The sequence below is a fragment of the Streptomyces sp. NPDC017979 genome (assembly GCF_044328175.1).
In the GTDB taxonomy this organism is placed as follows: domain Bacteria; phylum Actinomycetota; class Actinomycetes; order Streptomycetales; family Streptomycetaceae; genus Streptomyces.
Genome location: NZ_JBIRGU010000017.1, coordinates 1 through 57,087 on the forward strand (window position 1 = coordinate 1; position 57,087 = coordinate 57,087).

51 protein-coding genes (1 of these 51 only partly in view) are annotated in these 57,087 nt (G+C 71.7%); 42 read left to right on the forward strand and 9 right to left on the reverse strand.

The annotated features are described in order from the left end of the window. The first annotated feature begins 12 nt into the window (after positions 1–12). The 6 genes from ACH4E8_RS31250 (at position 13) to ACH4E8_RS31275 (ending at position 9,931) form a co-directional block, all read left to right on the forward strand. A complete protein-coding gene (locus ACH4E8_RS31250; protein ID WP_398454901.1) occupies positions 13–5,556 on the forward strand; it encodes an amino acid adenylation domain-containing protein in 5,544 nt (1,847 codons plus the stop codon). An 86-nt stretch (positions 5,557–5,642) separates the two neighbouring features. Beyond that, positions 5,643–6,719: a histidinol-phosphate transaminase gene (gene hisC, locus ACH4E8_RS31255; RefSeq protein ID WP_398454712.1), complete on the forward strand. Its 1,077-nt coding sequence runs from the start codon at positions 5,643–5,645 to the stop codon at positions 6,717–6,719. Positions 6,720–6,787: 68 nt separating this feature from the next. Further along, entirely contained in the window at positions 6,788–7,015 is a 228-nt protein-coding gene (locus ACH4E8_RS31260; RefSeq protein ID WP_398454713.1) for an MbtH family protein, read from the forward strand. Between the two features lie 26 nt (positions 7,016–7,041). Continuing rightward, positions 7,042–7,401, forward strand: a complete 360-nt coding sequence (locus ACH4E8_RS31265) for a nuclear transport factor 2 family protein (protein WP_398454715.1) — start codon at positions 7,042–7,044, stop codon at positions 7,399–7,401. A gap of 81 nt (positions 7,402–7,482) precedes the next feature. Further along, the gene (locus tag ACH4E8_RS31270) at positions 7,483–8,853 is read left to right on the forward strand and encodes a hypothetical protein (protein WP_398454717.1); all 1,371 of its coding nucleotides are present in this window, start codon (positions 7,483–7,485) and stop codon (positions 8,851–8,853) included. Between the two features lie 43 nt (positions 8,854–8,896). Continuing rightward, a complete protein-coding gene (locus ACH4E8_RS31275) occupies positions 8,897–9,931 on the forward strand; it encodes a methyltransferase (protein ID WP_398454719.1) in 1,035 nt (344 codons plus the stop codon). 131 nt (positions 9,932–10,062) lie between these two features. Here ACH4E8_RS31275 and ACH4E8_RS31280 read toward each other — a convergent pair whose 3' ends face one another. Beyond that, a complete protein-coding gene (locus ACH4E8_RS31280) occupies positions 10,063–10,725 on the reverse strand; it encodes a GntR family transcriptional regulator (RefSeq protein WP_398454721.1) in 663 nt (220 codons plus the stop codon). 143 nt (positions 10,726–10,868) lie between these two features. Here ACH4E8_RS31280 and lhgO point away from each other — a divergent pair, with 143 nt between their 5' ends. Further along, positions 10,869–12,116, forward strand: a complete 1,248-nt coding sequence (lhgO, locus tag ACH4E8_RS31285; RefSeq protein WP_398454723.1) for an L-2-hydroxyglutarate oxidase — start codon at positions 10,869–10,871, stop codon at positions 12,114–12,116. A gap of 127 nt (positions 12,117–12,243) precedes the next feature. Beyond that, a complete protein-coding gene (locus tag ACH4E8_RS31290) occupies positions 12,244–13,647 on the forward strand; it encodes an MFS transporter (protein ID WP_398454724.1) in 1,404 nt (467 codons plus the stop codon). Positions 13,648–13,730: 83 nt separating this feature from the next. On the opposite strand, the gene ACH4E8_RS31295 is transcribed toward ACH4E8_RS31290, so the two are convergent. After that, a complete protein-coding gene (locus ACH4E8_RS31295; RefSeq protein ID WP_398454725.1) occupies positions 13,731–14,315 on the reverse strand; it encodes a helix-turn-helix domain-containing protein in 585 nt (194 codons plus the stop codon). Positions 14,316–14,465: 150 nt separating this feature from the next. Here ACH4E8_RS31295 and speB point away from each other — a divergent pair, with 150 nt between their 5' ends. From speB to ACH4E8_RS31315, 4 genes are read left to right on the forward strand one after another with little or no spacing between them, the layout of a single operon-like run. After that, on the forward strand, positions 14,466–15,458 hold the full coding sequence (speB, locus tag ACH4E8_RS31300) for an agmatinase (protein ID WP_398454727.1): 993 nt from the start codon (positions 14,466–14,468) through the stop codon (positions 15,456–15,458). A gap of 9 nt (positions 15,459–15,467) precedes the next feature. Continuing rightward, positions 15,468–16,916, forward strand: coding sequence for a purine-cytosine permease family protein (locus ACH4E8_RS31305; protein ID WP_398454729.1), 1,449 nt, complete (start codon positions 15,468–15,470; stop codon positions 16,914–16,916). Next, positions 16,913–17,833, forward strand: a complete 921-nt coding sequence (locus ACH4E8_RS31310; RefSeq protein ID WP_398454731.1) for a nitrilase-related carbon-nitrogen hydrolase — start codon at positions 16,913–16,915, stop codon at positions 17,831–17,833. The genes ACH4E8_RS31305 and ACH4E8_RS31310 overlap by 4 nt, the downstream gene beginning before the upstream one ends. Further along, positions 17,830–18,789 carry a carbon-nitrogen hydrolase family protein gene (locus ACH4E8_RS31315; RefSeq protein ID WP_398454732.1) on the forward strand — a complete coding sequence of 320 codons (960 nt, stop codon included), beginning with the start codon at positions 17,830–17,832 and terminating at the stop codon, positions 18,787–18,789. Before ACH4E8_RS31310 ends, ACH4E8_RS31315 begins: the two co-directional genes overlap by 4 nt. 49 nt (positions 18,790–18,838) lie before the next feature. Here the strand turns inward: ACH4E8_RS31315 and ACH4E8_RS31320 are convergent, their stop codons facing one another. Next, positions 18,839–20,080, reverse strand: a complete 1,242-nt coding sequence (locus ACH4E8_RS31320) for a lanthionine synthetase LanC family protein (RefSeq protein ID WP_398454733.1) — start codon at positions 20,078–20,080, stop codon at positions 18,839–18,841. Positions 20,081–20,317: 237 nt separating this feature from the next. Next, complete coding sequence (locus tag ACH4E8_RS31325) at positions 20,318–20,803, reverse strand: hypothetical protein (protein WP_398454735.1); 486 nt, start codon at positions 20,801–20,803, stop codon at positions 20,318–20,320. 362 nt (positions 20,804–21,165) lie between these two features. Here ACH4E8_RS31325 and ACH4E8_RS31330 point away from each other — a divergent pair, with 362 nt between their 5' ends. Further along, on the forward strand, positions 21,166–21,939 hold the full coding sequence (locus ACH4E8_RS31330; RefSeq protein WP_398454736.1) for a glycosyltransferase family 2 protein: 774 nt from the start codon (positions 21,166–21,168) through the stop codon (positions 21,937–21,939). A 105-nt stretch (positions 21,940–22,044) separates the two neighbouring features. Here ACH4E8_RS31330 and ACH4E8_RS31335 read toward each other — a convergent pair whose 3' ends face one another. Beyond that, the gene (locus tag ACH4E8_RS31335; RefSeq protein WP_398454737.1) at positions 22,045–23,004 is read right to left on the reverse strand and encodes a LysR family transcriptional regulator; all 960 of its coding nucleotides are present in this window, start codon (positions 23,002–23,004) and stop codon (positions 22,045–22,047) included. Positions 23,005–23,198: 194 nt separating this feature from the next. Here ACH4E8_RS31335 and ACH4E8_RS31340 point away from each other — a divergent pair, with 194 nt between their 5' ends. The 10 genes from ACH4E8_RS31340 to ACH4E8_RS31385 all read left to right on the forward strand — a co-directional run bounded on the left by ACH4E8_RS31340 (position 23,199) and on the right by ACH4E8_RS31385 (position 31,768). Continuing rightward, entirely contained in the window at positions 23,199–24,179 is a 981-nt protein-coding gene (locus ACH4E8_RS31340; RefSeq protein ID WP_398454738.1) for a hypothetical protein, read from the forward strand. Between the two features lie 73 nt (positions 24,180–24,252). Continuing rightward, a complete protein-coding gene (locus tag ACH4E8_RS31345) occupies positions 24,253–24,690 on the forward strand; it encodes a peptidase inhibitor family I36 protein (RefSeq protein WP_398454739.1) in 438 nt (145 codons plus the stop codon). Between the two features lie 357 nt (positions 24,691–25,047). Beyond that, positions 25,048–26,328 (forward strand): alpha/beta fold hydrolase, encoded by a 1,281-nt coding sequence (locus tag ACH4E8_RS31350; RefSeq protein ID WP_398454903.1) that lies wholly within the window; start codon positions 25,048–25,050, stop codon positions 26,326–26,328. Positions 26,329–26,341: 13 nt separating this feature from the next. Next, the gene (locus tag ACH4E8_RS31355; protein ID WP_398454740.1) at positions 26,342–26,968 is read left to right on the forward strand and encodes an MBL fold metallo-hydrolase; all 627 of its coding nucleotides are present in this window, start codon (positions 26,342–26,344) and stop codon (positions 26,966–26,968) included. A 56-nt stretch (positions 26,969–27,024) separates the two neighbouring features. Next, positions 27,025–27,804, forward strand: coding sequence for an exodeoxyribonuclease III (locus ACH4E8_RS31360; protein ID WP_398454741.1), 780 nt, complete (start codon positions 27,025–27,027; stop codon positions 27,802–27,804). Between the two features lie 132 nt (positions 27,805–27,936). Continuing rightward, positions 27,937–28,383: a DUF6278 family protein gene (locus ACH4E8_RS31365; protein ID WP_398454742.1), complete on the forward strand. Its 447-nt coding sequence runs from the start codon at positions 27,937–27,939 to the stop codon at positions 28,381–28,383. 178 nt (positions 28,384–28,561) lie between these two features. Beyond that, complete coding sequence (locus ACH4E8_RS31370) at positions 28,562–29,308, forward strand: amino acid ABC transporter ATP-binding protein (RefSeq protein ID WP_398454743.1); 747 nt, start codon at positions 28,562–28,564, stop codon at positions 29,306–29,308. Between the two features lie 12 nt (positions 29,309–29,320). Further along, positions 29,321–30,235, forward strand: a complete 915-nt coding sequence (locus ACH4E8_RS31375) for a glutamate ABC transporter substrate-binding protein (RefSeq protein WP_398454744.1) — start codon at positions 29,321–29,323, stop codon at positions 30,233–30,235. Between the two features lie 16 nt (positions 30,236–30,251). After that, a complete protein-coding gene (locus ACH4E8_RS31380) occupies positions 30,252–30,896 on the forward strand; it encodes an amino acid ABC transporter permease (RefSeq protein ID WP_361957322.1) in 645 nt (214 codons plus the stop codon). Beyond that, the gene (locus ACH4E8_RS31385) at positions 30,893–31,768 is read left to right on the forward strand and encodes an amino acid ABC transporter permease (RefSeq protein ID WP_398454746.1); all 876 of its coding nucleotides are present in this window, start codon (positions 30,893–30,895) and stop codon (positions 31,766–31,768) included. The genes ACH4E8_RS31380 and ACH4E8_RS31385 overlap by 4 nt, the downstream gene beginning before the upstream one ends. Positions 31,769–31,970: 202 nt before the next feature. Here the strand turns inward: ACH4E8_RS31385 and ACH4E8_RS31390 are convergent, their stop codons facing one another. Further along, complete coding sequence (locus tag ACH4E8_RS31390; RefSeq protein WP_398454748.1) at positions 31,971–32,705, reverse strand: hypothetical protein; 735 nt, start codon at positions 32,703–32,705, stop codon at positions 31,971–31,973. Between the two features lie 92 nt (positions 32,706–32,797). Here ACH4E8_RS31390 and ggt point away from each other — a divergent pair, with 92 nt between their 5' ends. The 5 genes from ggt (at position 32,798) to ACH4E8_RS31415 (ending at position 39,233) form a co-directional block, all read left to right on the forward strand. Next, a complete protein-coding gene (gene ggt / locus ACH4E8_RS31395) occupies positions 32,798–34,618 on the forward strand; it encodes a gamma-glutamyltransferase (RefSeq protein WP_398454749.1) in 1,821 nt (606 codons plus the stop codon). Positions 34,619–34,819: 201 nt separating this feature from the next. Beyond that, positions 34,820–35,629, forward strand: a complete 810-nt coding sequence (locus ACH4E8_RS31400) for a glycoside hydrolase family 75 protein (protein ID WP_398454751.1) — start codon at positions 34,820–34,822, stop codon at positions 35,627–35,629. A gap of 97 nt (positions 35,630–35,726) precedes the next feature. Next, positions 35,727–35,981 carry a helix-turn-helix domain-containing protein gene (locus ACH4E8_RS31405; RefSeq protein WP_398454752.1) on the forward strand — a complete coding sequence of 85 codons (255 nt, stop codon included), beginning with the start codon at positions 35,727–35,729 and terminating at the stop codon, positions 35,979–35,981. Between the two features lie 63 nt (positions 35,982–36,044). Beyond that, positions 36,045–37,268 carry an AAA family ATPase gene (locus ACH4E8_RS31410; RefSeq protein ID WP_398454905.1) on the forward strand — a complete coding sequence of 408 codons (1,224 nt, stop codon included), beginning with the start codon at positions 36,045–36,047 and terminating at the stop codon, positions 37,266–37,268. Between the two features lie 366 nt (positions 37,269–37,634). Continuing rightward, on the forward strand, positions 37,635–39,233 hold the full coding sequence (locus tag ACH4E8_RS31415; protein WP_398454753.1) for a VWA domain-containing protein: 1,599 nt from the start codon (positions 37,635–37,637) through the stop codon (positions 39,231–39,233). A gap of 15 nt (positions 39,234–39,248) precedes the next feature. On the opposite strand, the gene ACH4E8_RS31420 is transcribed toward ACH4E8_RS31415, so the two are convergent. Continuing rightward, positions 39,249–39,929, reverse strand: coding sequence for an NAD(P)-dependent oxidoreductase (locus ACH4E8_RS31420; RefSeq protein ID WP_398454755.1), 681 nt, complete (start codon positions 39,927–39,929; stop codon positions 39,249–39,251). A gap of 82 nt (positions 39,930–40,011) precedes the next feature. Between ACH4E8_RS31420 and ACH4E8_RS31425 the strand changes: the two genes are divergently transcribed. From ACH4E8_RS31425 to ACH4E8_RS31460, 8 genes are all read left to right on the forward strand, one after another. Further along, a complete protein-coding gene (locus ACH4E8_RS31425; protein ID WP_398454756.1) occupies positions 40,012–40,422 on the forward strand; it encodes a winged helix-turn-helix transcriptional regulator in 411 nt (136 codons plus the stop codon). Further along, positions 40,419–40,823: a PPOX class F420-dependent oxidoreductase gene (locus ACH4E8_RS31430; protein WP_398454758.1), complete on the forward strand. Its 405-nt coding sequence runs from the start codon at positions 40,419–40,421 to the stop codon at positions 40,821–40,823. The genes ACH4E8_RS31425 and ACH4E8_RS31430 overlap by 4 nt, the downstream gene beginning before the upstream one ends. A gap of 231 nt (positions 40,824–41,054) precedes the next feature. Next, a complete protein-coding gene (locus tag ACH4E8_RS31435) occupies positions 41,055–41,897 on the forward strand; it encodes a nitrilase-related carbon-nitrogen hydrolase (RefSeq protein WP_398454759.1) in 843 nt (280 codons plus the stop codon). Further along, complete coding sequence (locus tag ACH4E8_RS31440) at positions 41,894–43,186, forward strand: aspartate aminotransferase family protein (protein ID WP_398454760.1); 1,293 nt, start codon at positions 41,894–41,896, stop codon at positions 43,184–43,186. Before ACH4E8_RS31435 ends, ACH4E8_RS31440 begins: the two co-directional genes overlap by 4 nt. Positions 43,187–43,253: 67 nt before the next feature. Then, the gene (hydA, locus tag ACH4E8_RS31445) at positions 43,254–44,660 is read left to right on the forward strand and encodes a dihydropyrimidinase (RefSeq protein WP_398454761.1); all 1,407 of its coding nucleotides are present in this window, start codon (positions 43,254–43,256) and stop codon (positions 44,658–44,660) included. Positions 44,661–44,731: 71 nt separating this feature from the next. Beyond that, positions 44,732–45,733, forward strand: coding sequence for a TIGR03842 family LLM class F420-dependent oxidoreductase (locus ACH4E8_RS31450; RefSeq protein WP_398454762.1), 1,002 nt, complete (start codon positions 44,732–44,734; stop codon positions 45,731–45,733). Between the two features lie 39 nt (positions 45,734–45,772). Next, complete coding sequence (locus tag ACH4E8_RS31455) at positions 45,773–46,648, forward strand: PhzF family phenazine biosynthesis protein (RefSeq protein ID WP_398454764.1); 876 nt, start codon at positions 45,773–45,775, stop codon at positions 46,646–46,648. A 153-nt stretch (positions 46,649–46,801) separates the two neighbouring features. Next, the gene (locus ACH4E8_RS31460; RefSeq protein ID WP_398454766.1) at positions 46,802–48,832 is read left to right on the forward strand and encodes a serine/threonine-protein kinase; all 2,031 of its coding nucleotides are present in this window, start codon (positions 46,802–46,804) and stop codon (positions 48,830–48,832) included. A 125-nt stretch (positions 48,833–48,957) separates the two neighbouring features. On the opposite strand, the gene ACH4E8_RS31465 is transcribed toward ACH4E8_RS31460, so the two are convergent. Beyond that, positions 48,958–50,025, reverse strand: coding sequence for a lipoyl protein ligase domain-containing protein (locus ACH4E8_RS31465; RefSeq protein WP_398454768.1), 1,068 nt, complete (start codon positions 50,023–50,025; stop codon positions 48,958–48,960). Positions 50,026–50,427: 402 nt separating this feature from the next. Continuing rightward, the gene (locus ACH4E8_RS31470; protein ID WP_398454769.1) at positions 50,428–51,210 is read right to left on the reverse strand and encodes a TIGR02569 family protein; all 783 of its coding nucleotides are present in this window, start codon (positions 51,208–51,210) and stop codon (positions 50,428–50,430) included. A 163-nt stretch (positions 51,211–51,373) separates the two neighbouring features. Between ACH4E8_RS31470 and ACH4E8_RS31475 the strand changes: the two genes are divergently transcribed. The 6 genes from ACH4E8_RS31475 to ACH4E8_RS31500 form a co-directional block, all read left to right on the forward strand. After that, entirely contained in the window at positions 51,374–52,177 is an 804-nt protein-coding gene (locus tag ACH4E8_RS31475) for an inositol monophosphatase family protein (protein ID WP_398454770.1), read from the forward strand. Between the two features lie 104 nt (positions 52,178–52,281). Next, a complete protein-coding gene (locus ACH4E8_RS31480) occupies positions 52,282–53,700 on the forward strand; it encodes a phytoene desaturase family protein (RefSeq protein WP_398454771.1) in 1,419 nt (472 codons plus the stop codon). 41 nt (positions 53,701–53,741) lie between these two features. After that, complete coding sequence (locus ACH4E8_RS31485) at positions 53,742–54,272, forward strand: O-acetyl-ADP-ribose deacetylase (RefSeq protein ID WP_398454772.1); 531 nt, start codon at positions 53,742–53,744, stop codon at positions 54,270–54,272. A gap of 92 nt (positions 54,273–54,364) precedes the next feature. After that, positions 54,365–55,846, forward strand: coding sequence for an AlkA N-terminal domain-containing protein (locus tag ACH4E8_RS31490; RefSeq protein WP_398454774.1), 1,482 nt, complete (start codon positions 54,365–54,367; stop codon positions 55,844–55,846). 72 nt (positions 55,847–55,918) lie between these two features. Then, complete coding sequence (locus ACH4E8_RS31495) at positions 55,919–56,431, forward strand: methylated-DNA--[protein]-cysteine S-methyltransferase (protein WP_398454776.1); 513 nt, start codon at positions 55,919–55,921, stop codon at positions 56,429–56,431. Positions 56,432–56,492: 61 nt separating this feature from the next. Then, positions 56,493–57,087, forward strand: the 5' portion of a protein-coding gene (locus tag ACH4E8_RS31500; protein ID WP_398454777.1) for an SIR2 family NAD-dependent protein deacylase. 125 nt of this gene lie beyond the right edge of the window; only the first 595 of its 720 coding nucleotides appear in the window; its start codon is at positions 56,493–56,495; the stop codon falls past the right edge of the window.

Genomic DNA, 57,087 nt, shown 5'->3' on the forward strand with positions numbered 1-57,087 from the left:
CTCGTCGTCGCCGTGCTGGCAGTGCTCAAGACCGGAGCCGCCTACCTCCCCATCGACACCGACTACCCCCCACAACGCATCGACTTCATGCTCACCGACGCCCACCCCGTCGTCGCGGTCACCACCGAAACCACCCAGCATTTGGTCGGAGACACCCCCCAGCTCGTCATCGACCAGGCCACGACCCGCACCCAGCTCGCCACCATGCCGGCCCACGAACCCACGGACACCGACCGGCACCACCCCCTGTCCCCGTCCCATCCCGCCTACATCATCTACACGTCCGGATCAACGGGTCACCCCAAAGCCGTCGTCATGACGCACGAGGCGGTGCTCAACCTCCTCACCTTCCACCGAGCGGAAACCGTCGACGTACCGAACACGACGACGTCCCAGTTCACGAGCATCAGCTTCGACGTCGCCACGCAGGAGATCCTGTCCGCGCTGTGCTCCGGCAAGACGCTCGCCATTCCCGGGGACGACGTCCGCAAGGATCCGTCCGAGCTCTTGGACTGGCTTGAGCGCCACCGCGTGAACGAGTTCTTCGCACCGACGCTCGTCCTCGAAGCGCTCTGCGCTGCGGCCGAGGAGGAGCAACGGGATCTGCCGGAGTTGCGCTACTTGGCGCAGGGCGGCGAAGCGCTGACCCTGAGCAAGCAGATCCGCGACTTCATCGAACGCGGTGCGGGCGGCCGGCGACTCTACAACCACTACGGACCGAGCGAGACCCACGAGTCGACCGCGCACACGCTCCCAGTAGACGTGCTCGGCTGGCCGGAAACGGCTCCGATCGGCCGCCCGATCTCCAACACCCAGGTCTACGTGCTCAACGGCGTGCTCCAACCGACTCCTCTGGGAGAAGTGGGGGAGCTGTACATCGCCGGCAAGTGCCTTGCCCGCGGGTATCTCCGTCGCACCGGTCTCACCGCGGAGCGATTCGTGGCCAACCCGTTCGCCGCACCGGGTGCGCGGATGTACCGCACCGGCGACCTCGTTCGATGGAACGCCGACGGAGCGCTGGAGTTCATTTCCCGCGCGGACAGCCAAATCAAGATCCGTGGCTTCCGGGTGGAGACGGGCGAGGTCGAGGCCGCGCTCGGAAGCCACCCCGAGGTCGCCCAAGCCGCAGTGGTCGCCGTCGACGATGCGGTGCAGGGCAAGCGGCTGGTGGCCTACGTCGTCCGCCCCGGGGCCACGCACCCGCCGTCGTCCGTGCGCAGTCACCTGTGCTCCCTGCTGCCCGGTTACATGGTGCCGGCGTTCATCGTGGACGTCGACGCGTTGCCGCTGATGCCGAACGGCAAGCTGGACCGACGCGCGCTGCCGGCACCCGACGAGGCGCACGGCGTCGTCGGGCGCCGCCCGATGAATCCTCAGGAAGAGATCGTTTGCGAGCTGTTCGCCGAGGTGCTCGGCCTGGCCGCGGTGGACCCGGACGACAGCTTCTTCGACCTCGGTGGTCACTCCCTGAGCGCAACGCGCCTGATCAACAGGATCCGCTCGGTCCTGGGGCTGGAGTTGCCCGTCAGAGCGGTGTTCGACGCCCGCAGCGCCGCCGCGCTGGCGAAGTTGCTCCGCGACGCCGGACGGGCGCGACCGTCCCTGGCACCGGAGGCACGGCCCGATCTGCTCCCCCTGTCGTTCGCGCAGCGTCGGCTGTGGTTCCTGGACCAGATGGAAGGGCCGAGCCCGACGTACAACATTCCACTGGCCCTTCGGCTCACGGGCCGGCTCTCCCCGGAAGCGCTCCGCCTGGCGCTCCGGGACGTGGCGCAGAAGCACGAAATCCTCAGGACGGTCTACGCCGCCGATGACGGACTCCCTCGCCAGAGCATCTTGGACGCCACCTCGGCGGGGCCCCGGCTGGACGTCGTCGACGTCGCCGAGGCCGGGCTGGGCGACGCCTTGACCGCCGCCAGCAGGCAGCCGTTCGACCTCGCAGCGGACCAGCCCTGGCGCGCCTTCCTCTTCCGGCTCGACGAGGAGCAGCACGTCCTGCTGTTGGTGGTGCACCACATCGCGGCCGACGGTTGGTCCCTCGCACCGCTCTACCGTGATCTCGCCACCGCATACGCGGCGCGCGCCGCGGGCGAGGTGCCGACATGGGCTCCGCTGAAGGCACAGTACGCGGACTACGCGCTCTGGCAGCGACAGTTGTTGGGTGAACTGGACGACCCCGGGAGCCTGCTCTCACAGCAGTTGGCGTACTGGCGGGCAGAGCTCGACGGCCTGCCCGACGAACTGGACCTGGCCCCGGACCACGCACGGCCTCCCGTCGCCTCCCACGTCGGCGACATCGTTCACTTCGCCGTACCGGACGACTTGCACAAGATGCTGGTCGTCATGGGTCGGGACAACCAGGCGACGTTGTTCATGGTGCTCCAGGCCGCTTTGGCGACGTTGCTGAACCGGTTGGGGGCGGGCGACGACATCGTCATCGGCAGCCCGATCGCCGGGCGAACCGACGAGAACCTCAACGACCTCGTGGGGTTCTTCGTCAACACGCTCGTGCTCCGGACGGACCTCAGCGGAGATCCTAGCTTCGAGCAGGTCCTGAAACGCGTACGCGGCAAGGTCCTGGGTGCCTACATGAATCAGGACCTGCCGTTCGAGCGCCTGGTGGAGGAAGTCAATCCGACGCGGTCGATGTCTCGGAACCCGCTGTTCCAGGTGATGCTGACAGTGCACAACCTCCCGGACTCGGATCTGCGGATGCCGGGGCTCTCCATCGTGCCCGAGCACGTCGACGCCGGCATATCGAGGGCCGACCTGGGCTTCAACTTCGTCGAGCACAAGGGCCAGGGCGGTGAACCCGACGGCATCTCCGCCGTGATCGAGTACAACACGGACCTGTGGTCGAGGGAGTCGGTCGAGGACCTCGGTCTGCGTTACCTGCAAGTGCTCAGGCAGGCGGTCACGGATCCGGCTCAGCCGGCACAGCAGATCCGGATCCTCTCCTCCGACGAGCGCCGTGAGCTGGTGGCGTCCTGGACGGCCGTCGACGCCGGTGAACAGGGCTCCACGGTGCCCGAGCTGTTCCACGCCCAGGCGGTGCGGACTCCCGACGCCGTCGCCGTCGAAAGCGGCGGCGCGGCGCTCACCTACCAAGAGCTCGACGCACGTGCCAACCGTCTCGCCCGGCTGCTGGTGGCGCGCGGTACTCGACCTGAAGACGTCGTGGCCGTGGCGCTGCCGCGATCGATCGAGCTGATCGCCTCGGCGCTCGCGGTCATGAAGGTCGGGGCGACCTACGTACCCCTCGACGTCGCCTACCCCGCGGAACGGGTCGGGCTGATCCTCAAGGAAGCACAGCCGGCTCTGCTGCTCACCGCGTCGACCGCGGCGGCGCAGTTCCGGCAGTCGGGCTTCCCCACGGTGACGGTGGACGAAGCGGACGCCGCGGGGGAACCGGCCGACGGCGTCGAATCCGCCGTCCCGCCTGCCGGGGACCACGGACGTCCGTCGGCCCATACGGCCGCTTGCGCCGTCTTCACCTCCGGGTCGACGGGCACGCCGAAGGGCGTCGTCCTGTCCCACGCCAACGTGGTGAACATGGCGACGGGGCACATCGAGGAGATCGGCCTCCAGGTGGGCAGCCGGGTCTACCAGACCGTCTCGGTCGCCTTCGACGTGGCGATCGCCGACACCCTGATGACGCTGCTGAGCGGCGCGACACTGGTCCTGGCGGATGCCGATGCGACGTTGATGGGCGACGAGCTGGCGGATGTGCTGCGCCGTACGGCGGTGACGCACGCCACGTTGCCGCCCGCCGTCCTCGCCACCCTCCCGGAACGCGACCTGCCCGCCCTGACCTGCGTGGTGACCGGGGGAGAGGCGTGCGCCTCGGACACCATCGAAAGGTGGTCCCGAACGGTGGACGTGGTGAACGTCTACGGGGCCACCGAGGTGGCCGACTGCGCCACCATGAACCACCGGCCGCCAGGGGATCGGGACACCCGAGCCGTGGGCGCAGCGGTCGCCAAGGCACGCCTCTACGTACTGGACCGGAACCTCCAACCGGTTCCCACCGGGGTCGTCGGAGAGGCGTACATCGCCGGCCCGGGGGTCGCGCGCGGATACCTGCGGCGGCCGGGTGCGACAGCCGAACGGTTCGCACCGGACCTCTTCGGCCCGCCGGGGACGCGCATGTACCGGACCGGTGACCGGGTCCGCTGGCGCAGGGACGGGAATCTGGAGTTCCTCGGTCGCGTCGACAACCAGGTCAAGCTGCGCGGCTTCCGCATCGAGCTGGGGGAGGTCGATGCGATCCTGGCAGGGCACCCCACGGTCTCCGAGGCGAGGTCCCTGGTGCGCGAGGACCGCCCGGGCGATCGGCGCCTGGTCGCCTACGTCGTACCCGAACCGGGTGCGAACGGGCCGACGCCCGGCATGCTGCGGGAGTACGCCGCCCAGCAACTGCCGGCGCACATGGTGCCGGCCGTGGTGGCCGTGCTGGAAGCCCTGCCGCTCGGGCCGACGGGGAAGGTGGACTACCGGGCGCTGCCGGTGCCGCACTACGCGCCGTCCACCAGCGGGCGCCCGCCCGGCGGACCCGAGGAAGAGCTGCTGTGCGACCTGTTCGCCCAAGTCCTGGGTGTGGCGTCGGTAGGGGTGGACGACAGCTTCTTCGAGTTGGGCGGACATTCGATTCTGGCCGTCCAATTGATCAACCGGATCCGTGACGCACACGGAGCGAAGATCGCCATCCGCGATCTCTTCGAGGCTCCGACGGTTGCCGGACTGGCCGTTCGGCTCTCCGACGGTGCGAATTCCGATGCGTTCGACGTACTGTTGCCGATGCGCACCAGCGGCCGTCATGCGCCGGTGTTCTGCATCCACCCGGCCGGCGGAATCAGCTGGTGCTACTCCGGCTTGATCAATGCGCTCGGGGCGGAGCATCCGATCTACGGGTTGCAGGCGCGGGGCCTCGCGGAGCCGGCAGAGCTGCCCTCGTCGATCGAGGAAATGGCGAGTGAATACGTACGGCACATCCGGGCGGTTCAGCCGACCGGGCCGTATCGGCTGCTGGGCTGGTCCTTCGGCGGAGTCGTAGCCCACTCCGTGGCCGTGCAGTTGCGGCAGAACGGCGACCAGGTGGACTTTCTGGCGATCCTGGACGCGTATCCGGCGGTCGGGACCGCGGCGGAGTCCACATTGGACGGTGCAGAAGCGTTCGCCGCGCTGTTCGGAACTGCGGAAGGTGCGGACGAGCCGTTTGACGGCAGGCCCCTGATGGAGCTCTTGCGTCAGGAGGGGGTGGCCCTGGGGAACCTGGAGGACCGCCATCTGGCCGGCATCCGGGACATCTTCATCAACAACGTTCAGCTTGCGCGCACTCACGTGCCCGATGTGTTCGACGGCGACGTCCTGTTCTTCAGCGCCACCCATGGTCGAACCGGCGACCTGCCCACGTCGAAGGATTGGCGCCCCTACGTCGGCGGTGCGATCGAGGATCACGCAATTCCCTGCCAGCACAGCGAGATGACGCAGGCTGGGCCGCTGCGTGACATCGGGCCGATCCTCCGCGCCAAGCTTCAGGAAGTGACTCCGCTCTAAGGGAATTCAAGCACTCCCTTTCGCGGTCTGAAGAGTTTCCTACCTCAATGCGCGCAGTGGTCTAAGTGGGCGCGGTCAGGAGTGTCATGGATGTGCTGAGGCTGCATTGCAACGAAAGCCCCTACGGACCGCCGATGTCGGCGGTGGCTGCCGCGACCGACGAACTGAACGCGAGCGGCGCACGGTATCCGGACAGTGAATGTGCGCTGTTGCGCGAGCGCATTGCGCGCCACGTCGGCACGTCGGGCGAGATGGTCGCAGTCGGTAACGGAACCGATGAGTTGCTCTTTTTGATCACTTTGACCTGTGCCGGTCCGGGTGGTCAGGTCCTGGTCACCGATTCCACGTTCCCCGGCTATCTGAACTCTGCTGCTGCAGTCGGTTCTTCGGTGAAGACGGTCCCCTTGAACGACCGTCGGATCTCGGCGCAGGCGGTCATCGACGCCTTGGGGCCGGACGTCAAGGTCGTCTACGTGTGCAACCCGCACAACCCGACCGGCACGGTGCTTCCGCCGGCGGACGTCGAGCGGATCGTGGACGCGGCGGACGCGGCCGGGGCGATCCTCGTGCTGGACGAGGCGTACATGGAGTTCCTCTCCTCGGAGGGCGGGACGGGACTCGACGCGGTCAAAGCGGGCCGGCGAGTGATCGTTCTGCGCACCTTCTCCAAGGCGTGGGGGTTGGCGTCCCTGCGGATCGGTTACGCCGTGGCCCACCCCGAGCTCATCGGTCGCATCGAACGGGGGCGAAGGGCCCTGCCGTTCAACGTCAATCGGCTGGCCCAAGGCGCCGCGGCCGCAGCGTTGGACAGCGACGGCTTCATCGAAGGGGTCCGCAGTCGAACGTCGGAAGCGCGCGAGCGGTTCTATCGACGGTTGGCAGCGGCTGGAGTGGAATACGTGCCTTCGGTGACGAACTTCGTTCTGGTCAACGTGGAGTGCGACAGTTCCGTGGTCGCACAGCAGTTGGCTGACGAACACGGCGTCATCGTCCGCGACCTCGAACTGTTTGGTTTGCCGGGTCATTTGCGTGTGACGATCGGCACGGAGCAGCAGGTCGACCGCTTCTGTTCGGCATTGGAATCCGTGCTGTCCTCCCTCGCGGCCGAGGCCCGGCGGGACACCGTCGACGGCCGGTCCGATGTGGCTGCCCTGCCGCTTTAACGCAGTTGTCAGAGCCGAACTGCCAAGCGCTGCGTAAGAGTCTCCCGATGTATCGAAAGGATTTCGCTATGACCAACCCCTTCGATGACGAGAACGGCACCTTCCTCGTACTCGCCAATGACGAGGGCCAGCACTCGCTGTGGCCGGCATTCGCGGACGTTCCGGCCGGATGGACCGTCGTCCTTCCGGAGAACTCCCGCCAGGCGTGCCTGGACTACGTGAATACCCACTGGACCGACATGCGTCCCAAGAGCCTTGCCAGCGCGATGGACGATGCCCGCGGCAACGGTGCGTGAGCACTTCCAGCCGGAAGGGAAGAGAAGTGGATTCTGTCGACCGCAAGAAGATGGTGCTCCGTTACTACGAGCTCGTTGATTCTGGCAGCTATGGTGAGCTCTTTGAGATGTTCGACGAAGATGTCGTCTACGAACGGGCCGGCACCGGCAGCATAAAGGGGCAGCAGGAGCTGCGCTCCTTCTATCTGAAGGACCGCATCATAGCCGGCGGGCGGCACGTCGTTGCGACGGTCGTGGCGGACGACGACTGGGTCGTGGCGCGCGGGACGTTCGAAGGGATTCTCAAGTCCGGGGAAGAGGTCTCCGTCCCCTGGGCCGACTTCCATCAGTTCCGAAAAGGAAAGATCTGGCGCAGGCACACGTATTTCGGTGCTCGCCCCATCTGACCGAAGGCGGACAGGGAGTGACCAGGCGGACAGGAAGTGACTTTGATGAATCAACGAACGGCCCTGGGAGAAAGGTGAACGATGGGAGTGCGCACGGAGAAGTCACCGAACGCCTGGCCTGCCATGTTGCAGGACGTCGGAGTGGGCGGAGCCAGCACCTGTGCATGGCAGGCAGTTCCCGACGGTTCGGCGGAGAAGGCCCTGTCCGCACTGCGGCAGTGGCGCCTGCGCGCGGCCGCACTGAGGCCGGACCACCTCGCTGACTTCCCCTTTCAAGCGCTGGTCAACCACTACCGCGGTGTCGGACGGTTATCCGCTGCCGACTCGGTGGCAGCCGAGTTGCGCCGACTGCACGACTCGCTGGTCGAGGCCGAGGTCGAGACGGTTCGGGCAGGTGTGGCGTCGGGCTCCGTGCTGGCCCACTGGTTACCGCTGTCCATCGACCAGGAGGACGGTGACTACCACACGTACATCGGGACGGCGCTCTACGAGCGGCATTGGCGGCAGCAGTCCGAGCGGCGCCCCGAAAGCGAAGCACGTGATGAGGTCATGGTCGCGTTGATGGCCGATCTGCTCGCCACCGAAGGACGTGCACTGATGCACACCGCGAGCCGGGACCAGTACGCGCGCACCCGCGCCGCCTACCAACTCCTCAAGCAGTCGGCCACCTTGGCGCCGACGATGCAGCAAGACGTCGCGGATGTCTCCTCCGGTGCTCCCGCGGTCGCGGACGGCACAGACGGCACGGCGCTCGCGACCGACAGCATGGGCCTGGCGGCGGACGTGCTGGCCCGGGTGCCCGACGCCGTTCGGCAACTCGTCGACATCACCATGCTGCCCGTCACGCAACTTCACGACGAGCAGATGTTCATTCGTTGCATACAGATCTTCGAAAGCCTCTACGCGCACGTCGCCGGGGGCCTTGAGCGCGCGATCGCAGCCCTTGAGAACGACGAAGCGGACGAGGCCGAAGCCGTGTTGCGGGACGCTGCCGCACGGGTCGAGGCCATGCCGATCCTGTTCCGTGTGCTGACGACGATGCCGCGGGACGCCTTCGCCGTCATCCGCAACCACACCCACGGGCGGAGCGCCATCCAGTCGCGGTCCTATCGCCAGGTCGAGTCGTTGAGCGCACCGCGGGACGAGGGGGCCGGGCCCCAGCGGACCGACCGGCGCGACGACGGCGACTCCACGCTCCAATCGGTCTACCTGGAGCGAGTGGAGCACCGGATGACGGCCGCCCGAGCCGGCGGCCTGGCCGACGTGATGCGCCGGCTCGACCTGGCCTGGCGCACGTCGAAGCGTACGCATTGGGGCGTCACCCTCAAGGTCATCGGCACGGTGCCCGGCACCGGTGGGACCTCGGGGGCCGACTACTTGAAGCAGGCGGCGGGCATCTCCCTCTTCCCGGCCTTGGCGGCCGAAGCGGCGCCGGGCACCGCGTCGCAGTGAGGTCCGCACCCCAGTCATGACAGCCCCACCAGAAGGAAGACCGATGTCTGAACCCGGTACACCGTTGCAGCCCCAAGCGGCCAACCAGGAGCTACGGCGCAGAATCATGGGATACATCGTGTCCCAGTCGATCTTCACGGTGAACGAGCTCCGCATAGCTGACCGTCTCGGCGGGGAGGCACGAAGCGTCACCGACCTCGCGCGAGAGTGCGGCGTGGACGCCGACGCGCTCCATCGCACCCTGAGGCTCCTGGCGGCCGAGGGCCTCTTCCACGAGGGGCCGACCGGTAGCTTCCGCCTCGCCGCGCTGGGCGAGTTGCTGCGCACGGAAGCACCGGGCTCCCTCCACGAGTTCGTCAACCTCATGGCCGGTGAGTCCTACCGGGTCTGGGCGGAATCGGCCTACTCGGTGCGCACCGGCAAGCCCGCCTTCGACCTCGTGCACGGCATGCCGCACTTCAATTGGCTCGCGGAACACCCCGATGCCGCCCGGGACTTCAACAGGGCGCAGGCGTCCTTGGTGACCCAGCGCTCGCTCCCGCTCCTCGAACGGAACTGGCAGGGCGTCAAGACCGTCGTCGACGTCGGCGGGGGGAACGGCCAGCTGCTGGCCACGCTCCTCAGTCAACAGCCGCACCTGGAGGGCGTGCTGTTCGACCTGCCGCACGTGGTGACCGAGGCGCAGGCGAAGCTGACGGAGAGCGGCGTCCGCGACCGCACCCGGATCGTGGGAGGGGACTTCTTCGCCGAAGTGCCGACCGGTGGTGATGTGTACGTCCTGGCCCAGATCCTCCACGACTGGAACGAGGAGCAGGCGCTCGGCATTCTTCGTTCCTGCCGGAAGGCCCTGCCCGACCACGGTCGACTCCTGATCCTCGAACAGGTGATCCCCGAGGACGACGAGCCGCATCCGGCCAAGCTCCTCGACCTGCACATGCTGGTCCTGCTGGGCGGGCGCGAACGGACCGAGACGGACTGGCGTTCCCTGCTCGCGGACAGCGGTTTCCGACTCGAATCGGTCGAGCAGGGCGCCCGCTCGTCCCTGATGACCGCCGTGCTGGACGGCGCCGCGCGCTGATCCGCCGCGGAATGCAGGACGGAGCTCCCGGGGGGAACCGGGCTCCGTAGCTCCGCTGCGGACGACACGTCCGCACGGAGGGCTGCGGCCGATGGCGGCCGCGGCCGTGGACGGCCGCAGCCGCCCGGCGGTCAGTTCTGCCGCTGGGCGGCCATGACGTGGTCGCGGGCGCCTTCGACGTGCGCGGTGATCGCGCGGCGCAGTGCCGTGGCGTCGCGGTCGCGCAACGCGTCGACCATCTGCTGGTGCTCGTCGTCGATGCGTTCGAGGTCGTGGCCCGAGCGCACCCAGCGCCGGCTGTACGGCTCGACGAGGTGCAGGAGCTGGTCGACGAAGCGCAGGGTGAGCCGACGCTCGGAGAGGGCGTACACCCGGCGGTGGAACTCGTAGTTGAGGGAGGCCCGGACCGCGGCGTCGGCGCCCTGACGGCGCATCTCGTCGGCGAGTTCCTGGAGCGCGTCGATGTCCCGGTCGCGGCAGCCGCGCACGATCTCTTCGGACAGGTGCGGCTCCAACTGTAGGCGCAACTCGAAGAGTTCGGCGATCTCGCCGTTGCTGAGTTCGGCGACGAGCATGCCGCGCTGCGGCACCACCTCGATCAGGCCCTCGGCGGCGAGCGTGTGCAGGGCCTCGCGCAGGGGGATGCGACTGACCTTCAACTCGGTCGCGAGCTTCTCCTGCACCAGGCGGGTGCCCGGGAGCAGTCCGCCGTCGCGGATCGAGGTGCGTAGCCGTTCGGCGATGACGCCTGCGCTGTTGCTCGTGCTGCTGGGGGTCCGGGCTACTCGGGTCACTTCGTCACTCTATCCCTTGTGCTTCCCCGCAGCGACTGTATACATTCGCCACTCGTTCCCACCGAATGTATACAGCCACTGCGGACCGCGGGTTCGCGCCACACGTTCAGCCATGCGTCCACGCCACCAGAAAGGGCTGCCGGATGTCACGTTCCATCGACGTCGCCGTCATCGGAGGAGGGCTGCTCGGGCTCGCCACGGCCCGGGCGCTGCTGCGTGTTCGGCCCGACCTCTCCGTCACGGTCCTGGAGAAGGAGGCGCACTGGGGCGCCCACCAGTCCGGGCACAACAGCAACGTGATCCACAGCGGTCTGTACTACGCGCCCGGCTCCCTCAAGGCCCGGCTCGCCCGGGCCGGCGGCGAGGAGATGATCCGCTACTGCGAGCAGCACGACGTGCCCGTCAAGCGCACCGGCAAGCTCGTGGTGGCCACGTCCACGGCCCAGCTCCCGGGTCTGGACGCGCTTGAGGAGCGCGGTCGGGCGAACGGAGTGACGGTGCAGCGGCTGAGCCGCGGCGAGTTCGCCGAGCGGGAGCCGCACGTCGCCGGGGTGGCCGCGCTGTCGGTCGCGGACACCGCGATGACCGACTTCGGCCAGGTGTGCCGTGCGCTCGCCGCCGAGCTGACCGAACTCGGCGCCGAGCTGCGCACCCAGTCGCCCGCCCTGTCCTTCGCCACCGACGGGGACCGGACCGTGATCCGCACGCCCCACGAGGAGCTGCGGGCCAGGATCCTCGTCAACTGCGCCGGACTGCACAGCGACAAGATCGCGGCGGCGGCCGGTGACCGTCCGACGGTGCGGATCATGCCCTTCCGCGGGGAGTACGCCGAGGTCAGGCCGGGTCGCCGGGGGCTGATCAACAACCCCGTCTATCCGGTGCCCGACCCGGAGCTGCCCTTCCTCGGCGTGCACATCACCCCGATGCTCGACGGCACGGTCCACGTGGGCCCCAACGCCGTGCCCGCGCTGGCCCGCGAGGGCTACCGCTGGCGCGACGTCGAGCCCCGGCTGCTGGGCGAGCTGTTGCGGGACCCGGCCCTGCGCGGCCTCGCCCGGCGCTTCTGGCGGCACGGGGTCACCGAGATCACCCGCTCGCTGGTCTGGCCGCTCTTCGTCCGCGAGGTCCGCCGCCTGGTCCCGGAGATCGAGAGCCGGGACATGAGGCGGCACGGCAGCGGCGTACGCGCCCAGGCGGTCACGGCGGACGGGCAACTCGTCGACGACTTCATCATCAACCGCACCCCGCGCGCCGTCCACGTGCTCAACGCGCCGTCCCCCGCGGCCACGTCGAGCCTCCACATCGGCAGCAAGATCGCGGCCGACGTCTTCGAACAGCTCGGCCACGAGGACTCGGCCCGGACCGCGCGCGACGGGTCCGCCGCGACCTGACCGACCGCTCCCCGCCGCACCGGGACCCCCGCACGGGGGCCCCACCCCACGCAGACCCCGCCCCCCACTTCCCCCTTCCCTGCTCCACCCCGCTCTTTGCTCTTTCAAAGGTGATCGAGGACAGCACATGGCGAAGCACCCGCAGACAGACGCGCCGGACTCCGGACCTCCCCCCGCCACCGCCCGCCGCCGCGTCGCCACCGCCACCATCGTGGGTTCCGCGCTGGAGTGGTACGACTTCTATCTCTACGCCTCCATGGCCGCGCTGGTCTTCGGCAAGATCTTCTTCCCGGGGACCGACGACACGGCCGGCACCATGGCCGCCTTCGCGACCTTCGCGGCCGGCTTCCTGGCCCGCCCGCTCGGCGGCATCCTCTTCGGTCACCTCGCCGACCGCATCGGTCGACGGAACGTACTGATCATCACCTTCGTGCTGATGGGCGTCTCCACCGGGCTCATCGGGCTGTTGCCCACGTACGACAGCATCGGCGTCGCGGCGCCCGCCGCCCTGGTCGTCCTGCGCATCCTCCAGGGCCTCGGCTCCGGAGCCGAGTACGCCAGCGCGGCGGTGGTCGCCTACGAGCACGCCGACGAGGGCCGGCGCGGCCGACAGGGCGCCTGGCCGGCCCTGGGGCTCAACCTCGGACTGCTGCTGTCGTCGCTGACCGTCACGGTGCTCACCACCCTGGACGAGGACGTGCTGCTGGACTGGGGCTGGCGCGTCCCGTTCGTCGCGAGCTTCGCCCTCGCGGGCGTGGGCCTGTGGGTGCGGCGTCGGGTGCCGGAGTCGCCCGACTTCCAGCGCGACAAGAAGAAGGAGCAGGACGCGGCCCCGCAGCTGCCGCTCGTCACCCTGCTGCGCAAGCAGCGCCGCGGCTTGCTGGTGGTGCTGGCCGTCTCGCTCGGCTACAACGCCCTCAGCTACATCTTCAAGACCTTCTCGCTGGCCTACCTCGCGGACTTCCAGGACGTCTCGGCGAGCGTCGGCGCGTTCGGCATCACCCTGGCCAGCGCGACCGCCATCGTCACCGTGCCGCTCTTCGGCTGGGCCAGCGACCGCTTCGGCAGCCGCAAGGTGCTCGCGGTCGGCGGCGTCGCGTCGGCGCTCTTCGCCTTCCCGTTCTTCGTCCTGCTCGACACGCAGAACTCCGTGGTGATCTGGGTGTGCCTGATCATCGCGACGGGCGTGTTGGCGCCGATGATGTTCGCCCCGCAAGGCGCCTTCCTCTCCCGGCAGTTCCCGGCGGACGTCCGGGTCAGCGGGGTCGGCACCGGACGGGAGATCGGCGCCGCGCTCTCGGGCGGTCTGGCTCCGCTGGCGGCCCTGGCCATCGTCGGCGCCAGTGCGACCAACGCCACCTGGGGCGTCTCCCTGATCCTCGTCGGTGCGGCCGTCGTGGTGGTGCTCGGCGCCGCCTTCGACCGGGGCGCCCGCCCGGCCCGGTCCGCCGCACCGCAAGACGGTGACGACGACCTGACCCCCGGTCAGGCTTCGGAGCGGGACGAGGTGTCCGCGGGGCAGGCCCGCTGACGACGAGTCACCCATGAGACGGGGTTGGCCCGGACCGCACGGTCCGGGCCAACCCCGTCTCCGGCACTACGGGCATCAGCGCTCTAGTGGGTGCCGCTCCAGGGCGCCGGGACGAAGGTCCACGTCACTTCGGCCGGGCCGGTGCCGGAGTTGCGCCAGGTGTGCGGTTCGCGGCCGGCGAAGGTGAGGGTGTCCCCGGCGGTGAGCGTCTGCGCGTGGTCGGTGAAGCGGACGGTGATCTCGCCGCTGACCACGTGCAGCACCTCCACGTCGCAGTTGATCGTGTACAGCTCGTCACCGCCGTGCGCGTCCGGCTCCAGGTGCGAGCGGAGGATCTGGACCTTCGACTGGGCACGGGGGGTGACCATCCGGTCCTCGACGCCGTGGCCGCCCATGTTGAGCCGCGGGGCCGCGTCGCGACGGATGAGTTCGGTGTCGGCGCCCTCGAAGAGCGAGCCGACCGGCAGGGACAGCACCTGGCAGAGGGTGACCAGCGAGGAGACGCTCGGCGAGGTCTCGTCTCGCTCGACCCGGCTGAGGAACCCCCTGGTCAGCCCGGTGGCGGCGGCGACCTGCTCGATGGTGAGGCCCTGGGCCTTGCGGGAGGCCCGCAGGCGCGCTCCGACGCGCACCGGATCGGCTGACGGCGTCGGGTGCAGCGCTTTCATCGAAGTCCTCGCGTCACTCGTTCGGCCTCTGGACAACTCTTGACAGAGCGGTTGCTTGGGGCAAACACTACCCGGAATGAAAGTTGCCTAATAAGCATTATTTGTTGTGTATAGGTAACTTCCCCCTCCTGGAACAGATCCGAGGTTCGGATGAACACCGTCGAACCCCCGAGGCCCCCGGTCGGCCCTCCGGACGCGAGCCTGAGCCCCCGCTACGCGGGCATCGCGACCTTCGCCCGCCTGCCCCGCCTCCAAGACGTGGGGCGGGCCGACATCGCCGTCGTCGGCGTGCCCTTCGACAGCGGGGTGAGCTATCGGCCCGGTGCCCGCTTCGGGCCCGCGCACATCCGCGAGGCGTCCCGGCTGCTGCGGCCGTACAACCCGGCGCAGGACGTGGAGCCCTTCGCCGCACAGCAGGTCGCCGACGCGGGCGACGTGGTCGCCAACCCGTTCAGCCTCGACGAGGCGGTCAGCCAGATCCAGACCGCCGCCGAAGAGCTGACCGCGGACGGCACCCGACTGCTGACCCTGGGCGGTGACCACACCATCGCCCTCCCGCTGCTGCGGGCCGCCGCCCGCCGGCACGGCCCGCTCGCGGTGCTCCACTTCGACGCCCACCTCGACACCTGGGACACCTACTTCGGCGCCCCGGTCACGCACGGCACGCCCTTCCGCCGCGCGTCCGAGGAGGGGCTCATCGACCTCACCGCCAGCCTGCACGTCGGCACCCGCGGACCGCTGTACTCGCGCCAGGACCTGCGGGACGACGCCCGCCTCGGGTTCGCCGTGATCTCCAGCCCCGAGATCGAGGAGGAGGGCCTGCCCCGGGCGATCGAGCGCATGCTCGCCCGCCTCGGCGACCGGCCGGTGTACCTCTCCATCGACATCGACGTCCTCGACCCGGCGCACGCCCCCGGCACCGGGACCCCCGAGGCGGGCGGCATGACCAGTCGCGAGCTGCTCGCGATGATCCGCGCCCTGCGCGGGGTGCACCTGGTGGGCGCCGACGTGGTCGAGGTGGCCCCCGCCTACGACCACGCCCAGCTCACCGCCGTCGCCGCCGCCCACACCGCCTACGAGATCCTCTCGGCGATGACGCCCGACCACCTGCCCGAGCCGGACGACCGGCCCCAGGAACGATAGGGGAAGGCCATGACCTCCTCGGACGTCGCGACCCAGCGCGACTCAGCGATCGAACAGCACTCCATCGACTACGTGCCGGCCGCCGAGCGGCACGGCAAGGTCTGGCACCAGGGACCGTTCTGGTTCACCGGCAACTTCGTCCTGCCGACCATGGTCGCCGGCTTCGTCGGCGCCTCCATGGGACTGAGCGTCTGGTACAGCGTGCTGGCGATCGTGCTCGGCGTCGGCGCCGGCACGTTCTTCATGGCCTTCCACGCCAACCAGGGCCCCCGGATGGGCCTGCCCCAGATGATCCAGTCCCGCGCCCAGTTCGGCAGCCGGGGCTCCACGGTGCCGTTCGCCGCGACCGTCTTCGTCTACGTGGGCTTCCTCGTCTTCGACACGGTCCTCGCCGAGCAGGGCCTCGGACTGCTGCTGCCGGACGGCAAGCTGTTCTGGTACCCCGTCCTGATCGCCCTGTCCATCGTCATCGCCGTCGTCGGCCACGACCTGCTCCACTTCGTCCAGCGCTGGCTGACGTACCTGCTGGTCGTCGTCTTCGCCGTGCTCACCGTGGTCGCGATCGTCAACTTCGGCTCCAACCCGGTCCCCGCGGACGTCCCCGCGGCCACCGCCGGCTGGGACCTGAACGCCTTCCTGGTGCAGTTCTCGCTGGCCGCCGGATACAACATCAGCTACTCCGTGTACGTCTCCGACTACACCCGCTACCTGCCGGCGAACGTGCCCGCCCGCGGCCTGATCACCGCCGTGTACGCCGGCGCCGCGTTCTCCGCCGTCTGGCTGATGTCGCTGGGCGCGATCCTCGCCAGCTACCTGCCCGACCCCGACCCGATCCTCGCCCTGCGCGAGGTCGGCGACCTGCTCTTCCCCGGCTTCGGCCTGATCGTCGTGATGACCTCGGTGCTCGCGCTGATCTCCATCATGGGCGTCAACGCCTACGGCGCGATGCTCACCGGCGCCAGCGCACTGGACGGCTTCCGCAAGGTGCGCCCCACGGTGCGGCTGCGCATCACCGGGCTCGTCGTCGTCGGCCTGGTGTCCCTGGTGGTCGCCCTGCTGATCCCGGACGACTACATCGGCAGCTTCAACAACTTCGTGCTGATGATGCTGTACTTCCTGGTCCCCTGGACCGCGGTCAACCTGGTCGACTTCTACTTCGTGCGCCGCGGGAAGTACGCCATCGCCGAGATCCTCAAGCCGGACGGCATCTACGGCCGCTGGGCGTGGCGGGGCGTCACCGCGTACGTCATCGGGTTCGCCGCGATGATCCCGTTCTTCTCGACGACCTTCTACGTCGGCCCCGTCGCCGACGCCCTCGGCGGCGCGGACTTCTCGTTCGCGGTCGGCCTGACCGTCTCCGGCATGCTCTACCTGCTGTTCTCCCGGAACCTGGACCATGAGGCAGAGGCCGCCGCCCGGGTGGCGAGCGAAGCCGAACTGGAGGGCACCCACCGATGAGCCAGCAACCGCACCGAGCCGCGACCACCGCCGCACCGGCGACCAGCGCCGAACCGACCGCCGTCGCCGAACCGACGGCCGCCGGGGTCACCGTCGCCGTCTGCCAACTCGCCCCCCGGGTCGGCGACCCGGCGGGCAACCGGCAGCGGATCCGTGCGGCGGTGGAGGCGGCGGCGGAGCGCGGCGCCGACGTCGTGGTCCTGCCGGAGCTGGCCAACACCGGCTACGTCTTCACCGACGCGGCCGAACTGCGCACCGCGGCCGAGCGGCCCGACGGCGACACGATCACCGAGTGGGCGGCGCTCGCCGCCCGCCACGGCCTGGTCGTCGTCGGCGGCTTCGCGGAACTCGGCGAGGGCGGCCACGTGTACAACGCGGCCGCCCTCGTCGACCCCACCGGGCTGCGCGCCACCTACCGCAAGGCCCACCTGTGGAACGGCGAGAAGACCTGGGGCTTCACCCCCGGCAGCGGAGCCCCGCCCGTCGTCGACACCCTCCACGGCCGCATCGGGTTCATGGTCTGCTACGACCTGGAGTTCCCCGAGTGGGTGCGGCAAGCGGCCCTGGCCGGCGCCGAGCTGCTGTGCGGCCCGGTCAACTGGCCGCTGTACCCGCGGCCCGAGGGCGAGCGGCCGGGCGAGATCGTCCGCATCCAGGCCGACGCCTCCGTCAACCGGATGTTCGTCGCGGTCGCCGACCGCACCGGCACCGAACGGGGTCAGGACTGGCTCGGCGGCAGCGTGATCGTCGACGCCGACGGCTACCCCGCCACCGAACTGCGCCTCGGCGAGGAGGCGCTCCTCACCGCGACGCTCGACCTCGCCGAGGCCCGCAACAAGGCCGTCAGCGAACTGAACGACGTCCACGCCGACCGGCGCCCCGCGCTGTACGCACACCTCGGGCAGGAACAGCCATGACCACCACCGTCGCCATCGTCCAGCAGCCGCCCGCCCTCCTGGACCTGGAGGAGTCGGTGCGCCGCGCCGCCGCACACGTCACCGAGGCCGCGCAGTCGGGCGCCGACCTCGTCGTCTTCCCCGAGACCTGGCTGACCTGCTACCCGGCGTGGGTGTTCGGGCTCGCCGGCTGGCGGGACGCGGAGGCCCGCCACTGGCACGCCCGGCTGCTGGAGCAGAGCCCGGTCCTGGACCCGTCGGGCGACGACGCCGTCGCCCCGGTGCGGGCCGCCGCCCGGGAGCACGGGGTGACCGTCGTCCTCGGCCTGAACGAGCGCGCCGCGCGCTCCTCCGGCTCGCTCTACAACTCGCTGCTGACCATCGGCCCGGACGGCGGCACCCTCAACCTGCACCGCAAGCTGACGCCCACCCACACCGAGCGGATCGTCTGGGCGGCGGGGGACGGCGCCGGCCTGCGGGTCGTCGACACCCCCGCGGGCCGGGTGGGCTCGCTGGTCTGCTGGGAGCACTTCCACCCGCTGGCCCGGCACGCGCTGCACGCGCAGCACGAGGAGATCCACGTCGCCGCCTGGCCGGACATGCCGGAGAGCCATGTGATCGCGGCCCGCTCGTACGCCCTGGAGGGCCGCTGCTTCGTGGTCTCGGCGGGCCTGGTGCTCTCCACCGACGACGTCCCCGACGACCTGCTGGCCGCCTACCGCAAGGGGGTGGGCCCCGACGCCCCCACGGACGGTCCGCTGTTCACCGGCGGTTCGAGCGTGGTGGCCCCCGACGGCTCCTGGGTGGTGGAGCCCGTCCACGACCAGTCCCGCATCATCACGGCCGTCCTCGACCCGGCCCGCCGCTACGAGGAGACCCTGGACCTGGACGTCGTGGGCCACTACGGCCGCCCCGACGTCTTCACCCTCTCGGTCGACCGGACCCGGCGCGAGGGCGGGGCGGACTTCACGGACTGACCGCCGCGGCTGTCGATCGAGACGGGCACCCCTCGGTGTCGTCCTCGGCTCAGGCGGTGGGCGGGTGGTCCGGGAGGGGGACGGCGTACTGCGGTGCGCGGTCCCCCGTGATGCGGGCGTGGCGCAGGAGTTCCCGGACGATGCCCGCGTTGCCCATGGCCCAGCCGGTGGCGGGCGCGAGGTCGCCGGGTGTCTCCCGGTGTTCGAAGTTGGACCAGCGGACGCCGTCGGCGTCGGTCGTCGCACGGGCCTTGAGGTCGGCGACGAGGACGTCGGCGAAGTCGCGGCCGTCGCCGTGTTCGACCTGGCGGTCGCAGGCGAGGGCGAGGACGCCGGCGGTGCCGCAGCAGCGGCCGTTGTTGTCCCAGAAGCCGGGGCGGGTCCGTCGCGGGATGCCGGAGTGGAGGACCGTGTGCCAACAGCGGTCGGCGAGGGCGGGCCACGCGGGGTCGTCGGGTAGGACGCGGGTCAGCAGGCGGAACGCCTGGGCGTCGCCCGCCGGGCCGTGGCACCAGCCGTAACTGTGGCGTTCGATCTTCTCGTGCTGCTGTTGCGGGTCGGAGTGCGCGACGAGGAAGCCGTCCGGGCCTGCTTCGTCGCGGGAGACGATGTCGGCGGCACCGGCCACCGCGAGGTCGACCAGATCGGGGCGGTCGGCGGCCTGCCCGACGGCGGCGAGTGCGTAGACGATGCCGAGCGTGCCGTGCGACATGTGGTGCAGGCGGGGGACCGCGCCGGCCCGGATCTCCCATTGAACGCCGGCCGTGGTGGGCTCGGCGGCGCGCGCGTAGCGGCCGACGGCCAGTTGGGCGAGGTCGAGATCGCCGCACTCCAGGGCGGCGAGCGCGATGCCGGCGTTGCCGGCCATCAGCTCGAAGTAGTCGTTCCACCCCGCGCCGTCGTAGCGGGCGCGCAGGACGTCCAGCGCACGGTCGGCCGACGCCCCCGCCGCGGTGTCGCCGAGCACGCGGTGCACGCCCCGCAGGGCGACGGCCATGCCCGCCACTCCCGTGTGCAGCCCGCTGTCCTCCCAGTTCCCGACCGCGTCGGCGACGCTGCGGGCACCGCGCAGGGCCATGTCCGCGTACCGGTCGTCATCGAAGTACCACCATGCGTCGAGGAGTGCCAGCAGCACTCCCGAAGTCCCGCGGTACAGCTCCGGCGTGACCCGGTCGTCGGCGGGAGTGTCCGGCCAGGCCGCCCCGCCGTCGACGTCCCGCGCGGCCTTCATCAGCCACTCAAGGGCCCCGACGGCAAGCGATTCAGCGTCATCCGGTGCACCAGTGATCATCTGCCAAGCGTTCCACGGAGTCGGCCCGCCCCACGACCCGTTTCAAGCCGTCTGCGCTTCAGAAGCAAGCACCGCCACTTCGGCAGGATCCGCTGCCCGCCTTGCGATGCCCGACGGAGGCCGCGGTCCTTGACTCGCCGTCCCGGTCCGCTGCCCGGTCCGGTGCCCGGTCCGGAGGCGTACGGCCGGCCGCAGCGCGATCACGCGCTGACGTCCGTCGGCCGACCGGATGACGGCTCATTCCGGAGCGTAGACCGCCCGAAAGTTCTCGCCGCCGTAGAACGATTCGTAGGCAATGGTGATGGTGAGGCGGCGGCTCAGTAGATCTTCGACGGGGGCGTGGGGTCCCGCGTCGTACTGCGGGAGGGACAACAAGTACGCGCTGTAGCCGGCAGGGATCACCTCGTCCTCGCCGAAGGTGACCGCGTTGAGATGGGTCGGCAGCCCGGTCCGCACCCTGTCCGCGCAGGCTTTGTCCCAACGGCCCACGACCTCGCCGTCGACGCTCACGGTGCTCGACACGATGACGGCCGGGCCAAGGCCGACGTTGAAGAGCTGTACGCCCGAGCGGGCTCCTTGGTGGATGCCGCGATGCAGTTGGAGGACCGGGCGAACGGAGTGGCGGTTGTGTTCACGTGTGACGTACGCCTGCCACACGGAGACGCCGAGTGACGCGACGGCGATCACCACGGCACACACCGCGACAACGATCTCTGCGCTCATGGCCCCCCTGTCGTTGGATCTCCGCGTGCTCGAACCCCAGCGGAATCCTCTGGTCACATCCTCTCCGACCCGGGGGAGTCCGGAGACGGAGCGGCTGCCGCACGTCGGTCGGGGCCACGTGCGAGGTCCGCCCCGGAAGCGTGGGCGGGCAGGAGAAGGGTGGACGAGCCCGCGCCGGCCTCGTCCGCTCCTTCACGGTACGCGTCCACGTCGTTACCGACGGCACGGCGACCCGTCTCCGCGGCACGTACGGCCAGGGGAAGCCGCACACCGTCCCGACCAGCGACGACCATGCATGACAGCTCGTACTCGATTGTGATGCTTGAATGGACCTTCGTTCCTGGTCTGGCAAGGAGAACGCTGTGCCCCTGGTGTCTGTCGTGATGCCCGTCTACAACTCGGCAGCGACGTTGAGCGCGGCCGTCCGGTCGGTGCTGACGCAGACCCACAGTGATCTGGAGCTGCTGGTCACCGACGACCAGTCCACCGACGACTCCATGGAGATGCTCCGCGAGTTCGCCAAGCAGGACGAGCGGGTCCTGCCCGAGACGGCGCCCGAGCAGGGCGGTGCGGGCCGGGCCCGCAACCTCGCGATCGAGCGGGCCCGCGGGGATTACGTCGCCTTCCTCGACAGCGACGACATGTGGCTGCCGGAGAAGACCGAGAAGCAGCTCGCCTTCGCCGCGGAGGGTGACGCTCCGCTGACGTTCACCTCCTACTTCAAGATGGACGCCGACCACGCGGGGGAGAGCACCGACTGGGTTCCGAACGGGCGGGTGATCCGTGCCCGGGGGCACGTGGACTACCGCGCGATGCTGCGCCGGGACTACATCGGCGCCTTGACGGCCATGTACGACCGCAATGTCCTCGGCACGCGGCTGATGCCGGAGATGCGCAAGCGCCAGGACTACGCCCTGTGGCTCTCGATCATGCGCGACGGCGCCGACGCCCGGGGCCTCGCCGAGCCGCTCGCGGTGTACCGGGCCCACCAGGCGGGATCGCTGTCCTCCAACAAGCTGTCGCTCGTGCAGTACAACTGGGCCCTGTACCGCGAGCACGAGCACCTGTCGGTCCCGCGGTCGACGCGGGCACTGGCCGGCGCCGTGTGGCAGTCGCTGCGCAACTCACGCATCTGAGACGTTCCTTATCCGATCGCCTCGCCGACCAGTTGAAGACGGCGGCGAGGCAACCGGCACTCGGTCTCGAAGCGGGGGACCGCCCGTCTGACGTGCCCGGCTCCGTCAGCGGGTCGGCCAAGCCGCGGCGGCGGCCTGGCGGATCGCGGCGACCGCGGGGCGGTCGCGGTGGGCGGCCGCCCAGGCGAGTGCGGAGGTGCTCGGCGGAAGGTCGGTGACGTCCACGTAACTGACACCGGGGCGCGGAAAGAACTCCCGGGCCGCGGCGGGCAGGAACGCCATGGCCACGCCTTCCGCAACGACGTGCAGCAGCCCTTCCATGTCGGACACGACCGGCCCGTAACGGACGACGGAGCCGTCCGGGCGGGGGTCGACCGCCCAGAAGTTCCACCACAGCCGCGGGAGCTGCGCGGGAAGGTCCACGACGGGGTAGCCGGCGAGCTCTGCCAAGCTGACGTCGGACCGGGAGGCCAGCGGGTCGGCGGCGGGCAGGCAGGCGACGCGCGGCTCGGTGGACAGGTGCCGGATCTGGATCCCCGGGGGAACCGGCGGGCGCAGGAACGCCACGTCCACCTCGCCATCGAGGAGTTCCCGCATGTGGTCCGCGAGGTGCTGGTTGCGCAGCTCCACGGTGAGTCCGGGGTGGCGGGCGCGCACCTCCGCCAGGATCACTCGCGCGTGCTCCATCGACGACTCGGCGCCGATGGACCCCACCACGAGCCGCCCGGTGAGTTCGCGATGCTGTGCGTCCGCGGACCGGCGCAGCCGTTCCATCGCCGCGACGACCTCGTGGACTTCCGGCAGGAGCGCCCGGCACGCGGTGGTCACCTCCACGGTGCGGCTGCTCCGTACGAACAGGCCGATTCCCAGATGCCGTTCGAGTACGGAGATCTGGCGACTCAGCGCGGGCTGCGTGATGAACAGTCGGGCCGCCGCCCGGCCGAAGTGCAGCTCCTCCGCCACGACCAGCAGCAGCCGTAACTGGTGCACGGTCGGCTCCGAGCGGAACGCGGGGGAGGCGGGAGGCGGGCCGCTCCCTCCGTCTCCGGCCTTCGGGTCCGTCATAACAGGAAGTCTATGGATCGCGCCGGTTTTGTCATTGGCAGAATGCGGCGGCCGAAGCTCCCTTTCGACCAGGATCGAACACGTACAACAAGGCCGTGCCGAGAGCCAGTTGAGCCCGCTCGGACGCGGCCACGGCACACGGGGTGAGGTTCCCCCGGCACCCGGAGGAAGTCGACAGAGGGGCAGTGGGGCTGATGACGGAGTCACAGGAAGGCGGGGGAGCAGTGGCCGGCGCATGGCGAAGAGTGACGGGCAACAGGCGGCGGCTGGCTGCCGGGACGCTCGTCCTCTGCACGGCGCTGGCGGTCCCGGTGACCGTCCACGCCGTCTCGGAGAGCGACGTCACGACCGGCGCGAGGGCCGACGGGGCGCGCCCCGGCAGTGACCCCGAGCGCCCCGACCGGGAGCCGACCCGCCAGGAGAAGGACGCCCTGTACCGGGCCGAACAGCTTCTGCTCCGCGACTGCATGCGCCGCCACGGCTTCGTCTACCAGCCCGTACCGGAGAATCCGGTGCCGGAGGCGCGGGAGTTTCCCTACGTCGTCGATGACGTCGCCTGGGCCCGTCGACACGGCTACGGCAGCGACATCGAGCGCGAGTCGGCCCGGCTGCGGGCTGCCGACCCCAACCAGCGCTACTTCCGGAGCCTGCCGCCCGAGCGCCGGGCCGCCGCGCTGGCGGCGGCCAACGGACGGCGGCCCGTGGGCCTGACCGCGAAGAACCCGGACGGCATGACCCTCACGCGCAGCGACCAGGGGTGCCGCACCGATGCCGAACGCGCGCTGTACGGCGACGTACAGACGTGGTTCCAGGCCCGGTCCACCGCGGGGGGACTGCCCGACGTGCGCAGGAGCCGGGTCCTGGCCGACCCCCGGTTCGCCAAGGCGGCCAAGCCGTGGGCGCGCTGCATGCGGGCGGCGGGCCACCCCTACGACACCCCGGCCGACCTGCGCCGGGAGCTGCCGCCGAGCGACCGGCCACTGCCCCGGCGGCAGGAGGTCCAACTCGCCGTGGCGGAGGCGACCTGCGCCGGCACCTCCGGCCTCGCCGAGACGGCCGCGTCACTGGACCGGCAGTACGACCACGAACTTCGGCAGCGTCACCGAGCCGACCTGGAAACCGGGTACCGGCTCCAGCTCGCTGCCGTGCCCCGCGCCCGCTCCGTCGTCAAGTGAGCCGGAGACCGACGCGCGGGAGAACACGCAGGCACAGGGCCTGTGTGGACAACCGCCCCAGGAGGGGAACACGATGAAGAAAAGGATCACGCTGGCCGTGAGCGCGGCGGTCGCAGCGCTCGGTCTGATGGCCTTACCGCAGGCGGCCCAGGCGGACGGCGCGCCTACAGGGTCCGCACCGAAGGCCGAGGCGAAGGTCCAGCCGCGGGCTGCGGCCGCGGACGGCTACCTCTACCTCTACGACGGCTACAACTACACCGGCGGGTGGACCAGGTACAGCGGAAACGCTTCCAACTACGGCGGCTTCAACGACAGGGCGTCCTCGCTGTGGAACAACGGCTACCCCGGATCTCTCGATGACGTGCGGGTCTACCTGCACGCGGGGTACGGGAACCCCAGCAGGGGCGTCCACAACGGTGTCGCCCTGGCCGATCTGCGGCAGTGGGCGTACGACGGCACCAACTGGTGGCTGGACAACAGCATCTCGTCCCACAGGTGGGTCAACCTATAGCCACTGACGCGTGTGGCGACGGCCCCTGGGAGGAAGCCCTCGGCCGCGGCCCCCTGGCCGGGGGCGTCCTCGCAGTCCCGGCTGCCCGGCGTGCACCGTCTCGCTGAGGCCGACGCCGAAGGCGAACCCGACCGGGCGGTCGCGGTCGGCCGGCCCGTTCGACGACCAAGAGGCGGTACGGCAAAGCGAGATGGAGGATCTCCGTCGGGCCGCCACCGCAGGGAACGGCCCGCACGGGATCGAGGGGGAGCGGCATCCGCATCTGTCGTCGCGAGAGAGTCGAGTTCCGCTAGGTTCACCCCAGCGATGTGACGTCTCGTGACGGATGAGAGGGTCGACCGGGTGAGCGAGACACCGATGAACACCCTGCAATACCGCTGTGACGGGCCGGAAGACGCCCCGGTCGTCGTCCTGGGTCCCTCACTGGGTACCACGTGGCACATGTGGGACCGCCAGATCGCGGAGCTCTCCCGGGCCTGGAGGATCTTCCGCTTCGACCTGCCCGGCCACGGCGGTGCGCCCGCGCACCCCGCGTCCTCCGTGGCCGATCTCGCCGACCGGCTGTTGGCCACCCTCGACGGGCTCGGCGTCCAGCGCTTCGGCTACGTCGGGTGTTCCATCGGCGGCGCCGTCGGACTGGACCTCGCGCTGCGGCGGCCGGACCGGGTGGCGTCGCTCGCGCTGGTGGCGGCGTCGCCGCGGTTCGGGACCGCGGACGAGTTCCGCCAGCGCGGGGTGGTGGTGCGCACCAACGGGCTCGACCCCATGGCGCACGCCGCCCCCGAGGCGTGGTTCACCCAGGGCTTCGCCGCGGCCCAGCCCGCCATCGTCGAGTGGGCCGTGCAGATGGTGCGCACCACCGACCCCGGGTGCTACATCGCCGCCTGCGAGGCGCTGGCCGCCTTCGACGTACGGTCCGAGCTGGGGCGCGTAGGCGTCCCCACCCTGGTCGTCGTGGGCTCCGAGGACAAGGTGACCGGGCCCGCCGAGGCCCGCACCCTGGTCGCCGGGATACCGGACGCGCGGCTCGCCCTGGTGCCCGGGGCCAGTCACCTCGCGCCGGTGGAGCAGCCCGCCGCCGTCACCGACCTGCTGGTGCGGCACTTCTCCACGGTGCCCCAGGACACCCTCTCCGCGATCCCCGTCCAGCAGCAGGCCGTGCCGTCGGTGTCGATGCCGGCGATCTCGCCGCCGGTGGCCCCGGTGGCGCAGATCGCGCCCGCGCCCGCGCCGCCCGAGCTGCCGGAGCAGGGGCGGTCCGATCCGTACGAGCCGGGGATGAAGGCGCGCCGGGAGGTGCTCGGCGACGCCCACGTCGACCGGGTCACCGCGGACTCCGACAGCTTCGACGAGCCCTTCCAGGACCTGGTGACCCGCTACGCCTGGGGCGAGGTGTGGACCCGCGAGGGCCTGGACCGGCGCACCCGGAGCGTCGTCACGCTCACGGCGCTGGTCGCGGGCGGCCATCTGGACGACCTCGCGGTCCACACCCGCGCCGCCCTGCGCAACGGTCTGACGCCCGACGAACTGCGCGAGATCCTGCTGCACGCCGCCGTGTACTTGGGGATCCCGGCCGCGAACGCCGCGTTCTCCGTCGTCCGCACCGTCGTCCAGGAGGAGACCACCCCGCGGACGTAGCAGGATGGGGCGCATGAGGCTGACCAAGAAGAAGCACTCCTGCATCCGGCTGGAGAAGGACGGAGCCACCCTCGTCGTCGACCCCGGCGCCTTCAGCGAGGAGGACGCCGCCGCGGGGGCGGACGCCGTGCTGGTGACGCACGAGCACCCCGACCACTACGACGAGGGCCGGCTGCGGGCCGCGCTGGAGGCCGGTGCGCAGGTGTGGACGCTGCGGAGCGTCGCCGCCGAACTCGCCGCGGCGTACCCCGGCCGGGTGCACACGGTCGGCCACGGCGACGCCTTCACCGCGGCCGGCTTCGACGTCGAGGTGCACGGCGAACTCCACGCCGTGATCCACCCGGACCTGCCGCGGGTCACCAACGTCGGCTTCCTCGTCGACGGCGCCGTCTTCCACCCCGGCGACGCCCTGACCGTGCCCGAGCGCCCGGTGGACACGCTGATGCTGCCGGTGATGGCGCCCTGGAACAAGATCTCCGAGGTGATCGACTACGTGCGCGAGGTCGGGCCGCGGCTGACGATCGACGTCCACGACGCCCTGCTGACGGAGCTGGCCCGGCCCATCTACGACCGGCACGTGAGCACGCTCGGGCGGGCCGAGCACCGGCGGCTGGCCCCCGGCGACGTACGGGAACTGTGAGCGCCCCGCCCCCCGGCGGACGGTGATTGTCACACCCCGGCAGTAGGCTTCTCGCCATGCGGATCGCCACGTGGAACGTCAATTCGATCACCGCCCGGCTGCCCCGGCTGCTGGCCTGGTTGCAGAGCAGCGGCACCGACGTGCTGTGCGTGCAGGAGACCAAGTGCACCGCCGAGCAGTTCCCCGCTGACGAGCTGCGCGAGCTGGGCTACGAGTCCGCGGTCCACGCCGACGGGCGGTGGAACGGCGTCGCGCTGATCTCCCGCGTCGGCCTGGCGGACGTGGTGCAGGGGCTGCCCGGCGGCCCGGCGTACGAGGGCGCGCAGGAGCCGCGGGCGATCTCCGCCACCTGCGGCGGGGCCCGCCTCTGGTCGGTCTACGTGCCGAACGGCCGGGAGGTCACCCACGACCACTACGCCTACAAGCTGGAGTGGCTGGCCGCGCTGAAGGCGGCGGTGGCGACGGACGCGGCGGGCGCCCTCCCGTTCGCCGTCCTCGGGGACTACAACATCGCGCCGGCCGACGAGGACGTGTGGGACCGCTCCGTCTTCGAGGGCAGCACCCACGTCACCGAGCCGGAGCGGGCCGCCCTCGCCGCGCTGCGGGAGACGGGCCTCACGGACGTCGTCCCGCGCCCCCTGAAGTACGACCACCCGTTCACGTACTGGGACTACCGCCAGCTCGCCTTCCCGAAGAACCGCGGCATGCGCATCGACCTGGTGTACGGGAACGCCCCCTTCGCGGCCGCCGTCAAGGACGGCTACGTGGACCGCGAGGAGCGCAAGGGCAAGGGCGCGTCCGACCACGCGCCGGTGGTGGTCGACCTCGACGTCTGAGCCCGGCGCCCGGGTCGGCGGCGCGGGCGGTCGCCGCCGCGGATCGGGTCCGCAGGATCTTCACCGCTCCCGGGGATCCTCGACGCGCGTCCTTGTGGTCCGCGCGGCGGGGAAGATGCGAGGCTGACTGGTATGAACATCCCTTTCCTGGACAACTGGCTCAAGCGGCACGGTCCCGAGCGGAAGGACGCCCTCGCCGCGGCCGTGGACGATCCCGAGCGCGCCGCGGCCATCGCGGAGTTGTTCGCCGAGTGCGAGCTGCTGCGGGTCCGGGTGGAGCGGATGGGGCTCGAACTGGACGACAGCCCCGCTTCCTTGTCCGCCCTGGACCAACTACCGCCGCGCTGGCGGGACGACCAGGAGGAGCTGCCCTGGTTCGGGAACGACGCCGGGCTCTACCTCGGTACGGTGATCGTACGGACCGTCCGCGGCGCGTCCTGGCACCTGTGGCCCGGCGGCCACCCGGTGGTGCGGCTCGCCTCCGGCCGGGAGATCGGCGTGGTCGAAGCCGGGCTCGACTGGGCGCTGCACGGCGCGCCCGAACTCTCCCAGGTGTACGCGGAAGCGGCCGAAGCCTGACCCGTACGGCCCTGCGTGCCCGTGCCGCGGGGCCGTACCCGTCCCGCGCCAAGATGAGCTGATCTATCAGCCAATAAATACGGCTTATGCCCCTTTTGTGCGTGTCGTGAGCGAAGTCCCCTATGGGGGTGGATAGTTTGCGCTGACCTCGTCACAGCGACAAGTGGGTGGGCAGCGTATGGCCGTCGTCGATCCGTTGATCGAACTGCGGGATGTGAACAAGTACTACGGGCAGTTGCACGTCCTGCGGGACATCAACCTCTCCGTCGGCCGCGGGGAGGTGGTCGTCGTCATCGGCCCCTCCGGGTCCGGCAAGTCGACCCTGTGCCGGACGATGAACAGACTGGAGGCCATCGAGTCCGGCCGGATCACCATCGACGGGGAGCCGCTGCCGGAGGAGGGCAAGGGACTCGCCCGGCTCCGCGCCGACGTCGGCATGGTCTTCCAGTCCTTCAACCTCTTCGCGCACCGCACCGTGCTCGCCAACGTCTCCCTCGCCCCCGTGAAGGTACGCGGCCGAAAGAAGGACGACGCCGACCGGCGCTCCCGCGAACTCCTCGACCGCGTCGGGCTCGCCTCCCAGGCGGACAAGTACCCCGCCCAGCTCTCCGGCGGCCAGCAGCAGCGCGTGGCCATCGCCCGCGCCCTCGCCATGGAACCGAAGGTCATGCTCTTCGACGAGCCGACCTCCGCGCTCGACCCCGAGATGATCAACGAGGTGCTGGAGGTCATGCAGCAGCTCGCCCGGGACGGCATGACGATGGTCGTGGTCACCCACGAGATGGGGTTCGCCCGCTCCGCGGCCAACCGCGTGGTCTTCATGGCGGACGGCCGCATCGTCGAGGACCGCGCCCCCGAGGACTTCTTCACCCACCCGGAGAGTGACCGCGCCAAGGACTTCCTCTCCAAGATCCTCAAGCACTGACGGGGGGACACCATGCCGCGCACCCGACGCGCCCTCGCCGCGCTCGCACTCCTGCTCGCCGCCGTCCTCGCCGCCGCGTGCGGCAAGGAGGGCAGCCCGCCCGTCAAGGGGCCGCAACCCGACGAACTGCCCGTCTACCAGGTCAACACCGCCTTCCAACTGCCCGACTCGCCGACCTGGCGCAAGGCCAAGAGCCGCGGCCACCTCGTCGTCGGGGCCAAGGAGGACCAGCCCTACCTGGGCGAGAAGGACCCGGCGACCGGCGTGTACTCGGGCTTCGACATCGAGATCGCCAAGATGGTCGCCGCCTACCTCGGCTTCGGCCGCGACGAAGTCCGCTTCCGCACCATCGCCTCCGCGAACCGCGAGACCGCCCTCCAGAACGGCCAGATCGACTACTACGTCGGCACCTACACCATCAACGACATGCGCAAGAAGCTCGTCGGCTTCGCGGGCCCGTACTACATGGCGGGGCAGTCGCTGCTGGTGCGGACCGACGAGCACGACATCAACGGCCCCGAAGACCTCGCCGGCAAGCGCGTCTGCTCGGCCACCGGCTCCACGCCCTACCAGCGGATCAAGAGCGACTACCCGAAGGCGATCCTCGTCGGCTACGACACCTACTCCATCTGCGTCGACAACCTCCTCACCTACCAGGTCGACGCCGTCACCACCGACGACGCCATCCTCATCGGCTACGCCGCCAAGGCGCCCGACGAGCTGAAGATCGCCGGGAAGCCCTTCTCCCAGGAGCCGTACGGCATCGGCGTCCCGCGCTCCGACAACGCCCTGCGCTTCGCCATCGACGACGCCCTGGCCGCCGGCGAGAAGAACGGCTACTGGAAGCAGGCGTACGACGCCACCCTCGGGCTCTCCGGCGTACCGGCGCCACAGCCGCCCCCCATCGACCGCTATCCGGCGAGCTGAGGAGGAGCCACCGCGCATGGACGTACTGACCGACAACATCTCCCTCTACTGGCAGGGCTTCCTCGGCACCGTCGAGCTGACCTTCTACTCCTCGGTGCTCGCCCTCGCCCTCGGCTTCCTGATGGCCTCCTTCCGGGTCGCACCCGTCGGCTCCCTGCGCGCCTTCGGCACGGTGTGGGTGACCGTGCTGCGCAACACCCCGCTGACCCTGCTCTTCTTCGCCGTCGTCCTCGGCCTGCCGCGGTTCGGGATCGTGCTGCCCTTCGAGGTGTTCGCCGTGCTCGCCCTCGGCTGCTACACCTCCGCCTTCATCTGCGAGGCGCTGCGCTCCGGCATCAACACCGTGCACAAGGGGCAGGGCGAGGCGGCGCGCAGCCTCGGCATGACCTTCGGTCAGACCCTGAGCACCGTGATCCTGCCCCAGGCGTTCCGCCGGGTGATCCCGCCCGTCGGCTCCACCCTGATCGCGCTCGCCAAGAACTCGGCGATCGCCGGCGCCTTCAGCGTCACCGAACTGCTCAGCACCTACAAGACGCTGAGCGAGCTGGGCTACAACATCATCTGGACCTTCGTCTGGATCGCCGTCGGCTACCTCATCATCACCCTGACCATCAGTGCGCTGTTCAACGTGCTGGAGAAGCGCTACGGAGTCGCCGGATGACCGATTCCACCGCCCTGTACGACATCCCCGGGCCGCGCGGCCGGCGACGCCACCGGATCTACGGGGTCGTGTCGACCCTCGCCATCCTCGCCCTGCTGGGCTGGATCCTGTACCTCCTCTTCGACACCGGCCAGTTCACCGCGGAGAAGTGGGCGCCGTTCGAGTACAAGGGGATCCAGGAACTGCTGCTCCAGGGGCTCGGGAACACCCTGAAGGCGTTCGCGTACGCGGCCGTGCTCTCCCTGTTGCTCGGCGGACTCCTCGCCACCGGCCGGCTCTCCGAGCACAAGCCGGTGCGCTGGCTCTCCACCCTGCTGGTGGAGTTCTTCCGGGCCATGCCCGTACTGGTGATGATCTTCTTCATCTTCGTGGCGCTGAAGGTGCAGCCGCTGCCCGCGCTGGTCGCCGGGCTGACGCTGTACAACGGCTCGGTCCTCGCCGAGGTCTTCCGCACCGGCGTCAACTCGGTGGACCGCGGACAGCGGGAGGCGGCGTACGCGCTCGGCATGCGCAAGACGCAGGTGATGGCGTACGTGCTGGTGCCGCAGGCGGTCCGGGCCATGCTGCCGGCCATCATCAGCCAACTCGTCGTCGCGCTGAAGGACACCTCCCTCGGCTACCTGATCACCTACGAGGAGTTCCTGCACGCGGGCAAGTTGATCGCCTCCAACCTCGACTACGACCTGCCGTTCATCCCGGTCGTGATGGTGATCTCGCCGATCTACATCGGGATGTGCATGCTGCTGTCCTGGTTCGCCACCTGGGTGGCCAAGCGGCAGCGGAAGAACCCGAAGACGGAGGCGGTGGACGTGGCGCCCGCGGAGCCGGGGACGCTGCTGCACGGCGCTCCGACCTTCCCCGACAAACCCTGAGCCCCCGCGGCACCACCCAGCCCCCCGGTGGGGCCCCGGCGGCAGCCGGTGATCACTTCCCGTCCGAGCGGACCGTTCCCGAAGGCGGCCGGTCGGCGACCGGAAGAAGGTCAGCTGCCCGCCGCGCGGACCGCCGAGGCCGAGCGGGTCCCCGCCGCCGCAACGACGCGGCGGGGACCCGGCCTTCGTCCCGCGCGGCGCGTCAGTTGCCGTCGCCAGCAGCAGCCGGGGCCGGCGCGGTCCGGGCCGCCGTGGTGACGTCGGCGACCAACTCGACCACATCGGGCCCGTACGCCTCGGAGTTGACGACCCGCAGCAGCAGGCAGAAGGAGTCGGCGCCGTGCGTGCGGGCCAAGTCGGCGTGATGGCGGGCGAGATAGCGGGCCGCGGCCTGGTTGTTGATCGACCGCTGACCGCAGAGCAGGAACACCGGCCGCTCCTGCCCGCTCGGCGTGAGCCGGGCCAGCAGCGCGTACTCCTCGGTGCCCCGGTCCGCCGGATACACCTCGGAGCCGATCCGATACGCGTTGAGGTGCGGCCCCTCCGCCTCCGTGGCAATGTGCACACCGGGCAGAAGAGTTCGCAGGTGCGCCTTCATCCGTACGTTCGACGCGGGCCCGCCGACGCAGAACTCCGTCTGCTCGCCCACTCCCTGATGCGCCCCGTCGTGCCAGATGACCTGCATCTGCGCCCCGCAGTCCTTGATCAGCCCGGACAGCTCCAGCAGGGCGAAGACGTCGTAGCGGCGCACGGCGCTGTCGTGACCTGCCTCGCGGTTGACGACCAACAGGGCCTGGGAGTTGGCCGGCAGGCCGAAGAAGTCCTGCGTACGGGCCAGCCGACGACGCCAGCGGGCGGTGCGGGCCAACCACCCCAAGGAGCCGCTGATCCCGGCGGCGACGAGCCCCAACACGATGTTGCGTATGTCGTCGTTCATGTGTGCGGATGCTATCCGTCGCGGGCGGCGCCCCTGACGGGGTCGGCGACGGCCGCTACGCTGCCGCGCACAGGTGTCGATCGGAGGTACGAATGCGTCGCTCCACCGTACGGACCACAGCGCCGCTGGCCGCTGCGCTGACCGCGGTCTTGCTCGGCGCGGCGGCCCCGCCCGCCGCCGGGGCCGCACCGCCCGGGCCCGCCCCTGCGCCGGCCAAGATCCCGGTCGCGGTCGGGCACGGCGGCGCCGTCGCCAGTGTCGACGCGGACGCCTCCGCCGCCGGCATCGAGGTGCTGCGACGCGGCGGGAACGCCGTGGACGCGGCCGTGGCGACCGCCGCCGCCCTCGGCGTCACCGAGCCGTACTCCGCGGGCATCGGCGGTGGCGGCTACTTCGTCTACTACGACGCGAAGAGCGGCACCGTCCAGACCGTCGACGGACGCGAGACCGCGCCCCGCTCCGCCGACGCGGCGCTCTTCCTGGAGGACGGCAAGCCCATCCCGTTCGACCAGGCCCAGACCAGCGGCCTGGGCGTCGGCACCCCCGGCACCCCGGCGACCTGGGAGACGGCACTACGGGCCTGGGGCAGCAGATCCCTGGCCCAACTGCTCAAGCCCGCCGAAAAGTTGGCCCGGGACGGCTTCACCGTCGACGCCACCTTCCGCGCCCAGACCGAGGCGAACCAGGCCCGGTTCGCGGACTTCCCCGACACCGCCGAGCTCTTCCTGCCGGGCGGCCGACTCCCGGTCGTCGGCAGCACGTTCACCAACCCCGACCTCGCCGGCACCTACCGTCAACTCGGCCGCGACGGCACCGATGCGCTGTACCGCGGCGACATCGCCCGCGACATCGTACGGACGGTGCGCACGCCCCCGGTGCGGCCCGGCGCCGCCCGCGTCGTGCGCCCCGGCGACCTGACGGAGCGCGACCTGCGCTCGTACGCAACGCTCCGCCCCGCCCCCACGAAGGTGAGCTACCGGGGCCTGGACGTCTACGGCGCGGCGCCCTCCTCGTCCGGGGGCATCGCCGTCGGGCAGGCGCTGAACATGCTGGAGCGCACCGATCTGAAGAAGGCGACCCCGGCCGCGTACCTGCACCGCTTCATCGAAGCCAGCAGGGTCGCCTTCGCCGACCGCGGGCGCTGGGTGGGCGACCCGGCGTTCGAGGACGTGCCCACCAAGGCGCTGCTCTCCCAGCGGTTCGCCGACGCCCGCGGCTGCCTGATCAAGGACGACGCGGTGCTGACCAGCCCGCTGGCCCCCGGTGACCCGCGGCACCCGAAGCCCTGCGCCAGCGTCGGCGCCGCCGCGCCCACGACGTACGAGGGCGAGAACACCACCCACCTCACGACCGCCGACAAGTGGGGCAACGTCGTCGCGTACACCCTCACCATCGAGTCGACCGGCGGCAGCGGCATCACCGTGCCGGGCCGGGGCTTCCTGCTCAACAACGAGCTGACCGACTTCTCCTTCGCCCCCGCCAACCCGGCGGTCCACGACCCGAACCTGCCCGGGGCGAGCAAGCGGCCGCGGTCGTCGATCTCCCCGACGATCGTCCTCGACGACGGACGCCCCGTGCTCGCCCTCGGCTCGCCGGGCGGCGCGACGATCATCACCACCGCCCTCCAGGTCCTGACGGGCCGGCTGGACCGGGGACTCCCGCTGGTGGAGGCGATCGCGGCGCCGCGCGCCAGCCAGCGCAACCAGGCGACCACGGAGCTGGAGCCGGGGCTGTGGGACGGTCCGCTCAGGGGCGAACTGGAACGCATCGGGCATCAGTTCCGGCTGAACAAGGAGATCGGCGCGGCCACCGGGATCGAACGGCTGCCCGACGGGCGCTGGCTCGCCGCGGCGGAGAAGGTGCGCAGGGGCGGCGGCTCGGCGATGGTCGTCCGGCCCAGCGGCCGACCGTAACCGGCCCTCCCGTACCTCGTACGGGCGTACTCCGTCCGGCTTCTTGTGCGAAGGGCCCGCGCGGCCTCAACGACCGTGCGGGCCCTTCGACATGGGCGCCGACACCACCCGTCCGGACGCCCGGACCGGGGATCGGTCGGCGCCGGGATCGGGTAAAGACGCTTTTCCGCGCGGTATCCGCACAGAAAGGCGACCCAGCCCATGCACTCTCGCCCCATCGCCCTCACTGCCGCATTCGCGGCGGCGCTCCTCGCGGCGGCCGCCCCCGGGCCGCGGGCGTCTGCGGGCGTCCCTCAGCCGTCGCACGGCGATGCCCGCGGCGGCGAATCGCGCGAAGCCCGGGCGGTCCGCGCCACCCTGACCGCGACCGCCCGGGACACCGGCGAGGTCAGGGCGGCCCGCAGCGCCGGCGAAGCCCGCGAGGGCGCGGTCAGCGCGGCCGAACTGCTGGCGAAGGTCAGGGACTGCACCCCGATCTCCCGGGGCTCGTACCGCAAGGACGCCGGTGCCGAGGCGACCGTCCCGGTCTGCGGCACGGACGAGGTGGTGCACTGGACGGCGGACATGGACGTCTCCTGCGACGGCCAGTCCACGCCGCGGTGCAATGCACGGACCGACCCGTGGTTCATCGAGGACACCGCCTTCCGGCAGTCCGACGGCAAGCCGCTGAACGCGGAGACCCTGCCCTACGTCGTGGTGCCCGGGCCCAGCCAGACGTGGCGGCACACCGAGTCCGGGGTGCGGGGCGGCACGGTGGTCGCGGTCGTCCACGACGACCGGGTGCGCTACGGCGTGGTCGGGGACACCGGCCCCACGGACGTGATCGGGGAGGTGTCGCAAGCGATGGCCAGGTCGCTCGGCGTGGACGACGACCCGGTGGCCGGCGGGGTCGCGTCCGATGTGACGTACGTCCTGTTCCGCGACTCGAAGGCCACCCCGATCGAGGACCACTCGGCGGCGGCGAGCCTCGGTGGCGAACTCGCCCGTCGCTTCGTGAGCGGCACCGGCTGAGCCGTGGCGTCGTGGCGCCGTGGTGCCGTGGTGCTGCGATTCTGCGATTCCGTGGCACCAATTACTATACCGGTCGATCCGGTATTAGAATGACGGCATGGTGCGTACCCCTCTCACTCCTGAAGAGCACGAACGCGGCGAGCGGTTCGGTCGGCTGCTGCGCGAGGCCCGCGGCGACCGCAGCATGGTCGACGTGGCCGCGCAGGCCGGGATCTCCGCGGAGACCCTGCGCAAGATCGAGACCGGCCGGGCGCCGACGCCGGCGTTCTTCACCGTCGCGGCCCTCGCCGTGGCCCTCGGGCTCTCCATGGACGAGCTGGCCGCCGACTGCGCTCCGGTGGCCGCCGCCTAAGGTTTTGGGGTCCGTCACCCACCGGCGAGGAGTCTGTCCATGGGCGCGCAGGACGCGCACGGCATGCCGAACGAGAGCGGCCAGCACGACGAGCGGGCGGCGGTCGGCGCGCCGGACACGGCCGGGCGGCTGCGGGCGATCTGCGACGAGCTGTCGGAGCGCTTCTACGAACGGGCCGACGTGGTCCGTACGCTGGTGGTCACCCTGCTCGCGGGACGGCACTCACTGGTGCTCGGCCCGCCCGGCACCGCCAAGTCCGAGCTGGCCCGGGAGCTGACCGGCCGGGTCGTGGGGGCGGCCTACTGGGAGATCCTGCTGTCCAAGTTCACCGCCCCGACCAGGATGTTCGGCCCGATCGACGTCGCCGCACTGGCCCGCGGCGAGTACCGACAGGTGTACGACGGCCGCGCCACGACCGCGCACATCGCCTTCATCGACGAGATCTTCAAGTGCTCCACGGCCGCGCTCAACGAGACCCTGGGCTACCTCAACGAGCGGATCTACCACCCCGAGAGCGGCGGCGAACCGATCCGGTGCCCGCTCATCGGGGCCATCACCGCGAGCAACGAACTCCCGGACGGCGAGGACTCGGCCGCGATCTACGACCGGCTGCTGGTGCGCATCGAGGTCGGCTACCTCACGGATCCGTCGAACTTCGCCGCGCTGGTCCGCTCCGCCGTCAGCCGCCCGACGCCGCCGCGGCGCACCACGGTCGAGCTCACCGCGCTCCAGCGGGCCGTGACCCGGGACGTGCCCGCAGTGGCCGTGCCCGACGAGATCGTGGACGCGATCTGCACCCTGCGGGCCGCCCTGCGCCGGAAGGAACTCGTCGCGTCCGACCGCCGCTGGCGGCAGGCGGTGGGGCTGCTCCAGGCGTCCGCTTACCTCGACGGGCGCGCGGCGGTCGCCGGGACCGACCTGTCGGTCCTCACCCACGTGCTGTGGTCGTCCCCGGCCGAGCGCCCGACGGTCGAGCGCGAGGTGCTGCAACTGGTCAACCCCGACGCCCGGGAGGCGCTGGACCTGGCCGACGCCATCGAGGAGCTGGAGGTCCAGCTCGACGCGATGGCCGGGCAGTCGCGCGAGGCGCTGAGCGAATGGGTCATCACCAAGGCCCACAACAAGCTCGCCACGGCCGGCCGGCGGCTGGCGGAGCTGCGCGCGGAGGCGGCCGGCGCCGGCCGCTCCACGGCGGCGATCGACCGGGCCACCGGCCGCCAGCGCGCCGTCCGCGCCCGGGTGCTCACCGAAGCGCTCGGCCTGGACGCGAGCCTGGTGCAGAACTAGCGCCTGCCCGCGGAGCCCCGCCTGTCGTGCCTGCGGACCGCGCCGCGGTTGCCCTGCGGGTGGCGTTGGTCTCTGCGGCCCGGCGGTCGGCTGTTCGCGCAGTTCCCCGCGCCCCTGTTTCGCTGCCCCCGTCCCTGGTCCGCGGGCGGGACGTGGAGGTCCTGAGGAGCGCTGGGGGTCCCCCATGCCCTCTGGGCAGCGGAGGCGGAACTGCGCGACAAGCCACCGACAGGCCGAGACGCCATCACCGCACACCCCGCACGGCGCCACCGCGCCTGCTGTGGAAGGGGCGCACAGGGGCTCTGCGGACAGGGGCGTACGCCTAGGATCGATGGCCGCAGGGGCGTGGGGGAGCGTGGTGACGTGATGGGAACACCGAGCGGGTTCGACGGTCCGGCGCGCCGCGCAGCGCCGTGGCTGGCCCGGGCGTCCGAGGTCGTCGAGCGGCACGCTGCGGCCGTCGTCGCGGACCCCTTCGACCCCGTCGCCTGGCGGGACACCTACGCGCAGTCCGCCGCGCTGCGCGAGCTGGCCGAGGAACTGGCCGTACGCCACGACCACGCGACCGACCTCCTCGGAGACGTCTTCCTCGCCGCCTACAAGGCCGTGCCGCAGGTGCGGGAGCCCGTCGAGATGCGCTTCTCGCACCTGGTCAACCACCAGGTGGTCAGCGCGCTGATGGAGTCACCGCGCTTCGCCGAGCTGCGGCGGGAGACGGCCGGCGACCCCTACGCCGCCGCCCTCGCCGTGCTCGCGCAGGCGTCCGAGCTGCGCCTGCTGCTGGAGCGCAGCAAGGAAGCCCAGGCGCGGGCCGAACAGGCGCAGGGCGCCGAACACGACGCCGCCCGCACGGCAGCCACCGTCAGCCGGGCGCTCCAGCAGGCCGTCACCGACACCGCCGACGGCGAGGACGGCGACGTGCAGCGGGCCGTCGAGGCAGCCGAAGCGGCCGAGGCCGCCGCACGGCAGGCCGCGCACGCCGCCGCGCAGGCCCTCGCCGGGGCGGCCCCCGGCGTCCGCAGCGCCGCGCGCAGCGCCGCGGCGAAGGCAGCCCGCGCGGTACGGCAGGAAGCCGAGCTGATGCGCGCCTGGGGCGTCGGCCCCGGCGAGCTGGAGCGCATGTCGTACGACGAGCGGGCCCGGCTCGCCGAACGGCTGCGCACCAGCCGACTCGCCCAGTGGGCGGAGCTGATCGGCCGCTTCCGCCAGATGGCCAGCGGCGAACGCGCCCGCAAGGTCGAGCACGCCACCGGCGAACTGGTCGGCGTCACCCTCGGCGACGACCTCTCCCGCGTCGTCCCCTCCGAGCTGGTCGCCCTCGGCGTGCCGGAGCTGCGCGCCGTGTTCGCCGCCCGCTACGCCGCCGGCGAGCTGATGCTGTACGACAGCCGCGGCGAGCAGACCACCGGTCGCGGCGCCATCGTCGCCTGCGTGGACACCTCGCACTCCATGTACGTGGCAGGGCCCGGCGGCGTCTCCCGGGAGGCGTGGGCCAAGGCGTGCGCGTTGGCGCTGCTGGACCAGGCCCGCCGCGCCAAGCGGGACTTCGTGGGGATCCTCTTCTCCTCCGCCGACCGCCACCACGTCGTCCGCTTCCCGGCCGACCGGCCCGCCGCCGTCGCCGACGTGCTCGACTTCGCGGAGACCTTCCTCGGCGGCGGCACCAGCTACCAGACACCGCTGTCGGTCGCCGGTGACCTCCTGGCGGAGGAGTTCGCCGACACCGGGCGCGCCCGCGGCGACATCGTGCTGATCACCGACGACGAGTGCGACGTCACCGAGGAGTGGATGCGCGGCTGGAAGGACGTCCGGCGCCGGCTGGGCTTCCGCGTCTTCGGCGTCGCCATCGGCGCGCCGCGCGCCACCGAGTCCGGCTCGGCGCTGGACGCCCTGTGCGACAACCTCCGCGCCGTCGACGACCTCACCGACGTCCACGCCGCGGCGGACCTGTTCCGCGTGATCTGACCCGGGGACCGGCGGTCACGCGGACACGGCCAGTTGGATGCGGTGGTGGCGCGGGGCCTCGACCTCGTCGAGCAGGGCCAGCGCCAGGTCCGCGTGGGAGATCCGGCCGCCGCCGTCGAAGAGGGTGCCGTCGGCCGTACGGTAGCGGCCGGTGCTCGGGACCTCCGCGGCCAGCTCCAGCGGCGGGCAGACCACCAGCCAGTCCAGCGCGTCCGCGAGGGCCCGCAGCGCGTCGAACTCCGCTGCGTGCCCCTGCGAGAACACCCGGTACGGCTCGGGGAAGTCCGGTTCGTCCATCATCCGCACGCCCGGCGACACCTCAAGCGTGGACGCCACGCCGAGGGTCAAGAACCGCCGCACCCCCGCCCTGGTCAACCCGCTGACCATCGCCTTCGCCGCGGCGACGAAGAACTCCTCGGCGCTCACGTCCAACCGGACCACCGCATTGACCGCCGCCAGGTGCCCCGGTGCGAGGGCCGCCACCGACGCCGCGTCCGTCGCGTCGCCCCGCGCCACGACGACCCCGTCGCCCGCGAGGTCCCGGTGCCGCGCAGGGTCCCGTACCACCGCCGTGACCGGGTGACCGCGGCGCACCGCCTCCGCGACCGCGGCCCGGCCGACCCGGCCCCCCGCCCCGAAGACGACGACCCCCGCCCCGCCGTCGGACCTGCTGCCCGTCTCATGTGTGTGCGTCATGGCGGCGACCGTACGGCGGCACCCTCCGGTTACTTCAACGGTACCGACGCGAACGCCCGCCGCCGTGGGGGAGCATGGGGGCATGGACGCCGTACGAGAACCCCTGCGCCGGGACATGTTCGAAGACGCCTGCCTGGCCCCCGTCCAGCCCTTCCGCTTCGGGGACAAGTGGTCCGCCCTGGTGCTGCGCTGTCTGGAGGACGGTCCGCGCCGCTTCGGGGAACTGCGGGTGCCGCTGCACTGGATCACCCCCAAGGTCCTCACCGAGACGCTGCGGGCGATGGAGCGCAACGGCTTCGTCAGCCGCACCGCGTACGAGGAGAGCCCGCCGCGCGTCGAGTACGGGCTCACCGCGCTCGGCCGGTCCGCGGTCGGTCCGCTGGACGTGGCGTGCGCCTGGGCGCGCGAACACCTGGCGGAGCTGTCCGCGGCGCGGGAGTCCACCGCCCCGGTGAGCGGCGCGCACCCCCACGGCGTACCCTCGGGCCCGTGACAGCAGCCGCCGCATTCGCCCCCGCGCGCTACATCAGTGTGACGACGTACCGGAAGAACGGCACCGGCGTCGCCACCCCCGTCTGGTTCGCCGAGGACGCGGGGAAGTTGTACGTCTGGACCAACAGCGACTCGTGGAAGGTCAAGCGGCTGCGCCACGACGACCGGGTCTCCGTCGCGGTCTGCGACGTGCGCGGCAGGGTCGCGGACGGCGCGCTCACCGCGCAGGGCACCGCCGTCCTCCTCGACCGCTCCGGCACCGACGCCGTCCGGGCGCTCATCGCCCGCAAGTACGGCTGGCAGTTCACCTTCGTCGACCTGCCGGCCCGGCTCGTACGGCGCGGCAGGACCCCGCACACCGGCATCGCCGTCACGCTGGGCGACGACGCGGCCGGCGCCTGAGGGCGGGGACCGAGGGCGGGGACCGAGGGCGGGACGGCCCCCGGTCCGGCGTCCGGGTGAAACGCGATCGGCGCCCCCCGTTCGCTGCGATGGTCTTGCCCCCGTGTGTGACGGGGCTTACGTTCTCCATCTACGTTCCGCGTCTACGTGCGTAGAGGCGACGCGCCGTCGCGACGGGCCGTTGCGGCCGGCCGGTCGACGCTCGCCGACGCCCGGCCGAAGGAGCAGCAGATGGCCCATGTCGTACGCGCCGCACTCGTCCAGGCGACCTGGACCGGTGACACGGAGTCGATGATCGCCAAACACGAGGCGCACGCCCGCACCGCCGCGGAGCAGGGCGCCCGGGTCATCGGCTTCCAAGAGGTCTTCAACGCCCCCTACTTCTGCCAGGTGCAGGAGCCCGAGCACTACCGCTGGGCCGAACCCGTGCCCGACGGACCCACGGTGCGGCGGATGCAGGAGTTGGCCCGGGAGACCGGGATGGTGATCGTGGTCCCGGTGTTCGAGATCGAGGGCGCCGGCTTCTACTACAACACCGCCGCCGTCATCGACGCCGACGGCTCCTACCTGGGCAAGTACCGCAAGCACCACATCCCCCAGGTCAAGGGGTTCTGGGAGAAGTACTACTTCCGCCCCGGCAACGCCGGCTGGCCCGTCTTCGACACCGCGGTCGGCAAGGTCGGGGTGTACATCTGCTACGACCGGCACTTCCCCGAGGGCTGGCGACAGCTCGGCCTCGGCGGTGCCCAACTGGTCTACAACCCCTCCGCGACTTCCCGCGGCCTGTCCGCCTACCTCTGGCAACTGGAGCAGCCGGCGGCGGCCGTGGCGAACGAGTACTTCGTCGCCGCCATCAACCGCGTCGGCCGCGAGGAGTACGGCGACAACGACTTCTACGGCAGCAGCTACTTCGTCGACCCGCGCGGCCGGTTCGTCGGCGACCTCGCCAGCGACGAGGACGAGGAACTGCTCGTCCGGGACCTCGACTTCGACCTGATCGACGAGGTCCGCCAGCAGTGGGCCTTCTACCGCGACCGCCGCCCCGACGCCTACGAAGGGCTGGTGCAGCCGTGACCGACTCCGCCACCCCGCTGCACGACCGGCACCGGGCCGTGCTGCCCGACTGGCTCGCCCTCTACTACCGCCGCCCCATCGAGATCACCCACGGCGAGGGCCGGCACGTCTGGGACGCGGACGGCAACCGCTACCTCGACTTCTTCGGCGGCATCCTCACCACCATGACCGCGCACGCCCTGCCCGAGGTCACCAAGGCCGTGGCCGACCAGGCGGCGCGGATCGTGCACTCCTCCACGCTGTACCTCAACCGGCCGATGGTGGAGCTGGCCGAACGGATCGCGACGCTCTCCGGCATCCCCGACGCCCGGGTCTTCTTCACCACCTCGGGCACCGAGGCCAACGACGCCGCACTGCTGCTCGCCACCGCCCACCGCGGCACCAACCAGGTCCTGGCGATGCGCAACAGCTACCACGGCCGCTCCTTTTCGACCGTGTCCATCACCGGCAACCGCGGCTGGTCGCCGACGAGCCTGTCCCCGCTGCAACGGCTGTACGTCCACGGCGGGGTGCGCACCCGAGGCCCGTACGCCCAACTCACGGACGAGCGCTTCGTCGACGCCTGCGTGGCCGACCTGGAGGACCTGCTCGGCCACGCCCGCGCCCCCGCCGCGCTGATCGCCGAACCCGTCCAGGGTGTTGGCGGCTTCACCTCGCCGCCCGACGGGCTGTACGCCGCGTTCCGCGAGGTCCTCGACCGGCACGGGGTGCTGTGGATCTCCGACGAGGTGCAGACCGGCTGGGGGCGGACCGGGGACCACTTCTGGGGCTGGCAGGCCCACGGCCGCAACGGTCCGCCCGACCTCCTCACCTTCGCCAAGGGCATCGGCAACGGCATGTCCGTCGGCGGCGTCGTCGCCCGCGCCGAGGTCATGAACTCCCTGGACGCCAACTCCATCTCCACCTTCGGCGGCTCGCCGATCACCATGGCCGCCGGCCTCGCCAACCTCTCGTACCTGCTCGACCACGACCTCCAGGGCAACGCCCGACGGGTGGGCGGGCTGCTGATCGAGCGGCTGCGGGCGGCCGCCGCGGGCGTGCCCGCGGTGCGCGAGGTGCGGGGGCGGGGCCTGATGATCGGCATCGAGCTGGTCAGGCCCGGCACGGAACACGCCGACCCGGAGGCGGCATCCGCGGTGCTGGAAGCGGCCCGTGAAGGCGGACTGCTCATCGGCAAGGGCGGCGGACACAACACCAGCACCCTGCGGATCGCCCCGCCGCTCACCCTCACCGTCGCCGAAGCGGAGGAGGGCGCGGCCGTCCTGGAACAGGCCCTGCACGCCCTCTGACGTCCCGTCCGCACCGTACGCCCACACCCGCACCGCAGGTCCACGTACGAAAGGGAGCGCACCAGTCATGAGCAGCACCCGCACCCTGATCCGCGGCGGTCTGGTCGTCACCGCGGCGGAGGAGACCCACGCCGACGTCCTGGTGGAGGACGGCCGCATCGCCGCGCTCGCCGCGCACGGCTCCACCGTCGCTGAGGGCTGGACCGCCGACCGCACGATCGACGCCGCCGGCCGCTACGTCGTCCCCGGCGGCGTGGACGCCCACACCCACATGGAGATGCCCTTCGGCGGCACCTTCGCCTCCGACACCTTCGAGACCGGGACCAGGGCCGCGGCCTGGGGCGGAACGACGACGATCGTCGACTTCGCCGTACAGACCAAGGGGCGCTCCCTGCACGCCGGGCTCGACGCCTGGTACGCCAAGGCGGACGGCAAGTGCGCCGTCGACTACGCCTTCCACATGATCCTCTCCGACGTCACCGAGCGGTCGCTGAAGGAGATGGACCGGCTGGTGGAGGAGGGCATCACCTCCTTCAAGCTCTTCATGGCCTACCCCGGGGTCTTCTACAGCGACGACGGGCAGATCCTGCGCGCCATGCAGCGCTCCGCGGACAACGGCGGGCTGATCATGATGCACGCCGAGAACGGCATCGCCATCGACGTCCTGGTGGAACAGGCGCTGGCGGCGGGGCACACCGACCCGCGGTACCACGGCGAGGTGCGCAAGGTGCTGCTGGAGGCGGAGGCCACGCACCGCGCGATCCAACTGGCCCGGGTCGCCGGTGCGCCGCTGTACGTCGTGCACGTCTCCGCCGACGAGGCGGCGGCCGAGATCGCCGCCGCCCGCGCCAAGGGGCTGCCCGTCTTCGGCGAGACGTGCCCCCAGTACCTCTTCCTGTCGACCGACGACCTCGCCGAGCCGGACTTCCAGGGCGCCAAGTACGTGTGCAGCACGCCGCTTCGGCCCCGGGAGCACCAGGAGGCGCTCTGGCGCGGGCTGCGCACCGACGACCTCCAGGTGGTCTCCACCGACCACTGCCCCTTCTGCTTCGTCGGCCAGAAGGAACTGGGGCGGGACGACTTCTCCAAGATCCCGAACGGGCTGCCGGGGGTGGAGCACCGGATGGACCTGCTCCACCAGGCCGTGCTGGACGGGCACATCAGCCGCCGCCGCTGGATCGAGATCGCCTGCGCCGCCCCGGCGCGGATGTTCGGCCTGTACCCGAAGAAGGGCACCATCGCGCCCGGCGCCGACGCCGACGTGGTGATCTACGACCCGACGGTCGAGCAGACCCTCTCGGCGGCGACCCACCACATGAACGTCGACTACTCCGCGTACGAGGGCAGGCGGATCACCGGGCAGGTGGAGACGGTGCTCTCGCGCGGCGAGGTCGTCATCGACCGGCGGGAGTACGTGGGCCGCGCCGGGCACGGCCAGTACGTGCCGCGCGGCACCTGCCAGTACCTCCGCTGACGCCCCCGCCGACACCGCCCCGCAAGCCGGGCCCGCCCAGGGGCCGCGCATCCACACGAAGGGTCAGGCCCATGGACTTCGGACTCGTCCTCCAGACCGATCCGCCCGCCTCCGCCGTCGTCGACCTGATGCAACGGGCGGAGCGCGCCGGGTTCCGCTACGGCTGGACGTTCGACTCGGCGGTGCTCTGGCAGGAGCCGTTCGTCATCTACAGCCAGATCCTGGCCGGCACCCGGGAACTCCACGTGGGCCCGATGGTCACCAACCCGTCCACCCGCACCTTGGAGGTGACCGCGTCCACCTTCGCGACCCTGAACGACATGTTCGGCAACCGCACCGTCTGCGGGATCGGCCGCGGCGACTCCGCGATGCGGGTCGCGGGCCGCCGGCCCAACACGCTGGCACGGCTCGGCGAGGCCATCGACGTCATCCGCGACCTGGCGGAGGGCCGGGAGGCGCAGGTCGACGGCAACCCGATCCGCATCCCCTGGATCGAGGACGGCCGGCTGCCGGTGTGGATGGCCGCGTACGGCCCCAAGGCCCTCGCCCTGGCCGGACAGAAGGCGGACGGGTTCATCCTCCAACTCGCCGACCCCTACCTCACGGAGTGGATGGTCACCGCGGTCCGCGCGGCGGCCGCTGCGGCCGGGCGCGATCCCGACGCGCTCACCGTCTGCGTCGCGGCCCCGGCGTACGTGGGCGACGACCTGGCGCACGCCCGGGACCAGTGCCGGTGGTTCGGCGGGATGGTCGGCAACCACGTCGCGGACCTGGTCTCCCGCTACGGCGAGCACTCGTCGGCGGTCCCCGACGAGCTGACCGAGTACGTCAAGGCGCGCGAGGGCTACGACTACAGCCACCACGGCCGCGCCGGGAACCCGTCCACCGACTTCGTGCCCGACGAGATCGTGGACCGCTTCTGCCTGCTGGGTCCCGCGGAGGCCCACGTCGAAAAGCTCCGTGCCCTGCGCGACCTCGGCGTGGACCAGTTCGCCGTCTACGCCATGCACGACGCGCGGGAACGCGTCATCGACGCCTACGGCGAGCAGATCATCCCGGCGATCAACGGCTGACCAGGAATACCGGCGGGACGGTCCCCGGTTGCCACCGACATGACGACGAACGCGCCCCGGCCCGAGGTCCTGCGCTACACCGCCTTCTCCAGCGACCCCGACGGCGGAAACGCCGCGGGCGTCGTCCTGGACGCCACCGCCCTGGACGACGGCGACATGCTGGCCATCGCCGCCGACCTCGGATACTCGGAGTCCGCGTTCCTGACCGCGCCCCCGGAGGGGCTCGGCGGGCAGGACGGACGGGCGTACGGCATCCGCTACTTCAGCCCCAAGGCCGAGGTGCCGTTCTGCGGGCACGCCACCGTCGCGACCGCCGTCGCCCTCGCCGAGCGGACGGGCCCCGGGAAGCTGGTCTTCGCGACCCGCGCCGGCACCGTGCCGGTGGAGGTGACGAAGGAGGGCGGGACGGTCAGGGCCACGCTCACCAGCGTCGAGCCGTACGTCGAGGAGATCGCCGAAGCCGACCTGGCGGAGGCGCTCGCCGCGCTCGGCTGGCCGGCCGCCGACCTCGACCCGGCCTTCGCGCCCCGCATCGCCTTCGCCGGCGCCCGCCACCTCGTCCTCGCGGCGGCGACCCGCACGCGCCTCGCGGACCTCGCGTACGACTTCGCACGCCTCGAAGCCCTGATGCACCGCCTGGACCTGACCACCCTCCAGTTGGTGTGGCGGGAGTCGGCCGCCGTCTTCCACGTCCGCGACCCGTTCCCCGTCGGCGGCGTCGTCGAGGACCCGGCGACCGGCGCCGCGGCCGCCGCGTTCGGTGCGTACGCCCGTGAACTGGGCCTGGTCCCCGCGGAAGCCGTCCTCACCCTGCACCAGGGCGAGGACCTGGGGCGCCCCGGCGAGCTCACGGTGACGCTGCGCGCCGATGACCCGCGCGTCCGCGTCAGCGGCGCGGGGACCCGCATCGGCTGAGCCCCCGCCGGGCTCCGGTCAAGGGGGCATCGAGAGCGCCCGAAGCGTCCGAGTGGTGTTTGTCGCGCACTCGCGAATCTCTCATCTCACCTCCCTCTGCGCACCTTTGACTGAGCGTCTACTGTTGCCTGGTCCAGGTTGCAAGGGGGGCACATGCAAGGTGAAGACAGGGACGGGGCCGGCGGGGGACCCGGTGACCAGTGGGCGGGCAACTCCCCCCAGCACGCGGAGTCCGGGGGGACGCAGAGGTGGCCCCGGACGCCGTCCGAGGGAGCCCCGCCGGCGCCCGGCCGTCCGAACGTGGTGATCGACGGACGGTACGAGCTGCTGGAACAGGTCGGCAGCGGCGGCATGGGCGAGGTGTGGCGCGCCCGTGACCTGCGGTTGCGTCGGTTCGTCGCGGTCAAGGGCCTGCTCGACCGGAGCACGATGACCGCCGACACCCAGGCCGCGGCCATGGCGCGGGCGCGCCGGGAGGCGGAGGCGATCGCCAAGATCGAGCATCCGAACGTGGTGACGGTCCACGACCAGATCGAGACCGACAACCAGGTCTGGATCGTGATGAAGCTGCTCGACGCCGGGTCGCTGGGAACCCTGCTGCGCAGTCAGCGGGTGCTCGCCGTGCCGAAGGCGGCGGACATCGCCCTCCAGGTCCTCCAGGGACTGCGGGCGGTGCACGCGGCGTCGGTCGTCCACCGCGACGTCAAACCGGGCAACGTGCTGGTCCGGGACGACGGGCACGTGATCCTGGTGGACTTCGGGATCGCGACGTTCGAGGGCGCCACCCCGGTGACCCGGTCCGGCGGGGTCATCGGCACGCCCCCGTACATGGCGCCGGAACTCTTCGCACCGGGCTCCCGCGGCCCCACCCCCGCCTCCGACCTGTGGTCGCTGGGGATCACGCTGTACCAGATGGTCGAGGGCCGCCTCCCCTTCGCCGGTAACGAGGTCTGGGAGGTCCAGGAGAACGTCCTCCAGTCGCCGAACCCGGTCCTGCAGTACGCCGGTCCGCTCGCGCCGGTGATCCGGGGGCTGCTGCGCACCGATCCCAATGGGCGACTGGACGCGGCGACGGCGGACGCGATGCTGCGCGAGGTGCTGAGCGACCCGCCCGCTGCGACCCCGCCGGCTGCTGTCCCGCCGCCCGTGTCCGTACCGGCGTCCGAGCCGCGGGGCACCGGCGCCGGCGCGCCGTCCCGGGCCGAGCCCGCCCCGGACCCCGCGGCTTCCGCGCAGCAGCGTCCGAGATCCGGCCCGGGGAGGAGACCGAAGGTGCTGGCGGCGGCCCTGTGCGTGGCGCTGCTGACCACCGCCGGCTGGCTCGTGGCGAACGGCACCGGCTCCGGCAAGGAGGACAAGTCCGGTGACGCCGTCGGTTCGGACGGCCGGGGCGAGGGCGGCGCGGCGCAGAAGTGGAAGGCGTCGAACCCCAAGCTGCGGATCGGCGTGAAGGACGATCAGCCCGGCCTGAGCGAGCGGGTGAAGGGCACGCAGGACGCGTACGAGGGCTACGACATCGACGTGGCCTACGCGGTCGCCGCGCACATGGGGTACACGGACAAGGCCGACGTCGAGCTCGTCCCGGTCACCACCGAGAACCGGAGCAGCTATCTCAAGAACAAGACGGTGGACCTCGTCGTCGCCTCGTACAGCATCCGGACGGACGGCGAAGTCGACTTCGCCGGCCCGTACTACACGGCCGGCCGCGGCTTCCTGGTGCGCGAGAAGTCGAGCAAGTACACGATCAACGACTCCAGCGATCTGAAGAAGCGCGGCGTGGAGGTGTGCACCGCCCGGGACTCGACGTACGGGAAGGTGCTGCCCGGACTCGGCTTCACCATGATGAAGTCGCCGCCCGCCACCTACCAGCGCTGCCTGGAACAACTGCTGGACAAGAAGACGGACGTCTACGCGGTGGCCTCGGACGACGTCATCCTCGCCGGCTACGCGAAGAAGAACCCGGGCAAGGTGCGCCGGCTGGACAACATCAAGGGCACCGAGGACTACGGCGTGGCGATGCTCCCCGGACAGGCCGTCCTGAAGGCCGAGGTGTGCTCCGCACTGCGGAAGATCCTGGCGGACAAGGAGGGCTGGGAGCTGATGTACAAGAAGAACCTGGCCGAACTCATCGGCATCAAGAACCCACCGGGCGCGCCCGACCCGACGCAGTGCGAGGGGCACTGAGCCGGCCCGCGCTCCCTGGTGCGTCTGGACGGAGTCGACGCTTCCGTGGGGAAGCGGCGGCCCCGTCCAAGGCAGGTGGGCGCGGGCGCTGTCCGCCGCGGCCACGGCACGACCGAGGGCGCGGCCTACGGGACCCGCGCGGTCCACTCCTCGCTCGCGAACTTGGTGCGCACCAGTTCCTGCGCGCGGGCCGTCTCCTCGGGGGTGAGGCGGCCCTCCGACAGGCCGTAGCGGCTGCGGAAGGACTCGATCATGCGCTCGATGACGGCCTCCCTCGGCAGGCCGGTCTGGCGCCGCAGCGGGTCGACGCGCTTCTTGGCGCTCTTGGTGCCCTTGTCGGAGAGCTTCTCGCGGCCGATGCGGAGCACCTCGGTCATCTTGTCCGCGTCGATGTCGTACGACATGGTCACGTGGTGCAGCACCGCGCCGGCGCCGCCGTCCGGGCCGACCATGCGCTTCTGCGCCGCGCCCGCGACCTTGCCGACCTCGGTCGCGATGTCGTTGAGCGGCTGGTACCAGGCGCGGATGCCCATGTCGCCGAGCGCACCGAGGACCCAGTCGTCGAGGTAGGCGTAGGAGTCCGCGAAGGAGAGGCCGGAGACCATGGCCTCGGGCACGGACAGGGAGTACGTGATGGTGCTCTTCGGCTCCACGAACATCGCGCCGCCGCCCGAGATGCGGCGCACCACGGTCACGCCGTGGCGTTCCGCGCCCTCGGGGTCCACCTCGTTGCGCAGGGACTGGAAGCTGCCGATGACGACGGCGGGGGAGTCCCACTGCCAGACGCGCAGCGTCGGCGGGCGCCGGCCGGCCGCGACCTCGGCGGTGATCACTTCGTCGAGCGCCATGTGGAGGGCGGGCGGCTGCGGGGGCTCGTGGATGAGCTGCCAGTCGTAGTCGCTCCAGTCGGTGGCTTGGGCCAGCGCCCGGCGCACGGCGATCGCGACGCTCTCCGCGGTGAAGCCGAAGAGGACCGCCGACGGGGGCAGCGCGCCCTCGACGCGGGCCTTGAGGCCGGCGGTGTCGGTGTCCGACGGGGCGCCCTCCAGGGCGGCGTCGATCCGCTCGATGGCGTCGTCGGGCTCCAGGAAGAAGTCCCCGCTCACCCGGACGTCCTTGAGTCGCCCTCCGTCGTCGAGCTCGACGTCGACGACGACCAGCTTGCCGCCCGGGACCTTGTATTCGCCGTGCACCGTACTCCTCCGCCTGCCAGACGCCGTGACCGGGCCGCTGCCCGGTCCCTGCGGACCAACGCTATCCGCCCGGATCAACAACCGGCGGCGCCCGATCCTTCCGCGGGCCGGCGCGCCCCGACGGGGGACCGACCGCGTCTGGGGCGTGTCCGCAAGGTCCCGCGCACGTTCCAGTGCCTCTTGGACGTAGCCGCCGTCTCCCCAGGGGCTGCGTTGGTCGCCACCGGCCGGTGGTGGGCTTGTCGCGCAGTTCCGCCCCCTGTGCCCTACGGGCACGGGGGGACCCCCAGCGCCCCCTGTTGTGCTTCCCCGACACTGAGTCTGAAGGCAGAGGGCACGGTGTCGGGGGCGCGGGGAAACGCACGGGACTACCCGGGCGCGGCCCGGGTGTCGGTCGTCCGCTCAGAGAACCCAGGCGGACGCCTTCGCGTACGCGACCTGCTCCGGCGGCGACAGCGGCTCGGCGTGCGTCGCGATCCGGAACGCCAGGGCGCGCACGAGCATCTGCCGCCACTGCGGCAGGTGCGACCAGCGCACCAACAGGGACCGTTCGGCGCCCCACCAGCACACCGCGTCCACCGCGACCACCGCGGCGGCCCAGGCCGCCGGCCGCCAGTAGGGCGCCCAGTCGATGACCGCGGGCGGTCGACCCGGTTCAAACAGCACGTTGCCCAGCAGGTCTCCGTGCACCAACTGCGCCGGGACGGACACCGGCTCGCGCGCCGCCAGCAGCGGCCCCAGCAGGTCCGCGCCCGGGCCGTCGGGCGCCGGCGCCCGTTCGCCCCAGGCCAGCCGGTCCGCCCGCGCCCAGGGGTGGTCCCGTGCGTCCAAGAAGCGGGGGCGCGGCAGTCCGGCGATCGCCGCGTGGAACGCCTCGCCCGCGCGGATCACGTCGTCCGCCCGGTGCGGATCGGCTTCGCCCGCCACGTGCGCCCACGCCTCCCAGCCGCCCTTCGACCAGGAGCCGTCGATCGCCGGGAGGGGGCGGGCGACGCGGAAGCCCGCGTCTTCGGGCACGTGCCGCAGGACGCCCGCGCGCCAAGCCGTCTCGGCCGCCGCGGCGGGCTTGAGCACGACCCCGCCGGCGCGCCAGGTCGTGCCCTGCCCGCCCGGCAGCGGCACGGCGGGATCGCTCGCCCCGAAGGAGGCGAGCACTGCGGGGGAGGGGGCGCCGGTTGGGTCCATGGCTTTGCAGCGTAGGCGGCGCACGGGCGGTGAGCCTGCGGGTTTTCACCGCCGGCAGCCGCCCGGGCGCCGCTGCGGGGAGCGGTGCACCGGGCCCCGGCGCAGGTCAGCGACGCCGCCGTGCTTAGCTGGACGGGTGACGCATCATGTGCTTTCCGGAAAGATGTCCGACGTCGAGGAAGCGATCCGCGAGGCCGCGGCCGTCGAGATCATGCCCCGGCACCGCCAACTCGCCGCGGACGAGATCGTCCAGAAGACCGGCCCCCACGACCTGGTGACCATCGCGGACCAACTGGCCGAGAAGCACCTCACCGCAGCCCTGACCGCGATCCTGCCCGGCTCCGTCGTCGTCGGCGAGGAAGCCGTCACCGCCGACCCCGCGGTGTACGACGCGGTCCGCGGCGACGCCCCCGTCTGGATCGTCGACCCGGTCGACGGCACCCGGCAGTTCGTCCGCGGCGAGGACCGCTTCTGCACCCTCGTGGCCCTCGCGCACCACGGCGAACTGCTCGCCTCCTGGACGTACGCCCCCGTCCTCGACGAACTCGCCACCGCGGTGCGCGGCGGCGGCGCCCGCCTCAACGGCACGCCCCTGCTCGCCGGCTCCCCCGCCCCGGACGCGGACCTCACGGTCGCCATGTCCCACCCCGACTTCACCAGCCCCGCGCAGAAGGAGGCGCTCCTCGGCCTCGACGTCCCCGGCATCCGGGCCCGCCCCTGCGGCTCCGCCGGCATGGAGTACCTGGCGATCGCCCGCGGAGCACTCGACGCCGTCGCGTTCTCCTGGGAGTACGCCTGGGACCACGCCGCGGGCCTGCTGCTGGTCACCGAGGCGGGCGGGGAGCACCTCACCCTCGACGGGTCCCCCTTCCGCATCGGCGGCGGGAACCGGCTCCCCTTCACCGCGGCGCGCGACGCGGAGACGGCCCGGCGCGTCCGCGCCGCGCTGACCGCCGGTCGGGGCTGACGGCCCGCGCCGGTCACCCGGTTATCACGAGTGCCCCTTGGGGTGCCGGAGCGCGCGGGAATATCCTGAGGCCCGCTGTCCGTCGCTCCACGAAGGAGTCCGAAGTGCCGCCGATGCTGGATGCCGTCGTCGTGGGAGCGGGCCCCAACGGACTGACGGCCGCCGTCGAACTGGCCCGCCGCGGCTTCTCCGTCGCCGTCTTCGAGGCCCGGGAGTCCGTCGGCGGCGGTGCGCGCACCGAGGAGCTGACCCTCCCCGGGTTCCGGCACGACCCCTGCTCCGCCGTGCACCCCCTCGGCATCGGGTCGCCCGCGTTCGCCACCATGCCGCTCGACCGGCACGGACTGGAATGGCTCCAGCCCGAGGTGGCGCTCGCGCACCCCTTCCCCGACGGCACCGCGGCCGTGCTCGACCGCTCGGTGGGCCGGACGGCGATGTCCCTGGGCATCGAGGACGCCGGCGCGTACCGCCGGCTCGTCGAGCCCTACCTCGGCCACTGGGACGCCGTCGCCGCCGACTTCCTGCGCACCCCCTGGGAACGGCTGCCCAGTGACCCGTACCGCTTCGTGCGCTTCGGGCTCACCGCGCTCCAGCCGGCGAGCTGGACCGCGCGCCGGTTCCGCGGCGAGAAGGCCCGCGGGCTGCTCGCCGGCCTCGCCGCGCACGCCATCGCCCCCACCTCCGGCATCGCCACCACCGGGATCGCCCTGATGTTCGCCCTCGCCGCGCACGCCCGCGGCTGGCCGGTGCCGCGCGGCGGCTCCCAGGCGATCTCCGACGCCCTCGTCTCGTACCTGCGCTCCTTCGGCGGCACCGTGCACACCGGGGTCGAGGTCAAACGGCTGGACGAGCTGCCGCCCGCCCGCGCGTACGTCTTCGACACCTCCCCGACCGCGCTGGCCCGCATCGCCGGCCTCGGCCGCGCCTACGACGGCTACCGCTACGGCCCCTCCGTCTTCAAGGTCGACTACGCGCTGTCCGGGCCGGTGCCGTGGACCGCGCCCGCGGCCCGCACCGCCGGGACCGTGCACATCGGCCCCACCGCCGAGGAGATCGAGGCCGCGCTCGCCGCCGCCGTCGGCGGACACGAGCCGGAGCGCCCCTTCCTGATCACCGCCCAGCCCACCCTCGTCGACCCGAGCCGGGCGCCCGACGGCAAGCACGTGTTCTGGGTGTACGGACACGTGCCCGCCCGCTGGGAGGGCGACGCCACCGAGGCGGTCGAACGCCAACTGGAGCGCTTCGCCCCCGGCTTCCGCGACCTGGTGCTCGCCCGCGCCGTCACCGGCCCGCCCGCCCTCGCCGCCCACAACGCCAACTACGTCGGCGGCGACATCGCCTGCGGCGCCTTCGCCGGACTCCAGACCGTGCTGCGCCCCAAGCTGGCCCGCGTCCCGTACGCCACCGCCCACCCCGCCGTCTTCCTCTGCTCCTCGGCCACGCCGCCCGGCCCCGGGGTCCACGGCATGTCCGGCCACTGGGCCGCCAAGGCCGTCTGGCGGCGGCTGCGCGCGACCGGTTGAAACGGCTCCGGGGGCGCCCTGCGCGGTGGGATGATGACGCCATGACGCAGCAGCCCGCCATCGTGCTCGTGCGCGGAGACATCACCGAGCAGCACGTCGACGCCATCGTCAACGCCGCCAACACCTCGCTGCTGGGCGGCGGCGGGGTGGACGGCGCGATCCACCGGCGCGGCGGGCCCGAGATCCTCGCCGCCTGCCGGGCGCTGCGCGCCTCCCACTACGGCCGGGGCCTGCCCACCGGCCGGGCCGTGGCGACGACCGCCGGCCGGCTCGACGCGGAGCACGTCATCCACACCGCGGGCCCGGTCTGGTCCGCCGAGCACGACCGCAGCGAGCTGTTGGAGTCCTGCTACCGCAACTCGCTCGCGCTCGCGGCCGAGCTCGGTGCGAAGACCGTCGCCTTCCCGGCGATCTCCACCGGCACCTACGGCTGGCCCATGGACGACGCCGCCCGCATCGCGGTCTCCACGGTGCGGGCGGCGACCGTGCCGCCGGTGGCCGAGGTGCGGTTCGTGCTCTTCGGCGAGTACGCGTACGTGGAGTTCGCCGCCGCCCTCGCGTCCCGGTACTGACGCGACCAGCGAAACGGCGGGGTCCCGGCAGACGAAGGGCCATGTCGTTTTCTCGCCAGCCCGAGCGGGCCCGATGCTCCATCCTTGAAGGCATGCACACCGACACCGAGCGCTGTGTGCGCGCCGTGCAGTCCAAGGACGCCCGCTTCGACGGCTGGTTCTTCACCGCAGTGCTGACCACCCGGATCTACTGCCGTCCGAGCTGCCCCGTCGTGCCGCCCAAGCCGGAGAACATGACCTTCTACCCCAGCGCCGCCGCCTGCCAGCAGGCCGGCTTCCGGGCCTGCAAGCGCTGCCGCCCCGACACCAGCCCCGGATCGCCGCAGTGGAACGCCCGCGCGGACGCCGTGGCCCGGGCGATGCGGCTGATCAGGGACGGGCTCGTGGACCGCGAGGGCGTCCCGGGCCTGGCGACCCGGCTCGGCTACTCCACCCGCCAGATCGAACGCCAACTCCGCGCCGAACTCGGCGCCGGCCCGCTCGCCCTCGCCCGGGCGCAGCGCGCGCAGACGGCGCGGGTGCTGATCGAGACGACCGCCCTGCCGATGGCCGAGATCGCCTTCGCCGCCGGCTTCTCCTCCATCCGCACCTTCAACGACACCGTGCGCGAGGTCTTCGCCCTGGCCCCCGGCGAGCTGCGGGCCCGGGCCGCGAAGCGGAGCGCCGGCCCCGGGCAGTCGCCGGCCCCGGGCGTGATCGCCCTGCGACTGCCCTTCCGCCGCCCGCTGAACCCCGGCAACCTCTTCGGGCACCTCGCCGCGACGGCCGTGCCCGGCGTGGAGGAGTGGCGGGACGGCGCGTACCGGCGCACGCTGCGCCTGCCGTACGGGCACGGCGTCGTCGCCCTGAGCCCGCGGCCCGACCACGTCGCCTGCCGGCTCTCGCTGACCGACGCCCGGGACCTGACGATCGCGATCAGCCGGTGCCGCTGGATGCTGGACCTGGACGCCGACCCCGTCGCCGTCGACGACCACCTGCGCACGGACCCCCTGCTGCGGCCCCTGGTGGAGCGGGCGCCGGGCCGGCGGGTGCCGCGGACGGTGGACGCGGACGAGTTCGCCGTACGGGCCGTGCTCGGGCAACAGGTGTCGACGGCCGCCGCCCGCACCCACGCGGCACGGCTGGTCACCGCGCACGGCGAGCGGATCGAGGACCCCGAAGGCGGGCTCACCCACCTCTTCCCGACCTCCCGGGCGCTCGCCGGTCTTGACCCGGAGGCCCTGGCGCTGCCCCGCACCCGGCGCACCACGCTGACCACGCTCGTCGGCGCACTCGCCGACGGCTCCCTGCGGCTCGGAGTGGACAGCGACTGGGACGCCACCCGCGCCCGACTGGCCGAGCTGCCCGGCTTCGGCCCGTGGACGGTCGAGGTCATCGCGATGCGCGCGCTCGGCGACCCGGACGCCTTCCTCCCCACCGACCTCGGCATGCGCCGTGCCGCGGCCGGCCTCGGACTGCCCGCCACCCCGGCCGCGCTCACCGCGCACGCGGCCGGCTGGCGGCCCTGGCGGGCGTACGCGGTCCAGTACCTGTGGGCCACCGACGACCACCCCATCAACCACCTCCCGGACTGATCGGCCCGGGGCGGTGACCACCGACCGCGACGACGCAGCACCCGCGCGACACGAAACAGAGGAACCCCCACGATGACCCGGCAGAAGAGCCAGACCAGGCAGCACATGGTCGTGGACAGCCCCTACGGCCCGCTGACGCTCGTCGCCACCGACGGCGTCCTCAGCGGCCTCTACATGACCGACCAGCGCCACCGTCCCGCCGAGGAGACGTTCGGCGAGCCCGCCGACGAACCCTTCGGCGAGGTCGTCCGACAACTCGACGCCTACTTCGCCCGCGAGCTGACCGAGTTCGACCTGCCGCTGAACCTGGCGGGCACCGACTTCCAGCGCCGCGTGTGGGAGCAGTTGGTGCGCATCCCGTACGGCGAGACCAGGACGTACGGCGAACTCGCCCGCGAACTCGGCAACCCGAACTCCTCCCGCGCGGTCGGGCTGGCCAACGGCAAGAACCCGGTCAGCATCATCGTGCCGTGCCACCGGGTGATCGGCTCGACGGGCAGCCTGATCGGCTACGGCGGCGGGCTCGACCGCAAGCAGCGGCTGCTGGCCTTCGAGGCGCCCGAAGCGGCCCAGGCCCTCTTCTGAGGGCCGTCGCGGCAGCACAAACCGTTCGCCCGGCTCCGCCAGGGCCGCCTATCGTCGCCGTATGACTCTCGTCGCGATCCTCAGCGGCGCCGGGGTGTCCACCGACTCCGGCATTCCCGACTACCGGGGCCCCAACGGTCTGTGGCGCCGTGACCCGGAGGCCGAGAAGCTGGTCACCTACGACGCGTACATGTCCGACCCGGACGTCCGGCGCCGCGCCTGGCAGGTCCGGCGCACCAGCGCCACCTGGGACGCGCGGCCGAACGCGGCGCACCACGCGATCGTGGAGCTGGCGGGGCGGCCGGACATGGCGGTCCGGGTCATCACCCAGAACGTCGACGGGCTCCACCAGGCCGCCGGCCTGCCGGACCGCAAGGTCCTGGAGCTCCACGGCACCGCCCGGACGGCCCTGTGCACCGAGTGCGGCGCCCGCTCGCCGATGGCCGACGCCCTGGCGCGGGTCGAGGCGGGCGAGGAGGACCCGCCGTGCCTCGTCTGCGGCGGCGTCCTGAAGTCGGCGACGGTGATGTTCGGCCAGTCCCTGGACCCGGCCGTGCTGGGGCAGGCGATCGAGATCGCCCGCGCCTGCGAGGTCTTCATCGCCGTCGGCACCAGCCTTCAGGTGCAGCCGGCGGCGTCGCTGACCGGCATGGCGG

Bases quoted from the DNA above. Each gene is read 5' to 3' on its own strand.
- hisC (WP_398454712.1), top strand. From the start codon at position 5,643: ATGGATGTGCTGAGGCTGCATTGCAACGAAAGCCCCTACGGACCGCCG.
- ACH4E8_RS31260 (WP_398454713.1), top strand. From the start codon at position 6,788: ATGACCAACCCCTTCGATGACGAGAACGGCACCTTCCTCGTACTCGCC.
- ACH4E8_RS31270 (WP_398454717.1), top strand. From the start codon at position 7,483: ATGGGAGTGCGCACGGAGAAGTCACCGAACGCCTGGCCTGCCATGTTG.
- ACH4E8_RS31275 (WP_398454719.1), top strand. From the start codon at position 8,897: ATGTCTGAACCCGGTACACCGTTGCAGCCCCAAGCGGCCAACCAGGAG.
- lhgO (WP_398454723.1), top strand. From the start codon at position 10,869: ATGTCACGTTCCATCGACGTCGCCGTCATCGGAGGAGGGCTGCTCGGG.
- ACH4E8_RS31290 (WP_398454724.1), top strand. From the start codon at position 12,244: ATGGCGAAGCACCCGCAGACAGACGCGCCGGACTCCGGACCTCCCCCC.
- ACH4E8_RS31295 (WP_398454725.1), bottom strand. From the start codon at position 14,315: ATGAAAGCGCTGCACCCGACGCCGTCAGCCGATCCGGTGCGCGTCGGA.
- speB (WP_398454727.1), top strand. From the start codon at position 14,466: ATGAACACCGTCGAACCCCCGAGGCCCCCGGTCGGCCCTCCGGACGCG.
- ACH4E8_RS31305 (WP_398454729.1), top strand. From the start codon at position 15,468: ATGACCTCCTCGGACGTCGCGACCCAGCGCGACTCAGCGATCGAACAG.
- ACH4E8_RS31310 (WP_398454731.1), top strand. From the start codon at position 16,913: ATGAGCCAGCAACCGCACCGAGCCGCGACCACCGCCGCACCGGCGACC.
- ACH4E8_RS31315 (WP_398454732.1), top strand. From the start codon at position 17,830: ATGACCACCACCGTCGCCATCGTCCAGCAGCCGCCCGCCCTCCTGGAC.
- ACH4E8_RS31320 (WP_398454733.1), bottom strand. From the start codon at position 20,080: ATGATCACTGGTGCACCGGATGACGCTGAATCGCTTGCCGTCGGGGCC.
- ACH4E8_RS31325 (WP_398454735.1), bottom strand. From the start codon at position 20,803: ATGAGCGCAGAGATCGTTGTCGCGGTGTGTGCCGTGGTGATCGCCGTC.
- ACH4E8_RS31335 (WP_398454737.1), bottom strand. From the start codon at position 23,004: ATGACGGACCCGAAGGCCGGAGACGGAGGGAGCGGCCCGCCTCCCGCC.
- ACH4E8_RS31340 (WP_398454738.1), top strand. From the start codon at position 23,199: ATGACGGAGTCACAGGAAGGCGGGGGAGCAGTGGCCGGCGCATGGCGA.
- ACH4E8_RS31345 (WP_398454739.1), top strand. From the start codon at position 24,253: ATGAAGAAAAGGATCACGCTGGCCGTGAGCGCGGCGGTCGCAGCGCTC.
- ACH4E8_RS31350 (WP_398454903.1), top strand. From the start codon at position 25,048: ATGAACACCCTGCAATACCGCTGTGACGGGCCGGAAGACGCCCCGGTC.
- ACH4E8_RS31355 (WP_398454740.1), top strand. From the start codon at position 26,342: ATGAGGCTGACCAAGAAGAAGCACTCCTGCATCCGGCTGGAGAAGGAC.
- ACH4E8_RS31360 (WP_398454741.1), top strand. From the start codon at position 27,025: ATGCGGATCGCCACGTGGAACGTCAATTCGATCACCGCCCGGCTGCCC.
- ACH4E8_RS31365 (WP_398454742.1), top strand. From the start codon at position 27,937: ATGAACATCCCTTTCCTGGACAACTGGCTCAAGCGGCACGGTCCCGAG.
- ACH4E8_RS31370 (WP_398454743.1), top strand. From the start codon at position 28,562: ATGGCCGTCGTCGATCCGTTGATCGAACTGCGGGATGTGAACAAGTAC.
- ACH4E8_RS31375 (WP_398454744.1), top strand. From the start codon at position 29,321: ATGCCGCGCACCCGACGCGCCCTCGCCGCGCTCGCACTCCTGCTCGCC.
- ACH4E8_RS31380 (WP_361957322.1), top strand. From the start codon at position 30,252: ATGGACGTACTGACCGACAACATCTCCCTCTACTGGCAGGGCTTCCTC.
- ACH4E8_RS31385 (WP_398454746.1), top strand. From the start codon at position 30,893: ATGACCGATTCCACCGCCCTGTACGACATCCCCGGGCCGCGCGGCCGG.
- ACH4E8_RS31390 (WP_398454748.1), bottom strand. From the start codon at position 32,705: ATGAACGACGACATACGCAACATCGTGTTGGGGCTCGTCGCCGCCGGG.
- ggt (WP_398454749.1), top strand. From the start codon at position 32,798: ATGCGTCGCTCCACCGTACGGACCACAGCGCCGCTGGCCGCTGCGCTG.
- ACH4E8_RS31400 (WP_398454751.1), top strand. From the start codon at position 34,820: ATGCACTCTCGCCCCATCGCCCTCACTGCCGCATTCGCGGCGGCGCTC.
- ACH4E8_RS31405 (WP_398454752.1), top strand. From the start codon at position 35,727: ATGGTGCGTACCCCTCTCACTCCTGAAGAGCACGAACGCGGCGAGCGG.
- ACH4E8_RS31410 (WP_398454905.1), top strand. From the start codon at position 36,045: ATGCCGAACGAGAGCGGCCAGCACGACGAGCGGGCGGCGGTCGGCGCG.
- ACH4E8_RS31415 (WP_398454753.1), top strand. From the start codon at position 37,635: ATGGGAACACCGAGCGGGTTCGACGGTCCGGCGCGCCGCGCAGCGCCG.
- ACH4E8_RS31420 (WP_398454755.1), bottom strand. From the start codon at position 39,929: ATGACGCACACACATGAGACGGGCAGCAGGTCCGACGGCGGGGCGGGG.
- ACH4E8_RS31425 (WP_398454756.1), top strand. From the start codon at position 40,012: ATGGACGCCGTACGAGAACCCCTGCGCCGGGACATGTTCGAAGACGCC.
- ACH4E8_RS31435 (WP_398454759.1), top strand. From the start codon at position 41,055: ATGGCCCATGTCGTACGCGCCGCACTCGTCCAGGCGACCTGGACCGGT.
- hydA (WP_398454761.1), top strand. From the start codon at position 43,254: ATGAGCAGCACCCGCACCCTGATCCGCGGCGGTCTGGTCGTCACCGCG.
- ACH4E8_RS31450 (WP_398454762.1), top strand. From the start codon at position 44,732: ATGGACTTCGGACTCGTCCTCCAGACCGATCCGCCCGCCTCCGCCGTC.
- ACH4E8_RS31455 (WP_398454764.1), top strand. From the start codon at position 45,773: ATGACGACGAACGCGCCCCGGCCCGAGGTCCTGCGCTACACCGCCTTC.
- ACH4E8_RS31460 (WP_398454766.1), top strand. From the start codon at position 46,802: ATGCAAGGTGAAGACAGGGACGGGGCCGGCGGGGGACCCGGTGACCAG.
- ACH4E8_RS31470 (WP_398454769.1), bottom strand. From the start codon at position 51,210: ATGGACCCAACCGGCGCCCCCTCCCCCGCAGTGCTCGCCTCCTTCGGG.
- ACH4E8_RS31475 (WP_398454770.1), top strand. From the start codon at position 51,374: ATGTCCGACGTCGAGGAAGCGATCCGCGAGGCCGCGGCCGTCGAGATC.
- ACH4E8_RS31485 (WP_398454772.1), top strand. From the start codon at position 53,742: ATGACGCAGCAGCCCGCCATCGTGCTCGTGCGCGGAGACATCACCGAG.
- ACH4E8_RS31490 (WP_398454774.1), top strand. From the start codon at position 54,365: ATGCACACCGACACCGAGCGCTGTGTGCGCGCCGTGCAGTCCAAGGAC.
- ACH4E8_RS31495 (WP_398454776.1), top strand. From the start codon at position 55,919: ATGACCCGGCAGAAGAGCCAGACCAGGCAGCACATGGTCGTGGACAGC.